The organism is Pseudomonas sp. GW531-T4 (genome assembly GCF_017349615.1).
In the GTDB taxonomy this organism is placed as follows: Bacteria; Pseudomonadota; Gammaproteobacteria; order Pseudomonadales; family Pseudomonadaceae; genus Aquipseudomonas; species Aquipseudomonas chlororaphis_I.
Genome location: NZ_JACMZT010000044.1, coordinates 1 through 54,450, shown reverse-complemented (window position 1 = coordinate 54,450; position 54,450 = coordinate 1). Strand labels below are relative to the sequence as shown.

Sequence of the window (54,450 nt, the reverse complement as noted above, 5' to 3'; positions counted from 1 at the left end):
GACGTACGGCGCGTAGTCCGGCAGTACCGCCTCGACCTTGCCTTGTTCCTTGAGGAACGCCGCGGTGTCGGTGATGGCCTTGGTGGTCGGCGCGCCAAGGCTGATGACCTGGTCGGCCGCCAGTGGGTAGACGTTGCCCTGCAACAGCAGCGGAATGTCGCTGGCCTTGGCGCCGGAGAGTTTCACCAGCTTGTCGACGTTGCTCTGCTCAGCCAGCCAGGCTTTTGGGTCCTTGCGGTAATCGGCGTAGGCGTCGAGGGTCACCTTGGCGAAGGCGGTGACGATTTGCGGATGCTTCTCGGCGAAGTCCTTGCGCACGATCCAGGCATCGAAGGTCGGCGCGCCGAACTGGGCCAGTTCGCCGGAGGTGATCAGCACCTTGCCGTTCTCCTTGGCCACGCCCAGCGCCGGGTCCCAGACGTAGGTGGCGTCGATGTCGCCGCGTTTCCAGGCGGCGATGATCGCCGGTGGCGCCAGGTTGAGAATCTGTACTTTTGCCGGGTCGATTTTCCAGTGCTTGAGCGCAGCCAGCAGGCTGTAGTGGCCGGTGGAAACGAAGGGCACGGCGACTTTCTTGCCGACCAGGTCCTGGGGCGTCTTGATCCCGGATCCGTCGCGGGCCACCAGGGCCTCGGCGGCGCCGATCTGGGTGGCGATAAGGAAGGTTTCCACCGGCACCTTGCGGGTGATCGCAGCGGTCAGCGGGCTGGAGCCGAGGTAGCCGATCTGCACGTCACCCGAAGCGATGGCGGCGATGATGTCGGCGCCGTTGTCGAACTTGCGCCAGTCGATCTTGGCCTGGGTGACCTTTTCATAGGTGCCGTCGGCCTGGGCGACTTTCGCTGGATCGACGGTGGTCTGGTAGGCGACGGTGACGTCGGCTGCCTGGGCGAAGAAGCTCGCGGTGGCCAGGGACACGGCCGCCAGGAGGCGGAGGGGAAGGTGCAGTTTCATCATGAAGCTCCTCAACAGGCGGCCAAGTGTGGACGTGGTAGGAGACTAAATGATCTAAGAATCTAAAAATAAATAACTTTTTAGAATTAGCTTAAAAGAGGAATCTTCTAAAGAAAGCGCTTTTTGAAGGGGAGCGCTTTGCGCTCCATCGCGAGCAAGCTCGCTCCTACGCATTGATCTTGTGTAGGAGCGAGGCTTGCCCGCGATAAGCGCCGCAGACGCTTAGTTGCTGATCGCCAGGATACTCGCCTGATACGAGCCGACAAATACGTCGAAATCGCCGACTTCGTTCTGTTCCAGCTCGGCCTGTTGCAGCAGGGAGTTGCGCGCCGCTTCTTCGAAACGCGCCTGGTCTTCCTTGCTCAGGGACTCGCTGCGGAAGAACTCGGCATGGGCCAGGCTCTGGCGCAGGGAGAACTGGCTGAAGCTTTCCTTGTGTTCCTGCATGGCGGCCAGGACCTGGGCCGAAGGCGTCAGGGACGAATCCTTGACCTTGGCCAGCTGGGCGTCCAGCGCCTTGCTATGGGCGTCGCTGCCGTGGCTGCGGTCGAGCAGGGCGGCCAGCGGCGCGATCTTTTCCAGCAGTTCGCCGGCCCATTCCTTGAGGTCCACCAACTGTCCCTGGCGCAGCAGGTGCAGGCCCGGGCGACGACCTTCCTTGACCACCTTGAGGAAGTTCGAGGTGGCGTTGCCGCACTCGTTGTTCTCCAGCAGCGGGCTTTCGTTGAGCGCGCAATACAGCAGGAAGGCGTCGAGGAAACGGGCTTCCTGCACGTCGATGCCCATCGGCAGGAACGGGTTGATGTCCAGGCAACGGACTTCGACGTACTGGATGCCGCGAGCCATCAGCGCCTGGATCGGCCGCTCGCCGGTGTAGGTCACGCGTTTCGGGCGGATGTTGGAGTAGTACTCGTTTTCGATCTGCAGGATGTTGGTGTTGAGCTGGACCCACTCACCGTCCTGGTGGGTGCCGATCTCCACATAAGGCGCGTACGGCGTGGCGACGGCCTTGCGCAGGCTGTCGGTGTAGCTGTTCAGGTCGTTGTAGCAAGGGGTCAGGCCGGCCTGGGCGTTGCTCTGGTAGCCCAGGTCGCTCATGCGCAGGCTGGTGGCGTACGGCAGGTACAGGGTCTCGGCGTCCAGCTGTTCCAGCTGGTGCGCGCGACCGCGCAAGAAGCCTGCGTCCAGCGCCGGCGAGGCGCCGAACAGGTACATCAGCAGCCAGCTGTAGCGGCGGAAGTTGCGGATCAGCGCGATGTACGCCGACGACTGATAGTCGCGGTCGCTGCCGACGAAGCCTTCGGCCTGCTTGAGCAGCGGCCAGAGCTGCTCCGGCAGGGAAAAGTTGTAGTGGATCCCGGCGATGCACTGCATGGTCTTGCCGTAACGCAGGGCCAGGCCCTTGCGGTACACATACTTGAGCTGGCCGATGTTGGAGGTGCCGTAATAGGCGATCGGGATGTCTTCCTCGGCCGGCAACGGGCACGGCATCGATGGACTCCACAGGTACTCGTTGCCGAGCTTGCTGTAGGCGAAACGGTGAATCTTGTCGAGGCTGGCCAGGGTGTCCGCCGGATCGGGCAGGGCTGGGGTGATGAACTCCAGCAGCGACTCGGAATAGTCGGTGGTGATCTGTTCGTTGGTCAGCGCGGAACCCAGTTCTTCCGGGTGCGGAGTCTGGGCCAGACGCGCTTCGCCGGTCACGCGCAGGCATTCGCGCTCGATACCGTGCAGGCACTGCTCGAGCAGAGAGAGGTTAGCGCGCTCGCCGAGCAGAGCCAGGCGGCGGTTGAGAAGTTCGCTCAAGTTGGATTCCTTCACGCGTCAGTCGCCCCAATATGGGGGTGGGCAGGACGGTCTACAAGGGTGAAGTTGAAACTGGCGTTTTCGCCTGGTCGTTGAGCCGGCATGGCCCGATTTTGCAAGCACCACACTTCATCCCTGAATCTGGCTTTAGCGCAGGCAGAAAACTCCGACGCCGCTTTCGCAGCGCCGAAATTAACTCAAATCGATGACGGGGAGCTAGGTCTGTCGATGTTCGAAGGCGGGCCGCGTCGCTAGCGGATGAATTGGCGTCGCGGCTGTCACCAAAGGGTTCCTCAGAGGACCGCGAAGGTGCCTTGTGCCTTGGCGACCAGTTTGTCGCCTTGCATCACATCGGCCTCGACCACCAGGGTGCGGCGACCCGGGTGGAGCACCCGGGCGTGGCAGATCACGTCGCCCTCGGCGACGGCGCGGATGTAGTTGATCTTGCACTCGATGGTCGCGCTCTGCTGGTCGAAGCCGTGGGAGCTGGAACAAGCCAGCCCCATGGCGATATCGACCAGGCTGAAGATCGCCCCGCCGTGCAGCTTCTGGCCACGATTGCGCAACTGCGGCGTCAGCGTCAGGGCGACGTCGGCTTCACCGACCTCCAGGCGCTGCAGACGGCAGCCGAGCAGTTGGCTGAACGCGCTTTCGGTCAAGCCGGCCGGGATCTCCATCAGCGTTTCTTCAACTGCTTGGCGTTGGCGAACAGCGAGGCCATGGCGTTGTTGGTCGGGGCCGCTGCCACGCTTTCCTTGCGCGGGGCGCTGTTGCCCGACGCGCGCGGCGCCGAGCCTGGACGCGAACCACGAGCGCCGTCGATCTTCTCGCCCGGGGTGTCGCTCATGCGCATCGACAGGCCGACGCGTTTGCGCGGAATGTCGACTTCCATGACCTTGACCTTGACCACGTCGCCGGCCTTCACCGCTTCACGCGGGTCCTTGATGAACTTCTCCGACAGTGCCGAGATGTGCACCAGGCCGTCCTGGTGCACGCCGATGTCGACGAAGGCACCGAAGTTGGTGACGTTGGTCACCACGCCTTCGAGGATCATCCCCAGTTGCAGGTCCTTGAGGTCTTCGACGCCTTCCTGGAACTCGGCGGTCTTGAACTCGGGGCGCGGGTCGCGGCCGGGCTTGTCCAGTTCCTGGAGGATGTCGGTGACGGTCGGCAGGCCGAAGGTCTCGTCGGTGAACTTCTTCGGATCCAGGCGCTTGAGGAAGCCGCTGTCGCCGATCAGCGAGCGGATGTCGCGGTCGGTCTCGGCGGCGATGCGCTGCACCAGCGGGTAGGCCTCCGGGTGCACCGCGGACGCGTCCAGCGGGTTGTCGCCGTTCATCACGCGCAGGAAGCCGGCGGCCTGTTCGAAGGTCTTTTCACCCAGGCGGGCGACCTTCTTCAGCGCGGCGCGGGTCTTGAACGCACCGTTTTCATCGCGGTGGCTGACGATGTTCTGCGCCAGGGTGGTGTTGAGGCCGGAGATCCGCGCCAGCAGGGCCACCGAGGCGGTATTGACGTCCACGCCGACGGCGTTCACGCAGTCCTCGACCACCGCATCCAGGCCACGGGCCAGCTTCAGCTGCGACACGTCGTGCTGGTACTGGCCGACGCCGATGGATTTCGGATCGATCTTCACCAGCTCGGCCAGCGGGTCCTGCAGGCGGCGGGCGATGGACACCGCGCCACGGATCGATACGTCGAGGTCGGGGAATTCCTTGGCCGCCAGTTCCGACGCCGAGTACACCGAAGCACCGGCCTCGGAGACCATGACCTTGGTCATGCGCATGGCCGGGTATTTCTTGATCAGCTCTGCGGCCAGCTTGTCGGTTTCCCGGCTGGCGGTGCCGTTGCCGATGGCGATCAGGTCCACCGAGTGCTTGGCGCACAGCGCGGCCAGCACGGCGATGGTCTGGTCCCACTTGTTGTGCGGGACGTGCGGGTAAACGGTGGCGTGGTCCAGCAGCTTGCCAGTGGCATCCACCACCGCGACCTTGCAGCCGGTACGCAGGCCCGGGTCGAGGCCCAGGGTCGCGCGCGGGCCGGCCGGAGCGGCCAGCAGCAGGTCGTGCAGGTTGTGGGCGAAGACGTTGATCGCCTCGGTTTCCGCGTTGTCGCGCAGCTCGCCCAGCAGGTCGGTTTCCAGGTGGGTGTAGAGCTTGACCTTCCAGGTCCAGCGCACCACTTCGCCGAGCCATTTGTCCGCCGGGCGGTTCTGGTTCTGGATGCCGACGTGTTGGCCGATCATGCCCTCGCACGGGTGCATGGTGCCCGGCAGTTCGTCGCCGACTTTCAGCGCGGAGCTGAGGATGCCTTCGTTGCGGCCACGGAAAATCGCCAGGGCGCGGTGCGACGGCATGCTCTTCAGCGGTTCGTCGTGTTCGAAGTAATCGCGGAACTTGGCGCCTTCCTCTTCCTTGCCGGCGATCACGCGGGCACTGAGGGTGGCTTCCTGCTTGAGGAAATTACGCAGTTTGTCCAGCAGGCTGGCGTCTTCGGCGAAGCGCTCCATGAGGATGTACTTGGCGCCTTCGAGGGCGGCCTTCACATCGGCCACGCCTTTTTCCGCGTCGACGAAGCGTGCGGCTTCGCTTTCCGGGGTCAGGCTCGGGTCGTTGAACAGGCCGTCCGCCAGTTCGCCAAGGCCGGCTTCCAGGGCGATCTGGCCCTTGGTGCGGCGCTTTTGCTTGTACGGCAGGTAGAGGTCTTCGAGGCGGGTCTTGGTATCGGCGAGCTTGATGTCGCGGGCCAGCTCCGGGGTCAGCTTGCCCTGCTCCTCGATGCTGGCGAGGATGCTGATGCGCCGTTCGTCGAGTTCTCGCAGGTAGCGCAGGCGCTCTTCCAGATGACGCAGTTGGGTGTCATCGAGGCTGCCGGTCACTTCCTTACGGTAGCGGGCGATGAAGGGCACGGTGGAGCCTTCATCCAATAGAGCGACGGCCGCTTCGACCTGTTGTGGGCGTACACCGAGTTCCTCGGCAATGCGGCTGTTGATGCTGTCCATAAAACCACCTGACAAATTGTGAAAGCAGGCTCGCCGGCACGGAAAATTGGGCTCGGCGAGTCTGGTTGAGCGGCCTGGCGTGCGCCGCTGCCTGGATCAAAAGGCTGCCTGTTGACCCGTGAAATCGAACAATTACTGCCTGGCCGGGAAAAATAAAAAGTGGCCACGGGCGATAACGATCAGACGTTGCCTGACACAAAAGGCGGCGCATTATAACCAGCGTTCCAGTCTTCGGGGGGATCGGCCCGGTGGCGGCCGACGGCGGGTTTTCTGGCGGTTGAGGAAAAATCTGCTAACAATGCACACGGTGCGTATAACGGCAGCTACGCCATAATGCGCACCGAGATAAAAGGAGCATCTGATGAGCAGCACTGCACAAACTGCCGAAGGCGAAAAAATTCTTATTGTTGACGACGACCCGGGGCTGAGCAGCCTGCTGGAGCGCTTCTTCGTCAGCAAGGGCTACCGTGCCCGCGCGGTTCCCAACACCGAGCAGATGGACCGTCTGCTGGGTCGCGAAGTCTTCAACCTGGTCGTCCTCGACCTGATGCTGCCTGGCGAAGACGGCCTGACCGCGTGCCGCCGCCTGCGCAGTGCGAACAACCAGATTCCGATCATCATGCTCACCGCCAAGGGCGACGAGCTGAGCCGCATCAAGGGCCTGGAACTGGGTGCCGACGATTACCTGGCCAAGCCGTTCAACCCCGACGAACTGATGGCGCGGGTCAAGGCCGTGCTGCGTCGCCAGTCGGCGCCGGTGCCGGGTGCGCCGGGCAGCGAAGACGAAAACGTCACCTTCGGCGACTACGAGCTGTCCCTGGCCACCCGCGAGCTCAAGCGCGGCGCCGAAGTGCACATGCTCACCACCGGTGAGTTCGCGGTGCTCAAGGCCCTGGTGATGAACGCTCGCCAGCCGCTGACCCGCGACAAGCTGATGAACCTGGCCCGTGGCCGCGAGTGGGATGCCCTGGAGCGTTCCATCGACGTGCAGATTTCCCGCCTGCGCCGGATGATTGAGCCGGATCCGTCCAAGCCGCGTTATATCCAGACGGTCTGGGGTGTGGGTTATGTGTTCGTGCCGGATGGCACCACCACCAAGTGACCGATGATTTGTAGGAGCGAGCGCGACTCGCTCCTGCAAAGCGTGTAATGGCTGTTTATGAAAACCCCGCTGTGGTTCCCGCAAAGCTTCTTCTCCCGCACCCTCTGGCTGGTGCTGATCGTGGTGCTGTTCTCCAAGGCGCTGACCCTGGTTTATCTGCTGATGAACGAGGACGTGCTGGTGGACCGCCAGTACAGCCACGGCGTGGCCCTGACCCTGCGCGCCTATTGGGCCGCCGACGAATCCAACCGCGACCAGATCGCCGAGGCCGCCGGGCTGATCAAGGTGGTCGGCAGCGGTGTGCCGGCGGGCGAGCAGCATTGGCCCTATAGCGAGATTTATCAGCGGCAGATGCAGGCCGAATTGGGCGCCGACACTGAAGTGCGCCTGCGCATGCACGCCCCGCCGGCGCTCTGGGTGCGCGCGCCGAGCCTGGGTGATGGCTGGCTGAAAGTGCCGCTGTATCCGCATCCGTTGCGGGGGCAGAAGATCTGGAGCGTGCTCGGCTGGTTCCTCGCGATCGGCCTGTTGTCCACGGCTTCGGCATGGATCTTTGTCAGCCAGCTCAACCAGCCCCTCAAGCGCCTGGTCTACGCCGCCCGGCAACTGGGCCAGGGGCGTAGCGTACGCCTGCCGATCAGTGACACGCCGAGCGAGATGACCGAGGTGTACCGCGCCTTCAACCAGATGGCCGAGGATGTGGAACAGGCCGGGCGCGAACGCGAGCTGATGCTGGCGGGGGTGTCCCACGACCTGCGCACGCCGTTGACTCGCCTGCGCCTGTCGCTGGAGCTGATGGGCAGCCACAACGACCTGACCGACGACATGGTCCGCGACATCGAAGACATGGACGCGATTCTCGACCAGTTCCTGGCCTTTATCCGCGACGGCCGCGATGAGTCGGTGGAGGAGGTCGATCTCAGCGACCTGGTGCGTGAAGTGGCGGCGCCCTACAACCAGAACGACGAAAAGGTGCGCCTGCGCCTGGAGCCGATCCCGCCGTTCCCGTTGCGCCGGGTATCGATGAAGCGCTTGTTGAACAACCTGATCGGCAACGCGTTGAACCACGCGGGGACGGAAGTCGAAGTGGCGGCCTATGTCTCGGGCGATACCAGCGCGCCTTATGTGGTGCTGAGTGTGATGGACCGTGGCGCGGGCATCGACCCGTCGGAGCTGGAGGCGATCTTCAACCCCTTCACCCGCGGCGACCGTGCCCGGGGCGGCAAGGGCACCGGCCTGGGCCTGGCCATCGTCAAGCGGATCGCCTCGATGCACGGCGGCAATGTCGAACTGCGCAACCGCGCCGATGGCGGCCTGGAAGCGCGGGTGCGCTTGCCATTGGGGTTGTTGTTGCCCAGGGATGCGGTTTGAAGGCAGCTACAAGCGGCAAGCTACAAGCTGCAAGTGAGGAGTCGCTTTTCTCTTGCAGCTAAAAGCTTGCCGCTGCCCTTAACCCTTGCCCTTGGTCCGGGTCATGTTCGGGCCACCGTTTTTCTCGATGTGCTCGATGATGATCCCCGCCACGTTCTTGCCGGTGGTGGTCTCGATACCTTCCAGGCCTGGCGAGGAATTCACTTCCATCACCAGCGGCCCGTGGTTCGAACGCAGGATATCCACGCCCGCCACGCTCAGGCCCATGACCTTGGCCGCGCGCAGGGCGGTCATGCGTTCTTCCGGAGTGATCTTGATCAGGCTGGCGCTGCCGCCACGGTGCAGGTTGGAGCGGAACTCGCCGGGCTTGGCCTGGCGTTTCATCGCGGCAATCACCTTGTCGCCGACCACGAAGCAGCGGATGTCGGCGCCGCCGGCTTCCTTGATGTACTCCTGGACCATGATGTTCTGCTTCAGGCCCATGAAGGCCTCGATCACCGACTCGGCCGCCGTGGCGGTTTCGCACAGCACCACGCCTATGCCCTGGGTGCCTTCCAGCACCTTGATCACCAGCGGCGCGCCGTTGACCATCTCGATCAGGTCGGGAATGTCGTCCGGCGAGTGGGCGAAGCCGGTCACCGGCAGGCCGATGCCGCGTCGGGACAGCAGTTGCAGGGAGCGCAGTTTGTCTCGCGAGCGGGCGATGGCCACCGACTCGTTGAGCGGGAACACACCCATCATTTCAAACTGGCGCAGCACCGCGCAGCCATAGAAGGTCACCGAGGCGCCGATCCGTGGAATCACCGCGTCGAAACCCTCCAGCGGCTTGCCGCGGTAATGGATCTGCGGTTTGTGACTGGCAATGTTCATATAGGCGCGCAGGGTGTCGACCACCACCATTTCATGGCCACGCTCGGTGCCGGCTTCGACCAGGCGACGAGTGGAATACAGACGCGGGTTACGCGACAGCACAGCGATCTTCATGCAACACCTGTGGCAGAGGTAGTGGACACCGGGAACACCGGTTTGTCTTGAACGTATTTGATCCCCGGGTTGACCACCAACTGGCCATCGATCAGGGCTTTGGAACCGAGCAGCAGGCGATAGCGCATGGCCTTGCGGCAGGCGAGGGTGAACTCCACCCGCCAGACCCGATCGCCGAGCGCCAGGGTGGTACTGATCACGTAGCGCACCTGCGCCTGGCCGTTGGAACTCTTGATGGTTTTCATCGCCACCAGCGGCGCTTCGCAACGCCGGTGACGCAACTGCACCACGCTGCCCAGGTGCGCGTTGAAGCGCACCCACTGCTCACCGTCGCGCTCGAACGGCTCGATTTCGGTGGCATGCAGGCTGGAGGTGCTGGCGCCGGTATCGATCTTGGCGCGCAGGCCGGCGACTCCCAAATCCGGAAGCGCCACCCACTCGCGCAGACCCACGACGGTCAAATGGTCAAATGTCTTCAAATGTGCTCAACCGCTGAGGAACCCGCTCGTACCGTCAAGCGGCCGAATTCGCGGTATTCACGCAGAATAATGGGTAAAAGGCGACAGATATCTAGGCCCGGCTCCACAGCTCCCGGACGGGCTGCCGCAGAGCCTCGCATTCTAAACCGAGCCATCGCAATTCATGGCACGAGAGAAACGGTAGTACAGTTCGAAAATATTTCAGAATGAGGAAATGCCATGGCACAAAAAGCCGAAGACGACGACAAGGTCCGTCTGGACAAATGGCTGTGGGCGGCGCGCTTCTACAAGACTCGCGCCCTGGCCAAGGCCGCCATCGAAAGCGGCAAGGTGCATCACCGGGGCGAGCGCTGCAAACCGGGAAAGGAGCCGAGGATCGGCGACGAGTATGAGATACGCACCGGTTTCGACGAGCGCACCGTGGTGGTCCAGGCCCTGTCGATCGTGCGCCGTGGGGCGCCGGAGGCGCAGGCTCTCTATACGGAAACCGAAGCCAGCATCGCCAAGCGGGAAAACGCCGCCGCCCTGCGCAAGGCCGGCGCCCTGGGTGTGAGCACCGATGGCAAGCCGACCAAGAAACAGCGGCGCGACCTGTTCAAGTTCCACAGCCACGAATAAGCTCCCTGTAGGAGCGAGGCTTGTCCGCGATCAGTTGCGAAGCAGCGGTTGCAGCCCTCTCACTATTCCCTGGAGGGCGCATCGTCTGCATTCAATCACCGGCAAGCCGGCGCCTACTCAGGCCGTAGCCCGCACCACGCTCAGGCGCGACAGCAACGGCAGCTTGCCCAGCAGGTTGAACAGCGGATTGGTCACCTGCAACAGGAAGTTCGAAGCCTTGGCCGCATACGGGGTGTAGTAGCCCCAGCCGAGCGCCCAGACCGCCAGCAGCACGCCGCCGATATAGTCGTCCTGGCCCCAGTGCGCGCCGGCCACCAGCCGCGGCATCATAAACAGCAGGGTCAGGCCCCATATCACCAGGAGCTGGCCGACGCCGCGGCTGAACACGCTCATGAACAGTGCCCAGATCAGCAGCACCGAGGCGTGGTCGCCGGGGAAGCTCTGGCTGGAACGGTCCTTGAGCTCCCAGGTTTTTTCCCAGTGCGGGAAATAGTCGCTCATGTGCACGGCATCCTGGAGCATCATCGACGGGCTGTCGTGTTGCCAGCCCATGGCGTCGGCGAGCCTGGAGAACAACAAGCGGATAATCAGCATCAGGACCAGGATCGACAGGAAGCCGAAAAACGCCCGGCGCACGTCCACGGCCTTGAACACCCAGTCACCGCGGATCAACAGGGTCAGCAGGATCAGCCCGACTATCGCGTCAAAAGGCCTGAGGCTGGCCACGGCCCAGATATGCAGCCAGGTGGAGTTGCTCGCAAGGGGAGCATTCAGCAGGCGGAACAGCCATTCGTCGAACATTACACAAAGCATCTGCCCGCTTGGCCATAACCAGAAACCCAGCAGCGCCAGAGGGAGCAAATTGCACAACACTAGCTTGCCGAGGTTCCACCTTGCTTGGAACAAACCCGGATTGTTCATAAAATGCCTCCAATGGCAGAAAATCGCGCACCGTAACAGTGCAAAAAACGCAATTTTCATATCTTGTAACCATTTTGTCATCACTTCAGATACCCAAACCTATGACTCATTTGCCGGATACCGACTTCACCCAACGCTTCATCTTCGATGACAGCGACGCCCGCGGCGAGCTGGTGGCGTTGGAGCGCAGCTATGCCGAAGTCCTCGCCAAACACGCTTACCCGGAGCCGGTCGCGCAACTGCTCGGCGAGCTGATGGCGGCGGCCGCGCTGCTGGTCGGCACGCTGAAGTTCGATGGCTTGCTGATCCTCCAGGCCCGTTCCGAAGGCCCGGTGCCTTTGCTGATGATCGAGTGCTCCAGCGAGCGCGAGATCCGTGGTCTGGCCCGCTATGACGCGGAGCAGATCGCCCCGGACGCGACCCTGGCCGACCTGATGCCCAATGGCGTGCTGGCCCTGACCGTCGACCCGACCCACGGCCAGCGTTACCAGGGCATCGTCGACCTGGACGGCGCGACCCTGTCGGAATGCTTCACCAACTACTTCGTCATGTCCCAGCAGGTCGGTACCCGTTTCTGGCTGCACGCCGACGGTCGTCGCGCCCGTGGCCTGCTGCTGCAGCAACTGCCGGCCGACCGCCTCAAGGATGAAGAAGAACGCGCCGCCAGCTGGCAGCACATCACCGCGCTGGGCAGCACCCTGACCGCCGACGAACTGCTGAGCCTGGACAACGAAACCGTGCTCCATCGCCTCTACCACGAAGAAGCCGTGCGCCTGTTCGATGTGCAGCCGTTGCGCTTCCGTTGCAGCTGCTCGCGGGAACGCTCGGGCAATGCACTGGTCAGTCTGGGTCTGGAAGATGCGCAGAAGCTGGTGGTCGAACACGGCGGCAGCATCGAGATCGATTGCCAGTTCTGCAACGAGCGCTACCTGTTCGATGCGGCCGATATCAGCCAATTGTTCGCCGGAGCGGGTGTCGAGTCGCCGTCAGATACTCGTCACTAAAACGGTTCAGCGCAGGTAAATCACCTGGCAAGCGCCGGATTAACGCCGTTCTGACGGGAGGGCCCTACTCTTTTTGGGCTTTTCTGGCATAATCCGGCGCACTTTTTTCGCGGTAGTAGTGCACGACTTTCTACTACAAAACGTTTGGAGCACTCGGCCACTGGCCGACGGGGAACCTCATGACGCAAGCCAATAACGCCGTGTACACCGATCTGAGTGTTGATGATCTGGTCAAAGAAGCCCTGAACCGCGGTGAAGGCGAGCTTGCCGATACCGGCGCGCTGGTTGTTCGTACCGGTCACCGTACCGGCCGTTCGCCAGTCGATCGTTTCATCGTTGAAGAGCCGAGCACCCAGGACGCTATCGCCTGGGGCCCGATCAACCGCAAGTTCCCGGCCGACAAGTTCGATGCCCTGTGGGCTCGCGTCGAGGCATTCAACAACGCGCAAGAGCATTTTGTTTCCCATGTGCATGTAGGTGCTTCCGACGAGCACTACCTGGCCGTGAAGATGACCACCCAGACTGCCTGGCAGAACCTGTTCGGTCGTTGCCTGTTCATCAACCCGGCCCAGTACAACCCGGCTGGCCGTGATGAGTGGCAGGTGCTCAACGTTGCCAACTTCGAATGCGTTCCAGAGCGTGACGGCACCAACTCCGACGGTTGCGTGATCCTCAACTTCGCTCAGAAGAAAGTGCTGATCGCTGGCATGCGCTACGCCGGTGAAATGAAAAAAGCCATGTTCTCGGTGCAGAACTTCCTGCTGCCGGCCGCCGACGTGCTGCCGATGCACTGCGCCGCCAACATCGGCGAAGAGGGCGATGTGACCCTGTTCTTCGGTCTGTCCGGTACCGGCAAGACCACCCTGTCCGCCGATGAAAGCCGTTACCTGATCGGTGACGACGAGCACGGCTGGGGCGAGGGCGTGGTGTTCAACATCGAAGGCGGCTGCTATGCCAAGTGCATCGACCTGTCCGAGAAGAACGAGCCGGTCATCTGGAAAGCCATCAAGCACGGCGCAGTGCTGGAAAACGTTGTGCTGGACGACGCCAAGAAGGCCGACTACGCCGACGGCAGCCTGACCCAGAACAGCCGCGCCGCCTACCCGCTGGAGCACGTCGAGAAGCGTTCCGAGAAAAACCTCGGTGGCGAGCCGAACGCCGTGATCTTCCTGACCTGCGACCTGACCGGCGTACTGCCGCCAGTATCGATCCTCAGCGAAGAACAAGCTGCCTACCACTTCCTGTCCGGCTACACCGCTCTGGTGGGCTCGACCGAAATGGGTTCGGGCGCTGGTATCAAGTCGACCTTCTCCACCTGCTTTGGCGCACCGTTCTTCCCGCGTCCGGCCGGCGTTTACGCAGAGCTGCTGATCAAGCGCATCCGCGGCTTCGGCTCCAAGGTCTACCTGGTCAACACCGGCTGGACCGGCGGTGGCTACGGCGTTGGCAAGCGCTTCAATATCCCGACCACCCGTGGCGTGATCGCGGCCATCCAGAGCGGCGCTCTGGTCGGTGCCGAGACCGAGCACCTGGACACCATCAACCTGGACGTGCCACTGGCCGTTCCAGGCGTCGAAACCGGCCTGCTCAACCCACGCAACACCTGGGCTGACAAAGCCGCCTACGACGAAGCCGCCAAGGCCCTGGCCGGCCTGTTCATCGAGAACTTCAAGAAGTTCGACGTGAGCGACGCCATCAAGGCTGCTGGTCCGAAGCTGTAAGCATCGGGTAAGTGGTTCAAGAAGCCGCCCTTTGGGGCGGCTTTTTTGTGGGCGTCATTCAGTCCCGTTCAAATTCCAGGCGGCTTGTTCGAGCGGCTCAATAAGCCTGATTCGACGCGACGTGTAAGGTAAATCCTGGTGTCCTGTGCAGACAGTTCAGGGCCAATCGCCTGGCCTGAGCGAAAAAGAAAAGTCGCTCGACCAGCTCGGATTTGCCTGACAGCCAAGGTCCCCTCGCACTGGTTAACGTGAGATCCCCCGGTTGAAGACCGGGGTTTCCCAGGCGACCGAGCAAAGGACTATGGCCCGCAACAAGGATGTGCCCCAGGTATGGCAGCACCACGATGCTGACGGCGGTGGTTATCGTCGCCTGCGCGATATGACGGCGAGTGAATTGGCCGAGCGTGACGATGCGCAGCAGGGTTACGAGCAGATGCTCGCTCGCCAGCAGGCCTATGAAGAGCGGCTGGCGACTACACAGGTGGAATCGCAACCAATGCCCGTCGGTTGCGTATTTGCCAAGTCTTGCAAGCTGCCGAACGCAATCATCGACTACGTCACCCCGACGGGCTTCATACCCACTGATTCGGTGGCGAATTACGGCGCGTTGACGCTGCTGGGCGGTCGAGAGGTCGAGGCGGGTGGGTGCGTGGCCCTCAAGCGCATCAGCGGCGCGCTGCCGGCCAATCTCGGTACCTTGACCCTGGGTGGTGTCTCCGCGGCGGCTGGTACCACCGGCAGTGGCCTGGGGCTGATCTCCTCGGGCGTGGCGGCCGGTGCGTTGCTGGGGCTGGTGGCTTTGCTCGCTCCATCGAGCCTGGGTGATGGCGCGCTGTACAGCGAAGAGCAGCTACGCAATCTCAAGCAAGCTCGCACCCGGCTACGCCTGCGAGTTGAACAGCAGGCCGATGGCAGTCTCAAGGGCTACGGTTTCAACACCCAGGGGCGCCGCGAGTGGGAAATGATTCCGGTGGCTGAGTTTGAGGTTCGTGATGAGCAGCAAGTGGCCGATCTGGGGGATGGCATCACCCTTATCTGGACCCCAGCTGTGGACCCTTCGAGCACCATAGGGATACCACCGCTGGAAGCGGCGCCACAGACACCTCCGATCTGGATTTTTCCGCCGACTGAGGCGGCGGAGCGGATCATCGTGAGTCCGATTTATCCGCCGGAGTATCGGGATTTTATTCTGGTGTTTCCGGTGGGGTCGGGTGTACAGCCGCTGTATGTAGTTTTGAGTGTTTCTGACCATAAATATCACCCCACTCCTCAAGGTTTGCTCCCGGCTTTCCCTGATGCTGTGCGGGTCCGGTCTAAGACGCCCGTAACTGGGGGTGGTGGACTACGTCCGCGTTGGGTTGATAGGGCGGGTAATATTTATGAGTGGGATCGTCAGCATGGCACTCTTGAGAAATACAACAAGCGCGGAAGGCATCAAGGCGAGTTTGATTACGTTACAGGTAAGCAAACAAAAGATGCAGATAAGGGAAGGAGAGTAGAACCATGATGTTCTCGGTAATGGGCTTTGAGCCTGGAAAGGATGAACTGACATTTGAAGTATCTATTAATGTGTCTGTCGACGAACTGGCTCCAGTCATGGGGTGGACAGGAGCCAGTGACTGTATTGGTGCCGACTTTCGATTAACGGCTGCTCAGATTGTTGAAATTGAGCAATTGTGTTCAGTGAGTTTTCCTGAAGGGATGGATCTCTATCTAGCGTCATCAGATGGAAGTAATGGTTCTTGAGAGCTGTTGGACATTCACCTATGACGCCCCAAAAAGTGAATGCGCTTGTATTCCATTTCGAAAAGGTAAGCGAATACCCAGCAGGCTCCGATCTGATTTTTTACCCAGAGAATGGTGCCGATGACTCGTCCGAAGGCATCACACGGCTAGTGAAGGAGTGGCGGGCGGCTAATGGTTTGCCCGGTTTCAAATCGGTGTGAAAGGTTTTGTCATCCCCCCGCTCCCCGGCAAGTTTCAGGGATTCCCGTAGACACCAGCATTTCCCTATGGATTAACAAGCAAACCCCAAAAAAACTGTGTATGGTGCGCGCCAAATCTGCCGGGTACCCTTGGGTGCCAACTTCATACACTTAAAGGGAATTAGGTATGCGCTTGTTTCGCGTGACTTCGATTTTTTCGTTGTGGGCATTGGCGTTTTCGGTGACGGCGCAGCAGCTGCCGGTCGAGGTGCTGAGTGCGGTAGTCAAGGACCAGAAGATCGCCGACGCCGAAGTGCTGGTGCAGCGTAATGGCGCACAGAGCGTGGTTGGCCGTACCAATGCTCAAGGCCAGGTGACCCTGACCACCGACTTCGCCGATGACCCCAGCAACCTGCTGATCATCAAGAAGCCCGGCTACTCCAACCTGGTGGTCAAGTGCCCGTGCAGCGGCATGACCTACGCCATCAGCCCGGTGATGCAGAATCTCGACGGTCTGCGCGTGGTGCTGACTTGGGGCGCTACCCCTAGCGATCTCGATTCGCACATGATTTTCCCGGGCAACAACATCTACTTCCGCAACCAGCAAGGCGAAGATGCCCACCTGGACGTCGACGATATCGACGGCTACGGCCCGGAAACCATCACCCTGGAAAAGAAACACTACGGCGAAAGCTATGTGTACGCGGTGCATGACTACAGCAACCAGACCCGCCCGGAGTCCCGTCAGCTTGCCGCCAGCCAGGCCAAGGTGTTCGTGTACATGGGCCAGTCGCTGGTGCGCACCTACTACGTGCCGCAGGACCGCAGCGGTAACCTGTGGACCGTGTTCCGCATGACCGGCAATGGCGACTTCCAGGACATCAACACCCTCAGCGGCGTGACCGTCGACGCGCAGGACGTGTTGAACGAAGTGTCGCCGTTGCTCGACGACAAAGTGGAAGTTGCCGCCGTTGCCGTCAGCAGCAGCGCACAAGCCGATGCGAAAACCCTGAACCGCAAGGGCGAAGAGGCTTACCACGCCGGTAACCTGCAGCAAGCCATCGACTTCTACCGTCAGGCCATCGAGCTGAACAACGGCTACGGTCAGGCCTACAGCAACCTCGGCCTGGCCTATCAGAAAGCCGGCAATACCGCCGAATCGATCTGGGCCAACCGCAAGGCCATTGCTCTGGCCAGCGGCAGCTCGGCGGCCACCGTGCGCGCCAGTTCCTACTACAACATCGCGCGCATCTACGAAGCGGCCGGCCAGTTCGCCGATGCCCTGCGTCACTATCAGTTGGCCAAGCAGCAGAAGGCTAACCCGGTGTACGACAAAGCCATCGAGCGTGTGCAAAACCGCTGATTCACGGGTGTTGATCTGACCCCCATAACGCGCCGTCCCACGGCGCGTTATGCATTTATGGAGGTTGTTATGCGGGTTCTGGTTGTTGCGTTGATGTTGTCCCTGTGGACGGCCGTTGCCCAGGCTGCCGGCCCGATGGTGTTCGCCACCATCGATCGCAGTAGCTGGCCGGGTTCGTTGGCCACGCAAGCGGGCTTCGATACCGCCTCGCGCGCGGAAATCCTGATGTTCGGCAAGGCCCTGCTGGCCAGCGAGGCGCTGGACGATGTCAGTCTCAAGCAGCGCCTGGGCGTCAAGGCGCTGGACCATCATTCGGTCGAGCAAGTGCGCGAGCGTTTCTGGATACGCCTGCTCAGCAGTTATCACAGCGCCAGCCAGGACTGTGAAGGCGCCGCCTTCTGTCCGCTGGTGCGTAACCTGGATGACTTGCGGCAACTGGCCCAGGGCTTCACCGGAACGGTCAGCCCGGCCTATGACGCGTGGGCCCAGGCGAGCCGCCAGTTTCATGAGCAGTACCTGAACGAACAGCTGCGCCTGGCGGCCTTGTTCCCGAAGATCAGCAGTGAGATCGAACGTTTCGACAGCGCCGAGCTGATGGGCGACGAGTTGGCGGACCGGCAGTTTCTGCTGACCTTCGACGACGGCCCGACGGCCGCGGGCGGCCATACCGATACGCTGGCCAATGTGCTGCGGGCCAACGATCTGCATGGCCTGTTCTTCGTGCTGGGCGAGCCGTTCCAGGCGCGTCTGCGCAAGTCCTCGCCGGCGCAAATGCGTGAGTTGTACAGCGGCCAGTGCGTTGCCTTGCATGGTTGGGCGCACAAGTCCCACAGCGCCTGGAGCGAATGGCAGCAGTCCATCACCCGTTCCGCGACCCTGGTGCGCGGCACGTTGCCGGATGATTACCAGCCGCTGTTCCGTCCGCCTTATGGTCAGCGTTCGAGTGACAGTGCGGCGTTCTTCAAGGCACAGGGCATCAAGGTGATGCTCTGGGGCATCGACTCCCAGGACTGGAGCAAGAGCCTCAGCGCCAGCGCGGCGAGCCAGCGGGTGCAGACCCTGATGCTGCTGTGGCGCCGGGGGATCATTTTGTTCCACGACATTCACAACAAGGCGCCTGCTGCAGTGCCGACGCTGATCGCCGCCAACAAGAGCAATGGCGTGAAGTGGGTGGATTGCCGCGCGACGCGGTAAGAACACGACTTTTATCGCGAGCCATCGGCTGCCTGGTGGTTCGCGATACACCCTGAAAAACTCCGCATAACCCCAGCCGGACAGCATTCTGCGCCTCCCTGTATCATCCCGTATCCTTTCTTCCCCGACCTTTTCCCGACCCTGTGCCAGTCTGCAAGGCACGTCAGCGGTCAAAGGAGTGACAGCTCATGCACGACACCCTCGAACAGGTCTTCGGTTATCCACAGTTTCGTCCCGGCCAGGAGGCGGCGGTCAGCGCGGTACTGGCCGGGCGCTCGGCGGCGGCGATCTTTCCCACGGGCTCCGGCAAGTCCCTGTGTTACCAGTTGCCGGCCTTGCTGCTGCCGCACCTGACCCTGGTGGTCTCGCCGCTGCTGGCGCTGATGCAGGACCAGCTGGCGTTCCTCCAGCGGCACGGCATCGCCGCGGCGAGCATCGATTCGGCGCAGAGCCGCGACGACGCCAACGAGGTCATGGCGCGGGCGCGCTCCGGTGAACTGAAGATCCTGATGATCTCGGTGGAGCGCCTGAAGAACGAGCGCTTTCGCAACTTCCTGCAGCAGGTGCGGATCTCCCTGCTGGTGGTGGACGAAGCGCACTGCATCTCCGAATGGGGCCATAACTTTCGCCCCGACTACCTCAAGCTGCCGGACTATCAGCGCCAGTTCAACATTCCCCAGGCACTGCTGCTGACCGCTACCGCCACGCCCAAGGTGATCGCCGACATGCAGGCGAAATTCGCCATCGCCGGGCAGGATGTGGTGACCACCGGTTTCTATCGGCCCAACCTCAACCTGCTGGTGGAACCGGTGCGCGGCCAGGACAAGCGCCGGCGCCTGGTGCAGTGGATGAGCGAGCGTCCCGGGCAGCCGAGCATCGTCTATGTCACCTTGCAGAAAACCGCCGAGCACATCGCCGAGCATCTGAGTCGCCACGGCATCCAGGCCCAGGCCTATCACGCCGGTCTGCCCCATGAGCAGCGCGAGGCCATCCAGCGTCAGTTCATGGCTGGCCAGTCCAATTGCATCGTCGCCACCATCGCTTTCGGCATGGGCATCGACAAGAGCGACATCCGTAACGTGGTGCATTTCGACCTGCCCAAATCCATCGAGAACTACAGCCAGGAAATCGGCCGCGCCGGGCGTGATGGCCAACCTTCGGACTGCCTGGTGCTGGCTAACCGCGACAGCCTCAACGTGCTGGAAAACTTCGTCTACGGCGACACGCCGGAGCTGGAAGGCATTCGTTGTGTACTGGACGAGTTGCAGGGGGCGGCGCCCGACGGGCAGTGGGAGTTCCTGTTGGGGCCGCTGGCGGACCAGAGCAACATTCGTCAGCTGCCGCTCAAGACCTTGCTGGTGCAGTTGGAGCTGCGTGGGCTGATCGCGCCGCGTTACGCCTACTTCGCCGAATACCGCTTCAAGTTCCTCGAGGAACCGCAGGTGCTGCTGGCGCGTTTCGAGGGTGAGCGCCGAGAGTTCGTGGCGGCGATCATCGAGACCTCCAGCCGTGCCCGGACCTGGGCCACGGTGAATTTCGACGCGCTGTATCAGCAACATCAGGCCGAGCGTAACCGGGTGGTGAAGGCCCTGGACTACTTCCAGGAAAAGGGCTGGGTCGAGCTGGAAAGCAAGCAGATGACCGAGGTCTACAACCTGCTGGAGACGGGCTTCGATGCCGCGATCCTGAGCCAGCAGTTGCACGCCTATTTCAAGCAGCACGAAAGCAGCGAGATCGCGCGGATCCACGCGATGCTCGCGCTGTTCGCCACCGAACAGTGCCTGGGGTATCGCCTGGCGCAGTATTTCGGCGATGACCAGGCACCGCAGCGGTGCGGGCATTGCTCGGTGTGTCACGGTCAGGTGGCTCGCTTGCCGGAGCCGCCAGCCTTGCCCGCGCTTGTGGATAAAAACTTCGAAGCGCTGTGCGGTGAATTTATCCACAGGCACCAACAGCACAGCGGCACGGTTCCAGGGGCGGAACGGTTGACGCGTTTCCTCTGTGGGATCAGCGTGCCGCTGTTCACCAAGCTCAAGGCGCGGTCGATCCAGGGTTTTGCGGTACTCGAGGATTACCCCTACGCCGAAGTGCGCGATTGGGCTGAACATCACCTTCAGGGTTGATGCCTGCCCGATCCATCCGCTGAATGCCGCTCATCACACGAATAAATTTCAAAAATACCCAGGGCCTGATTATGGTGGTTTGCGTCTTCGAGCCACCTACAAGGGAGCCACTATGAGCCAGATCGACATTCAGCGCGCCGCAGTGATCGGTGCCGGGACCATGGGCCGCGGGATAGTGATGTGCCTGGCCAATGCCGGGGTTGCGGTGCAGTGGGTGGACAACAACCCGCAGATGCTCGAACAGGCGCTGACAGCGGTGACCGAGACTTATGCGCACAACGTGCGTCAGGGTCGGATCGATCAGGCAGAGGCCGACGCGCGCCGGGCCCGGGTAAGCGCGGCAGCGGATTATCCGGCGATCCGCGATGTGGACCTGGTGATCGAGGCGGTCTACGAAAACCTCGAGCTGAAGCAGAAAATCTTCCGCGAGCTCGATGACCTGCTCCAGCCGCGGGCGATCCTTGCCAGCAATACTTCGGCGCTGGATATCGACGCCATCGCCGCAGTCACCCGGCGACCGCGGCAGGTGCTGGGCCTGCATTTCTTCAGCCCGGCGCACATCATGAAGCTGCTGGAAATCGTGCGCGGCGCCGCGACCGCACCGCAGGTGCTCGAGGCCGCGCTGGCGCTGGGCGAACGCATGGGCAAGGTCAGTGTGGTGTCTGGCAACTGCCCTGGATTCATCGGCAATCGCATGTTGCGCACCTATGTGCTGGAGGCGCGCAAGATGCTGCTGGAAGGCGCTTTCCCTTATCAGGTGGATGCCGCATTGCAGGGCTTCGGTTTTGCCATGGGCCCGTTCCGCATGTATGACGTGGTTGGCATCGACCTGGAGTGGCGCGCCCGGCAACTGGCCGGCAAGGGCCAGGAGGCGCACGAAGTGCAGGTGGATAATCGCCTGTGCGAAGCGGGCAGGTTCGGCCAGAAGAGTGGCAACGGCTATTACCACTACGAGCCCGGCAGTCGCCAGGCCGAGCACGATGTGCAGGTCGATGCTCTGGTTCAGGAGGTCAGCGAAGGCCTGGGCTACCGTCGTCGCGATGTTGGCCTCGAGGAAATCCTCGAACGCTGCCTGCTGGCGCTGGTCAACGAAGGCGCGAAGATCCTCGAGGAAGGCATCGCCGGCTCGGCACAGGATATCGACCTGGTGTACCTCAACGGTTATGGCTTCCCGGCGGACAAGGGCGGGCCGATGAGTTGGGCGGACCGGCAGGGGTTGGTGGCAATCCAGAAAGACTTGCTGCGGCTGCAAGCCGAGTTGGGCGCGCATTGGAAGCCGGCGCGGTTGATTGACGAGCTGGTGCAGGCTGGCAAAGGGTTTGCCGATCACCGGGCCATCGGTTGAAATAGTCGATCGCCTGACCGACCACAGCAGGGTCGCCTTCCAGACACCTCACCTCCGAGAACCCGCCAATGACCGACCGCATGCCGCAACGCACCGACTACCGCCACTTCCAGCCCATCATCACGCGTTGGCACGACAATGATGTGTACGGTCATGTGAATAACGTCACCTACTACAGCTTCTTCGACACGGCAGTGAACACCTACCTGATCGAAGAGGGCGGCCTGGATATCCATGACGGCGAGGTGGTGGGTTTCGTGGTGAGTTCGGCCTGCGATTACTTTGCCTCGATCGCTTTTCCCGAGCGCATCGAGATCGGCCTGCGCGTCGGCAAGCTGGGTAACAGTTCGGTGCAGTATGAGCTGGCGGTGTTCAAGGCGGGGGAAAGCGATGCCTGCGCGGCGGGGCGCTTCGTGCATGTGTTCGTCGATCGGGCATCGAACCAGCCGGTGGGGATTCCCGCCGGGCTGCGTGCAGCGCTGGAACGCTTGCTGATGTAAGGCACAAAAAAAACCGCAGCCTTCGCAGGTTGTGTGAAAGCTGCTGCGTTCGGCAATCCTGCGTTAAAAACAGGCTCGGAATGCTCATTTAGGCCCCTAAACTCCGCTTCCTCGCCTGTTTTTGCCTTGTCTTGCCTTCACTCGCGACGCTTTCACACAGCCTGCTTCGGCGGCTCCTGGGGGTTCATCCCGGGGGTGATGAACCCTGTCTGGCAGGAGCTGCCGTCAGGCTGCGGTCTTTGTGTCAGCGGGCTGCGACCGTTTCAGGTCTTAGTCGCGCCAGTGACGCTTGTGCTTGCGATGCCCGTAGGCATGGCCACGACCCGGGTGGCCGTCGCGATAGTAGCGACGATCGTCGTAGTCGCGATCACGGTAGCGGCGATCGTCACGATCGCTGGAGTTGCCCAGGTGGTTACCCAGCGCGCCGCCGACGCCACCGCCCGCCGCTGCGCCGATCAGGCTGCCAGTGGTGCCCCCCATGCTGCGACCGACCACGTTACCGCCGGCTGCGCCCAGCGCACCACCGATAGCGGCTTCGCCACGGCTGCGTCTGTCGGCACCCACGGCACTACCGCCCGCGCCGCCCAGGGCCGCACCGATGGTCGAACCGGTGCTACCACCAATCGACTGACCGACGACCGAGCCTAGAACCCCGCCCAATGCGCCGCCCACACCTGCTTCTGTGGTGCCGCCGGCAGAGGCGATGCCGCTGACCAGGCCAAGGGACAACAAGAGAATCGAGGAGAACTTCATAGAGGAGCCTCAAAGGGATGACGGCGCGATCCTGAGGCTGTATTGAGGCGCTTACAATCAAAATCCGACGAATAGCACGAGTTGTACACAATCTCGTAACTTATTGTTTTTAGTAGGGAACTTATCCCGTTTTTGCGAGTCTGTAGCTACTTGGAAAAGGCCGCTTCTGGATGGAAACGGCCTTTTTTGTGCCTGCGATTTGGTTGACGCTAAAACATCTTGCGGAGCGTAGCCGCTGTCGCAGGCTGCGATAAGGCGCGTTAGCGCCTTCCAGCGCCCTCAAGAGCAACGTCTCCTGCGGAGACGATCGCAGCCTGCGGCAGCGGCTACAGGGCCAGCGACTTAGTCGATCAGGCCGACCGGGCCATGATCAAGCCGCTGTCGCTGGCCGCCTCCAGGCGGATCGCGACGAACTTCGAGGTCGGGGTGTAGCTGCCGTCCCCGATGCTTTCCAGCGGCACCAGCGGGTTCACCTCTGGGTAATAGGCCGCGGCCTGTCCCGCCGGAATGTCGAAGGCCAGCAGGGTGAAACCCTTGACCCGACGTTCGCGACCGTCATCCCACAACGAAACGATGTCGGCTTTCTGCCCTGGCTTGAAGCCCAGGCGGATGATGTCGGCTTCGTTGACGAACAGCACGTCGCGCTGGCCCTTCACGCCACGATAGCGGTCGTCCAGGCCGTAGATGGTGGTGTTGTACTGATCGTGGGAACGCATCGACTGCATGATCAGGTCCGGCAACTGCCCGGTGGCGCGGGTGCGCTCATGCACCAGATCCTTGGGCAGCCGGTTCGGGCGGAAATTGGCGCGGCCCGACGGAGTGTTCCAGCGCCGCGCGCCGGCCGAGTTGCCAAGGTAGAAGCCGCCAGGGTTTTTCACCCGCTCGTTGAAGTCCTTGAAGCCGGGAATGGTGTCGGCGATCAGGTCGCGGATGCGGCTGTAATCGGCCACCAGCCAGTTCCAGTCCACCGGGTGGCTGCCCAGGGTAGCGGCGGCGATGCCGGCGAGGATCGACGGCTCTGAACGCATCTGCGGTGACAGTGGCTGCAACTGGCCGTTGGAGGCGTGGACCATGCTGAAGGAGTCTTCCACGGTCACTGCTTGCGCGCCTTCGCTTTGCAGGTCGATGTCGGTGCGGCCCAGGCACGGCAGGATCAGTGCTTCCTTGCCGTGGGCCAGGTGGCTGCGGTTGAGCTTGGTGCTGATCTGCACGGTCAGGTCGCAGTTGCGCAGGGCCTGGAAGGTCCGCGGGCTGTCCGGGGTGGCCTGGGCGAAGTTGCCGCCCAGCCCGATGAAGACTTTCGAACGGCCTTCGAGCATGGCGTGGATCGCCTCGACCACGTTATGGCCGTTCTCGCGCGGCACCTTGAACTGGAAGCGTCGCTCCAGGGCGTCGAGGAAGGCCACCGGCGGCTGTTCGTTGATGCCCATGGTGCGGTCGCCCTGCACATTGCTGTGGCCACGCACCGGGCACAGGCCGGCGCCCGGACGGCCGATGTTGCCGCGCAGCAGCATCAGGTTGGCGATTTCCTGGATGGTCGGCACCGAATGGCGATGCTGGGTGATGCCCATGGCCCAGCACATGATCACGTTCTTGCCCTTGGCGTACATGCGCGCCGCGCGCTCGATCTCCACCAGGGTCAGGCCGGACTGCTCGACGATCTCGTCCCATGGGGTGTCGTCGATGACGCTCAGGTAATCCAGCACGGCGGCGGTGTGTTCATTGAGGAAGTCGTGATCGAACACCGCCGGCGCGCCAGTCTTCTGGGCGTCGCGTTCCCATTGCAGGAGGAACTTGGCCATGCCGCGCACCACCGCCATGTCGCCGCCCAGGGCTGGGCGGAAGTAGGCGGTATTGGTCGGCTTGTTGCCGTTGGTGAGCATTTCGATCGGGTGCTGCGGATGCTGGAAGCGTTCCAGGCCGCGCTCTTTCAGCGGGTTGATGCAGACCACCTGGGCTCCGCGTTTCACTGCTTCGCGCAGCGGCTCGAGCATCCGTGGATGGTTGGTGCCGGGGTTCTGGCCCCAGACGAAAATCGCATCGGCATGCTCGAAGTCGTCGAAGGTCACGGTGCCTTTGCCGACGCCGACGCTCTGCGCCAGGGCCACGCCGCTGGCCTCATGGCACATGTTCGAGCAGTCGGGGAAATTGTTGGTGCCGTAGGCGCGCACGAACAGCTGGTACAGGTACGCTGCTTCGTTGCTGGCGCGGCCCGAGGTGTAGAACTCGGCCATGTCCGGGCTGGGCAGCGCTTGCAGGTGCTTGCCGATCAGGGCGAAGGCCGCTTCCCAGCTGATGGGCTTATAGCGATCGGTCTCGGCGTCGTAGCTCAGGGGCTCGGTCAGGCGGCCCTGGTATTCGAGCCAATAGTCGCTCTGCTCCAGCAGCGAGCTGACGCTGTGCTTGGCGAAGAACTTGCCATCCACGCGGCGTTTGGTGGCTTCCCAGTTCACCGCCTTGGCGCCGTTCTCGCAGAACTTGACCATGCCGCTTTCCGGCGAGTCGCCCCAGGCGCAGCCCGGGCAGTCGAAGCCGCCGTTCTGGTTGGTCTTGAGCATCATGCGGATGTTCTTCAGTGCGTTGTCACTCGTCAGCCAGGCCTGGGCGACGCTGATGAGCGCGCCCCAGCCGCCGGCCGGGCCCTTGTAGGGCTTGTAGCGCGGGGTGGGTGTCTGGTCGGCTTGATGATGAGTGGTCACGCTTGTTTCTCCATCGCAGGGCTATAGACCCGTGGCGCACTTTTTTGTGGCAGGTGAATGAGGTTGAGGTTGTGCCGGCGTGCCCATTGCAGGGCCAGGCCGGTGGGCGCCGACAGGCTGACCAGGGTCTGGATGCCGGCACGCAGGACTTTCTGGATCAGTTCCAGGCTGCAACGGCTGGTGACGATGGCCACGCCGCCGGCAGTAGGTATGTTCTGGCGGATCAACGCACCGATCAGCTTGTCCAGCGCGTTGTGCCGGCCGATATCTTCACGGCCCAGCAGCAGCTCGCCCTGGGCGTTCATGAACACCGCCGCATGCACTGCGCCGGAGTGCTGGCCCAGGGGCTGGAAGGCGCTGATGCGCTGGCGCAGGCCATCGAGCCATTGTGCCGGCGGCAACGGCGCGCCGGGCAGCACCTTGAGGTCCGGCAGGGCCTGCTCCACGGCTTCCACGCCGCACAGGCCGCAACCACTGGTGCCGGCCAGTTGCCGGCGTTGCTGCTTGAGGTTCCAGAAGGCGCGGCTGGAGATCTGGACCTGGGCGTACTGGGCCGAACCGCTGCCGCTCAGTTGCAGGTCATAGATGTCCGACGCGTCGCCGATGATGCCGCTGCCGAGGCTGAAGCCGACGATGAAGTCTTCCAGGTCGCTGGGGGTGACCAGCATCACGGCCTGGCTGATGCCGTTGTAGGCGATCGCCAGCGCGACTTCCTCGGCGAGCGCGGTGCTGGCCGATTCCGTGTGGTCGAGGTTGCTGTAGCGGTAGTTCTGACTGGCGGCGGGCGCGGGCGTTTTCGCAGTGGGCGTCGCGCAAGCCGGGCGCTGGGGTTTCATGGGGCATCACCGGCGGAATATCCAGCCCTAAGACTAAGCGCGTCAAAGTGTCGCGTCTAATTGCTAGTACTGATGTGCCGATAGATGCCGTCGATCAAGACTCGCTGGGTGATTTCTGCTGCAGGGCGAAGCACGCCTCGGCCAGGGCCGAGCGCGGTGCGCTGCGGCGCATGATCAGGCCCAGGTGCGCCAGGGTGTTGGCGTCTGCTATGGGTTGCAGGCGCAGGTGTTCGGTGAGGGCTTCCAGGCCGCCGTCCAACGGCATGATCGCGCAGCACAGGCCGCCATGTACGGCTTGCAGCAGTTGATGCACGGCATCGGTCTGCAGCAGCGGTTGTGGGGTGAGGCCGCGACTGTGGAAGTTATGGTCGATGGACTGGCGAAAATGCATGCCGCTGGTCAGCATGCCCAGCGGCAGTTCGATCACGGCCTCCCAGCTCAGGGGCTGCTCGCCGAAGCTGAAGAAGCGTTGGTCGTAGAGCAGGCCCATGCGGGTTTCGCCGAGGGCCAGGGATTCGAAGCGTTCGCTGTCCAGGCGCTCCAGGTAGGAAACGCCGATATCCAGGCGATTGCTCGCCAGCTGTTCGAGGATCTGCTCGGAACTCAGCGCCGACAACTCGAAGCGCACGTTCGGGTGCGCCTGGTGCAGGCGCTGCATCAGTGGCAGCGGGTCGAAGCTCGACAGCGGCACCACCCCCAGGCGCAGGGTACCGACCAGATTGCCGCGACAGGCGGCCGCCTCGGCCTGCAGCCCGTCATAGGCGGCCAGTACGCTGCGGGCCCAGGCCAGCACCCGTTCCCCGGGGGCGGTGAACCCTTCGAAACGCTGGCCACGGTTGACCAGCGGCAGCTCGAGCTCTTCCTCGAGGTTGCGCAAGCGCATGGACAGGGTCGGCTGGGTGATGTGGCAGCGCGCGGCGGCCTGGCCGAAGTGGCGGGTTTCGTCGAGAGCGATGAGGAATTTCAGCTGTTTGATGTCCATCTTCGCTTCCTGGGCGCGGGGGGAGGCGATTCTAGCGTGCTTGCCGTGCACAGAGTCATTGGTCGATTTTGAACCTCGTCTCTGAAGGCTGGTCTAGTCTTTCGCGTCTGGACCTATTAAACCCAAGGAGTGTGCACCATGAGTATTTTTAGCTTTGTGAAAGAAGCGGGCGAAAAGCTTATCGATTTGTTGACGCCGGGTAACGCCAATGCGAGCGAACAGTTGAAGGAGCACATCGCCAAGGTCGGCCTGGGTAACCCCAACGTCCAGGCTACTGTGGAAGGCGACAAGGTCATCGTGACCGGCGAAGTGGCCAGTCAGGAAGAGAAGGAAAAGATTCTGCTGGCCGTGGGCAACATCGAAGGCGTCGGCAGCGTCGACGACCAGATCACCGTCACCGGTCCTGTGGCGGCTGCCGCGCGTTTTGTCACCGTGAAAAAAGGCGACACCCTCAGCGCCATTTCCAAGGCTGTGTACGGCGACGCCAACAAGTACAACAAAATCTTCGAGGCCAACAAGCCGCTGCTGTCGCACCCGGACAAGATCTATCCGGGCCAGGTACTGCGCATTCCCGAGTAATGCTCGGCCTGTAGCCGCTGCCGCAGGCTGCGATCGACTGTGAAACAGTCGTGGCGATGTCGATCGCTGAAGGTCCTTCGGACCTTATCGCAGCCTGCGGCAGCGGCTACAGGATTGCTCTACAGCCCCTCGATCAATTCTCGATAATCCCCCAGCGCGGCAAACTCCGCCGTGTCTTTCGGCCCCTTGCGGCTGTCCGGTTCACTCACCGCCAACAGATGGGCCACACCGAAATCCCGCGCGCTGCGCAGGATCGGCAGGGTGTCGTCGATAAACAGGCTGCGTGCCGGATCGAAGTCGATATCCGCTTGCAGCGCGTCCCAGAACTGCGGGTTCTCCTTGGCGAAACCGTAATCGTGGGAACTGATCAAACGTTCGAAGTAGGGCGCCAGCTCGACTTTTTCCAACTTCAATGACAACGAGTCGCGGTGCGCATTGGTGATCAGTACCACGCGTTTGCCGGCCTGCTTGATCGCCGCGAGAAAGGTGTCGGCGTCCGGGCGCAGGGAGATCAGGTGGGCGGTCTCCAGCTTCAGTTCGCGCACCGGCAACTTCAGTTCGGCACTCCAGAAGTCCAGGCAATACCACTGCAATTGTCCGGCGTTACGCTCGAACAGCGGCTGCAGTTCCATTTCCGCCATGGCGCGGCTGACGCCATGCAGCTCGGCATAGCGCTGGGGCAGGTGCTCCATCCAGAAGTGGTTGTCGTAGTGCAGGTCCAGCAGGGTACCGTCCATATCCAGCAGAACGGTATCGATGTCGCGCCAGGGCAGTGAAGGCATGGAGAACGTCTCGAACGGTAGAAAGATATCCGACACAAACAATCGGGAAAGCCGCGTTATAGTAGCGCGTTCACGCCAAGGAGCCTTTGTATGCGCCAGAAACCCACCGTACTCGCCCGCGAGATCGTCGCCACCAGCCGTCTGTTTTGCGTCGAAGCGGTGCAGTTGCGCTTTTCCAACGGTGTGGAGCGCACCTACGAGCGTCTGGTGGGCAAGGGCGCGGGCTACGGCGCGGTGATGATCGTGGCGATGCTCGATGCCGATCATGCGGTGCTGGTCGAGGAATATTGCGGCGGCACCGACGCCTACGAGCTGTCGCTGCCCAAGGGCCTGATCGAGCCCGGCGAGGATGTGCTGGCGGCCGCCGAGCGTGAGCTCAAGGAGGAGGCCGGTTTTGGCGCGCGGCAGCTGGAGCATCTGACCGAGCTGTCGTTGTCCCCCGGCTACATGAGCCAGAAGATCCAGGTGGTGCTGGCCACCGACCTCTACGAAGAACGGCTGGAGGGCGATGAGCCCGAGCCGATGCGCGTGGACAAGATCAACCTGCGCGAGCTGTCGAGCCTGGCGCAGAACCCGCAATTCACCGAGGGCCGCGCCCTGGCCGCGCTGTACCTGGCCCGCGACCTGCTGACCCAGCGCGGCGCCTTTCAAGCATGAGCGAACAACCGATGAATTTTCCCCACCCATTGCTGGCGCCGGTGATCGACCTGGCCTTGAAGGCCGGCGAGGCGATCCTGCCGTTCTGGCGCGCCAACGTCGCCGTCACCAGCAAGGCCGACGAATCGCCGGTGACCGCGGCCGACCTGGCGGCGCACCACCTGATCGTGCAAGGCCTGACCGCGCTGGATCCGAGCATCCCGGTGCTTTCCGAAGAAGACGCCGATATCCCTCGGGACGTGCGTGCCGGCTGGCAGCGCTGGTGGCTGGTGGACCCGCTGGACGGCACCAAGGAATTCATCTCCGGCAGTGAAGAGTTCACCGTCAATATCGCCCTGATCGAACAGGGGCGGGTGGTGTTCGGCGTGGTGTCGATGCCGACCAGCGGTCGCTGCTATTTCGGCGGCGCCGGCCTCGGGTCCTGGCGCGCGGACAAGGGCGAGGCGCCGGTGGCGATCCACGTGCGTGACAGCCTGACGGCGGGCGAAGCCTTCACCGTGGTCGCCAGCCGTCGGCATACCAGCCCCGAGCAGGAACGTCTGCTGGCCGGCCTGAGCGCGACCCTGGGCGAGTTGCAGCTGGCGAACATCGGCAGCTCGTTGAAGTTCTGCCTGTTGGCCGAAGGCGCGGCGGATTGTTATCCGCGACTGGCACCGACTTCGCAGTGGGACACCGCGGCGGCCCAAGGCGTGCTGGAAGGCGCTGGAGGCGAGGTGCTGGATCTGAGTGGCGAGCCGTTTTGCTACCCGGCGCGGGAGTCGCTGCTCAATGATTTCTTCCTGGCGCTGCCGGCCAAGGCCGCATGGCGTGGGCGCTTGCTGGAGCTGGCGCGGGGCTGATCTTTGTAGCCGTTGGCGCAGCCTGCGATCGGCTGCGCAGCAGTCGTAAACCGGTCCGCGCGGTGTGTCAGACAGAATATCGTCAGTCGATCCACGGCCGCTTCGTCGGAGTGCCGCCTAGCCCAATCGCAGGCCGCGCCAGCGGCTACAGGGTTACCGGTGCAACACGTATTGCCCGGTAAAGCGCACCGCATCCTCATCGCTGCCGGCATTCACCACCCGGGTGTGCAGGATCAGCCGCGCGCGACCGTAGCGCTCATACATAGTCACGAACCGGTGCCACACCTCTTCGCTCGGCGCGGCGCAGATGGCCGTGGCGTCGCTGGTCACCGGCAGCGGGTAGTTGATCTGCCCTTCCTGAATCACGATGTGCCCGTCGTCGATCCCCGCTTCTTTCAACCGCAGGTGCAGCCAGCCCCAGCCGGCCAGCACCGCGCCGCAATACAGGCTGCCGCCGAACATGGTGCTTTTGTGGTTGACGTTGGCTTCCAGCGGCAGCTGCAGGCGCAGCTCGTGTGCGTGCCAGTCGAGCACTTTCAGGCCCATGTCCCGCGTCAGGGGAATGTCGTGATGGAGGATGGATTCCAGGTGACGACTGTCGCGGTTCATGCAAGGCCTCGATGGTGAAAGGGGTGCTTTAACAAGGTTAGTCGGCATCGTTCAATCGATGTCGTCGCTACTAGAACTGGCGCTGCTGTCGCCGAAGCTCAGGCCGTGTTTGCGCAGTTTGTCATGCAGGGTCTTGCGTGGAATACCCAGGGCTTCGGCGAGGCTGCGCAGCGAGTTGTGGGAGCGGGCCAGCTCGGCGGCGATCAGGCTCTTTTCGAAGTTTTCCACCTGTTCGCTCAGGCCGCCCTCGACCAGCGTCGGCGCCGGCTGCGAGGCGCCGCCCTCCGCCGCGCTGTTGTCCAGGGCCAGCTCCAGGCCGAGGGCGAAGCGTTCGGCGGCGTTCTGCAGTTCGCGCACATTGCCCGGCCAGCTGTGGCGCAGCAGCAGGGCGCGCTGCCCCGGTTGCAGTTCGTGGGGCGGCAGGCCGTGGCGGGCGCTGGCCTCGTCGGCGAAATGCTGGAACAGCAGCAGGGCGTCTTCGCCGCGCTCGCGCAACGGTGGAATACGCAGCGGCGCGACATTCAGGCGGTAGTAGAGGTCGGCGCGGAAGCGCCCCTGGTCGGCCGCCTGGCGCAGGTCTTCCTTGGTCGCGGCGATGATGCGGATATCCAGCGGGATCAGTTGATTGCCGCCCAGGCGCTCCACCACCCGCTCCTGCAGCATGCGCAGCAGCTTGACCTGTACGTCCAGGCTCATGCTTTCGATTTCATCGAGGAACAGCGTGCCGCCGTTGGCGAATTCGAACTTGCCGATGCGGCGTTTCTGCGCGCCGGTAAAGGCCCCCGGCTCGTGGCCGAACAGTTCGCTTTCGACCACCGATTCGGCCAGGGCGCCGGCGTTGATCGCCACGAACGGACCGTTGCGCCGGCTCGACAGGTCGTGCAGCGCCCGCGCCACCACTTCCTTGCCGGCGCCGGTCTCGCCGAGGATCAGTACGTCGGCCTTGGTCGCCGCCAGGGCGCCGATCTGCTCGCGCAGACGCAGCATCGGCGCGGACAGCCCGACCAGCCGCGCGCTGAGTTCCTGGCGATCGCTCAGGGCCAGGCGCAGGCTGCGGTTGTCCAGGACCAGGCGGCGCAGGGCCAGGGCCCGGCGCACGCTGTCGAGCAGGGCATCGCTGGCGAAAGGTTTCTCCAGGAAGTCATAAGCCCCGGCGCGCATCGCCTGCACCGCCAGCGGCACGTCGCCGTGGCCGGTGATCAGCAGCACTGGCAGTTCAGGATCCTGGCCGTGCAGTTCGCTGAGCAGTTCGAGGCCGTCCATGCCGGGCATGCGGATGTCGCTGACCACTACGCCCGGCCAGTCGCGCTCCAGCCGTGCGGCCAGGCCCTGGGCTTCGCCCAGCGGCAGGATCTTCAGCCCCGCCAGGTCCAGGGTCTGGCTCAGGGCCTGGCGCAGGTGCGGATCGTCGTCGATCAACACCACCTGCACGTCACTGGTGATCGGTGTACTCATACGCTGCGGTCCTCGGACGGTTGCAGGCTCACTCCCGGCGCGCCGGCGCGCAGCCGCAGGGTAATCAGGGCGCCGCCTTCGCGGTGGTTGGAGAACGACAGTTCACCGCCAAAGGCGCGCATCAGGGTGTCGCAGATCGCCAGGCCCAGGCCAAGGCCCTGGGTACGGGTCTTGGTGGTGTAGAAAGGCTCGCCGGCGCGGCCCAGGGCTTCCATGCAGAAGCCCGGACCGTTGTCGCGAATGTACAGATTGACGCCCGTGGCGGTGGATTCGGCACTCAGCCAGAGTTTGCGCGGCGGGCCTTTTTCGGTCAGCGCATCCAGGGCGTTGGCCAGCAGGTTGCCGAGCACCTGGCGCAGGCGCGTCTCCCCAGCCTCGACCCACAGGGTGGCCGCCGGCAGGTCGCGGATCAGCTCCACTTCCATCGCCCGTCGACGCTTGGCCAGCAGCGCCAGGGCATCGTCCAGCGCCGGTTGCAGGGCAACGCTTTCCGGCGCGTGGCGGTCGCGGCGGGCAAAGGCGCGCAGGTGGGCGATGATCGAGGCCATGCGCCCGGTCAATTCGCTGATCAGCTTGAGGTTGCCGCGGGCGTCCTCGGTGCGCTGGTGGTCCAGCAGCACCTCGGCGTTTTCCGCGTAGCTGCGGATCGCCGCCAGCGGCTGGTTGAGTTCATGGCTGATGCTCGCCGACATGGTGCCCAGGGCCGAGAGCTTGCCGGCCTGCACCAGGTCGTCCTGGGCGCGCACCAGTTCCTGCTGGGCGTGCTCGCGCTCCAGCACTTCCTGCCTGAGGCGGCGGTTGAGGCCTTCCAGGTCGCTGGTACGTTCGGCCACGCGCATTTCCAGCTCGCGCCGGGCCTTGGCTTCGAAGGCGATGCGCTCCAGGTAGTGGCGACGGCGCTGCATCATCAGCCCGAGCAACAGCATCAGCACCAGCAGCGTGGCGCCGCCCACCGCCACCACCGTGCGCACCGGGCGGTCGATCAGGGTGCGTGGGGCGAGGATGCTCACGCTCCAGCCGGTTTCGTCGATCTCTCGGGTCTGGGTCAGCCAGGCGCTGGAGTCGAGGTTCAGCGGCCGTGGATCGCGGGTCGGGTAGGGCTGGATGGCGACTATGGCCTTGCTTTCGTCTTCGCTCAGCGGGCGGGTCGAGCGGAAACGCCATTCCGCCCGCGAGGTGAGAATCACCACGCCATTGTGGTCGGTGACCACCAGTTGCTCGGGGGTCTTGCCCCAGAGGCTTTCGGTGTGGTCCAGGTCGACCTTGACCACCAGCACACCGATGATTTTCTCGCCGTTGCGCACGGCGGCGGCGAAGAAATAACCACGCTTGGCCGAGGTGGTGCCCAGGCCGAAGAAACGCCCCAGGCGCCCGGCCATGGCCTCGCTGAAATACGGGCGGAAGGAAAAGTTACGGCCGACAAAACTGTCGTGTTTGTCCCAGTTGGACGCCGCCAGGGTATTGCCGGAGGTGTCCATCAGGTACATCACTTCGGCCCCGGTCTGGGCGCTGATGTTTTTCAGCAGGCGGTTGGCGTTGCCCTGGGTCACGCCGTCGTCCGGCGCCCCGAGGACCGCGCGCAGCGCCGGCAGCTCGCCGAGAATCTGCGGCAGCACTTCATAGCGGTGCAGGGTGCCCAGCAGGTTGGCGACGTAGAGGTCGAGGGTCTGGCGGTTCTGGCCCGCCAGTTCGCTGCGGTAATAACGCTCGGCCAGATGCTCCAGCGGCCACAGCAGCGGCGCCAGGCACAGGGCCAGCAAAGCCAGGCTACGCCAGCGGGGGCGTTGGGGAAGGGGTGGAGTCATGGGAGCGATGCGCCTGTGGGTACAAGCGCATTATGCCTAGGTTCTATACGTAAACTTCCTGCGCGACGATCATGCCGCGTTAAAAACAGGCTCGGAATGCTCATGTAGGCCCCTACAGTCGAGCGCGACCCCGGCCGTTCCTCGCCTGTTTTTGCCTTGCCTGATCGCCGCTCGGCGACTTTCCGTACAGAACCTACCCCTGCCCGGCAAGACACTCGTGCAATGCGCTGCGCCATTCCGGCTGGGTCACGCCCCACTCGCGCGCCAGGCGGCCGCAGTCGAGGCGGGAGTTCAGGGGGCGCGGCGCGGGTGTCGGATAGGCGCTGGAGGGGATCGCCTCCAGAGTCGCGCAGGCCTTGCCCTGGGCCAGCAGGTGTTCGCCGATGGCCTGGGCGAAGCCGAACCAGGAGGTCTTGCCAGCAGCGGTCAGATGGTAGGTCCCCCATGCTCCTGGCTTGCCGGCCTGCCAGCGCTCGATCAGCGCGGCGGTGCTGGCGGCGATGGTGCTGGCCCAGGTCGGCGCGCCGATCTGGTCGGCCACCACGCGCAAGTGCGGTTTTTCCTGCAACAGGCGTTGCATGGTCAGCAGGAAGTTCTTGCCGGTGTTCGAGTACACCCAGCTGGTGCGCAGGATCAGGTGTTCGCTACCGGCCGCGTCGATGGCCCGTTCGCCGGCCAGTTTGCTCTGGCCGTAGACACTCAGTGGGTTGGGTTCATCGTCTTCGGTGTAGGGGGCCTGTTTGCTGCCGTCGAAGACGTAATCGGTGGAGTAGTGAATCAGCGGGATCCCCAGTTTCCGCGCTTCCTCGGCAAACACCCCGGGGGCGCTGGCATTGATCGCAAAGGCCAGCTCCGGCTCGCTCTCGGCCTGATCGACGGCAGTATGGGCGGCCGCGTTGATGATCAGTTGCGGGCGCAGGCTGCGTACCTGTTGGCGAATGGCGTCCGGGTTTGTCAGGTCGAGCAGGCCGCGCCCGGGCACGATCAATTCGTGCTGGTTGCCCAGGCGCTGTTGCAGGGCCTGGGAGACCTGGCCGTGCTGGCCGCTGATCAGGATCTTCAACCGGCTGCTCATGGGAACAGCTCGGCTTCGCTGAGCAATTTGCCGGCCTGATCCTTGGCCGAGAGCTGCGCCGGGCCCGTGAGTTGCCAATCGATGGCCAGGGTCGGATCGTCCCAGCGAATGCAGCGTTCGGACGCCGGCGTGTAGTAGTCGGTGGTCTTGTAGAGGAATTCGGCGTACTCGCTCAGCACCACGAAACCGTGGGCGAAGCCTTCCGGTACCCACAGCTGGCGATGGTTATCCGCGGACAGCCGCACCCCGACCCACTTGCCGAAGTGTGGCGAACTGCGGCGGATGTCCACCGAGACGTCGAGCACTTCGCCGGCGACGACCCGCACCAGCTTTCCCTGGGTGTTTTCGATCTGGTAGTGCAGGCCGCGCAGCACGCCCTTTTGCGAGCGCGAATGGTTGTCCTGGACGAACTGGGTGTGCACGCCGGTCGCGGCTTCGAACGCCTTGGCATTGAAGCTCTCGTAGAAAAAACCGCGCTCGTCGCCAAAGACCTTGGGCTCGATGATCAGCACGCCGGGCAGTTCGGTGGCCAGGACCTTCATTGGGTTTCTCCCGCCAGGCTGTAGAGGTATTGGCCGTAGCCGGTCTTGCCGAAGTACTTGGCGTGCTCGAGCAAGTGCTCGCGGTCGATCCAGCCCTGGTTGTAGGCGATTTCCTCGAGGCAGGCGACTTTCAGGCCCTGGCGGTGCTCGATGGTCTGCACATACTGCGAGGCTTCCAGCAGGCTGTCGTGGGTGCCGGTATCGAGCCAGGCGAAGCCACGGCCGAAACGTTCGACGCTGAGGTCGCCGCGTTGCAGGTAGGCGTTGTTGACGTCGGTGATTTCCAGTTCGCCGCGTGCCGAAGGCTTGACCGCCTTGGCGATGCTGACCACCGAGTTGTCGTAGAAATACAGCCCGGTCACGGCATAGCTGGACTTGGGTTGTGCAGGCTTTTCTTCGATCGAAAGGGCATTGCCCTGTTCGTCGAAATCGATCACGCCAAAGCGCTGTGGATCCTTGACCCAGTAGCCGAAGACTGTCGCCCCGGAAGGTTTCGACGCAGCGTTCTGCAGCTTCTCGGTGAAATGCTGGCCGTGGAAGATGTTGTCGCCGAGGATCAGGCACACGGGGTCGTCGCCAATGAATTCCTCGCCGATCAGGAACGCCTGCGCCAGGCCGTCCGGCGACGGTTGCTCGGCGTAGCTGAAGCGCACCCCGAACTGGCTGCCGTCGCCCAGCAGGTTGCGGTACTGCGGCAGGTCCTGGGGGGTGGAAATCAGCAGGATGTCCTTGATGCCGGCCAGCATCAGTACCGAGATCGGGTAATAGATCATCGGCTTGTCGTAGACCGGCAGCAGTTGCTTGGACACACCCAGGGTGATCGGGTGCAGGCGGGTGCCCGAGCCACCCGCCAGAACGATACCTTTCATCATGCGATCAGATCCTTGAAGTCAGTGAAGCCCAGGCGTTGCCCTTGATAGCTGCCGTCCTGCACGTGCTGGCACCATTCCTGGTTGTCCAGGTACCACTGCACGGTCTTGCGCAGGCCGCTGGCGAAGGTTTCTTGCGGCACCCAGCCCAGTTCGCGCTCGATCTTGCCGGCGTCGATGGCGTAGCGCAGGTCGTGGCCGGGGCGGTCCTGGACGAAGGTGATCAGGTCGGCATAGTGCTGCACGCCTTCGGGCTTGCGTGGCGCCAGTTCTTCCAGCAGTTGGCAGATGCCGCGCACCACGTCGATGTTTGTCTGTTCGTTGTGGCCGCCGATGTTGTAGGTCTCGCCGACCACGCCTTCGGTCACCACCTTGAGCAGGGCGCGGGCGTGGTCTTCGACGAACAGCCAGTCGCGCACTTGCAGGCCGTTGCCATACACCGGCAGCGGTTTTCCGGCCAGGGCGTTGAGGATCACCAGCGGGATGAGTTTTTCCGGGAAGTGGAACGGCCCGTAGTTGTTCGAGCAGTTGGTCACCAGTACCGGCAGGCCGTAGGTGCGCTGCCAGGCGCGGACCAGATGGTCGGACGCAGCCTTGCTGGCGGAGTAGGGCGAGCTGGGGGCGTAGGGCGTGGTTTCGGTGAACAGGTCGTCGACGCCGTGCAGGTCGCCGTACACCTCGTCGGTGGAAATATGGTGGAAGCGGAAGGCGCTTTTCTCCGCCGCCGGCAGGGCCTGCCAATAGGCGCGGGTGGCTTCCAGCAGGCTGTAGGTGCCGACGATGTTGGTCTGGATGAAGTCCGACGGGCCGTCGATGGAGCGGTCGACATGGGACTCGGCGGCCAGGTGCATGATCGCCTGGGGCTGGAAGCGCTCGAGCAGGGCGCTGACGGTGGCCTGGTCGACGATATCGGCCTGGACGAACTCGTAGCGGGTGTCGCTGGCGATACTCGACAGCGACTCCAGGTTGCCGGCGTAGGTCAGCTTGTCGAGGTTGAGCACCTCGTGTTCGGTGTTGCGGATCAGGTGGCGAACCAGCGCCGATCCAATAAAACCGGCACCGCCGGTAACGAGAATGCGCATATGGGTAGGCCTTCTTCCCTAAGACATGAAGTCGCGAATGGAGCATAGCTTGTCGGCAGCCAGCGGCCGCTGCAAGGGGCGCCGACGTCTGGCCCGGCTATTGGCATCCTGTTTAGCTTCCCGGCGGCGATGCAGCCCTTGTCGACTGCCCGGGCCTGGGGGTTGCGTAACGCCTGGCGCAGTGGCGATATACGCATCTGACAATAATTCCAGGGGTCGTTCCATGTTGCTCGCCACGTTGATTCACCGCGCCAGCCTGCCCGGTCCGCAGGTCACCCCACAGCAGGCGCTGGACCTGCTCGAAGTGCACTACGGCCTTGGCGGCACGCTGCAATCGTTGGGCAGCCAGCAGGATCTCAACTACCGGCTCGACAGCCCCCAGGGGCGGTTTGTCCTGAAGATCTGCCGTGGCGACTACGCGGCCCTGGAACTGCAGGCCCAGCATGCGGCGCTCAAACACCTTGGCTCCCACCCCGAGCTGCACGTACCCCGGGTGATCCCGGCGAAGAACGGCGCCGACCTGCTGTCCCTGGACGTCGATGGCCAGGCGCTGCATGTGCGGCTGCTCGACTACATCGAAGGCCAGCCGCTGACCCACCTCAAGCACCTGGGCCCCGAGCTGGCAGCCGGCTTTGGTCGGCTGTGCGGGCAGATGGACCTGGCCCTGGCGGACTTCCAGCACCCAGGACTTACGCGCACCCTGCAATGGGATGCGCGTCACGCCCATAGCCTGATCAACCACCTGCTGCCGGTGATCGCCGACGAGCAGCAGCGCAGCCTGATCGCCGACGTGGCCGAGCAGGCCGAGCGCCGTGTGCAGCGCCTGGCCGAGCAGTTGCCGGTGCAGGCGATCCACCTGGACATCACCGACGACAACGTGGTCTGGCAGCGTGACGCCCAACGCCACTGGCAGGTGCAGGGGGTGATCGATTTCGGCGACCTGATCCGCACCTGGCGCATCACCGACCTGTCGGTGACCTGTGCGGCGTTGCTGCACCATGCCGAGGGCGATCCGTTCTGCATCCTGCCGGCGGTCCGCGCCTATCACGCAGTCAATCCGCTACAGCAGGCCGAGTTGCTGGCGCTGTGGCCGCTGATCGTGGCCCGCGCCGCGGTGCTGGTGCTCAGTGGCGAACAGCAGGTGAGCATCGACCCGAACAATCAGTACAGCCGCGACAACCTGAACCACGAATGGGAGATCTTCCGCGTCGCCACCTCGGTGCCGTTCGAATTGATGGAAGCGGCGATCCTCGGGGCGGTCGGCCAGACGCTGCCGGCCATCGCCGGCGAAGGTTTCGCGCCGTTGTTGCCGGGCCTGGTGGGGCGCGAGTTCGCCCTGATCGACCTGGGCGTGCTCAGCCCGCACTTCGAGGCCGGCAACTGGGAGCAGCCGGAGATCGATACCCAGCTGTTGCAGCAGGCCGCGGCGGCCCATGGGCTGGCGGCCAGTCGCTACGGGCAGTACCGCCTGTCCCGGACCTGCCCGGACAGTGCCGTCGAACCGGATACCTTCCCGTTGCATGTGCAGTTGCAGGTGCCGTCGGGCACGGCGGTCGAGGCGCCGTTTGCCGGGGTGCTGCACCGTGCTGCCGATGGTGCGTTGCGCCTCGACGGCCCGCAATTGAGTGTACGGCTATGGGGCGTCACGCCCTCGGTGCATGCCGGCGCGGCGCTGGTCAAAGGCCAGGTGCTGGGGGCGGTGGACGGCGGGCTCAAGGTCCAGCTGTGCCGTGGCGCGCAGCTTGATCCGCCGCTGTTCTGTACGCCATCGCGAGCCGCGGCATGGCAGGCGCTGTGCCCGTCGCCGGCGGCGCTGCTGGGCCTGGCCTGCGACGCCGAGCCGGAGCTCGATCCGCAAGCCTTGCTGGCGCGACGCGATGCCAGTTTCGCCCGTTCGCAGAAGCACTATTACGTCGACCCGCCACGCATCGAACGCGGCTGGCGCAACCACCTGATCGACATGCAGGGCCGTTCCTACCTGGACATGCTCAACAACGTCGCGGTGCTCGGTCACGGTCATCCACGCATGGCCGCCGAGGCCGCGCGCCAGTGGTCGCTGCTCAACACCAACTCGCGCTTCCACTACGCGGCGATTGCCGAGTTCTCCGAGCGTCTGCTGGCGCTGGCGCCGGACTCCATGGACCGAGTGTTCCTGGTCAACAGCGGCAGCGAGGCCAACGACCTGGCGATCCGCCTGGCCTGGGCCTACAGCGGCGGGCGCGACATGCTCAGCGTGCTGGAGGCCTACCACGGCTGGACGGTGGGCGCGGACGCGGTGTCCACCTCGATCGCCGACAACCCCCAGGCCCTGAGCAGCCGCCCGGACTGGGTGCATCCGGTAACCGCGCCCAATACCTATCGCGGCGAGTTCCGCGGCCAGAACAGCACTCCGGACTACGTGCGCAGCGTCGAACACAACCTGGCCAAGCTGGCGGAGCAGAAGCGCCAGCTGGCCGGTTTCATCTGCGAGCCGGTGTATGGCAACGCCGGTGGCATCGCCCTGCCGCCGGGTTACCTGAAGCAGGTCTACGCCCTGGTCCGCGCCCAGGGCGGGGTGTGCATCGCCGACGAGGTGCAGGTCGGCTATGGGCGCATGGGCAAGTTCTTCTGGGGCTTCGAAGAGCAGGGCGTGGTGCCGGACATCATCACCATGGCCAAAGGCATGGGCAACGGCCAGCCGCTGGGGGCGGTGATCACCCGCCGGGAGATCGCCGAAGCGCTGGAGGCCGAAGGCTATTTCTTCTCCTCGGCCGGCGGCAGCCCGGTGAGTTGCCGGATCGGCATGGCGGTGCTCGACGTGATGCAGGAAGAAAAACTCTGGGAAAACGCCCAGGTGGTCGGCGGCCACTTCAAGCAGCGCCTGGAAGCCCTGATCGAGCGTTATCCGCTGGTGGGCGCGGTGCATGGCTCGGGGTTCTACCTGGGACTGGAGCTGATCCGCAATCGCCAGACCCTGGAGCCGGCCACGGAGGAGACCGCACTGCTGTGCGATCGCCTGCGCGAGCTGGGGATCTTCATGCAGCCCACCGGCGACTACCTGAACATCCTCAAGATCAAGCCGCCGATGGTCACCACGCGCCAGAGCGTCGACTTCTTTGTCGACATGTTGGCGAAGGTGCTGGACGAGGGGCTCTAAGCCCCTCGATCTCCTCGTACCCGGATCGCGAGCAAGCTCGCTCCTACAGGTTGGCGGCGTTCCTGTAGGAGCGAGCTTGCTCGCGATAGCGCCAGAACAGACAACCCCCATTCTCAGAATGATCCGATAAATATCGATAAGAATCGGTATTTATAGGGTTTTGTTTTTGAATTTATATTTTTATGACTTCTAAAGTCGATTTTTATCGGATATAAAGTCATCCCTGTCGGGACCCGGCCAAGCCGCGTCCGGCCTTGCCCTTTTCTGTCATCGGCCGATGCCACCATCGGTCCTTTGCTGCTGCCCAGGAGATGATTCATGAGCCGTATCGTTACCGTCGCCGCAACCCAGATGGCCTGTTCCTGGGACCTCGAAGCCAATATCGAGACCGCGGAAAAGCTGGTCCGCGAGGCCGCCGCCAAAGGCGCGCAGATCATCCTGATCCAGGAACTGTTCGAGACCCCGTACTTCTGCCAGAAGCCGAACCCGGACTACCTGCAGCTGGCCACCCCGGTGGAAGGCAACGCGGCCATCGCCCACTTCCAGAAGGTCGCCCGCGAGCTGCAAGTGGTGCTGCCGATCAGCTTCTTCGAGCTGGCCGGGCGTGCGCGTTTCAACAGCATCGCGATCATCGACGCCGACGGCAGCAACCTCGGGATTTATCGTAAAAGCCACATCCCGGACGGCCCTGGCTATCACGAAAAGTACTACTTCAATCCGGGCGACACCGGCTTCAAGGTGTGGAACACCCGTTACGCGACAATCGGCGTGGGCATCTGCTGGGACCAGTGGTTCCCCGAGTGCGCCCGCAGCATGGCGCTGCAAGGCGCGGAGCTCCTGTTCTACCCGACCGCCATCGGCAGCGAGCCTCACGACAAGAGCATCTCGTCCCGCGACCACTGGCAGCGCGTGCAACAAGGCCACGCCGGCGCCAACCTGATGCCGCTGATCGCCAGCAACCGCATCGGCAACGAAGAGCAGGACGGCTACGACATCACCTTCTACGGCTCGTCGTTCATCGCCAACCCGTTCGGCGAGAAGGTTGAAGAACTGAACGAGACTGAAGAAGGTATTCTTGTCCACAGTTTCGACCTCGACGAGCTGGAACACATTCGCAGCGCCTGGGGTTCGTTCCGCGACCGTCGGCCGAACCTGTACAGCGCGATCAAAACCCTCGACGGTTCCCTGGAGTCCTGAACCCATGACCACTTTGCACAGCACCCCTCGCGCCGACGGCTTCTACATGCCAGCCGAGTGGGCGACGCAGACCCAGACCTGGATGATCTGGCCCGAGCGCCCGGACAACTGGCGCCTGGGCGGCAAGCCGGCGCAAGCCGCGCATGTAGCGGTGGCCAAGGCCATCGCCCGCTTCGAACCGGTGACCGTGGCGGTCTCCGCGGGCCAGTATGAAAACGCCCGGGCCCGCCTGGACGTGCCGAATATCCGCCTGGTGGAGATGTCCAGCGACGACGCCTGGGTCCGGGATACCGGCCCGACCTTCGTCATCAACGACAAGGGCGAAGTCCGTGGCGTGAACTGGGATTTCAACGCCTGGGGCGGTTTCGACGGCGGCCTGTATTCGCCGTGGAACCGTGACTCGCAGGTGGGCGGCAAGATCCTCGAGATCGAGCGCAGCCCGCGTTACCGCACCGAGGGCTTTGTGCTCGAAGGCGGCTCGATTCACGTCGACGGCGAAGGCACGGTGATCACCACCGAAGAGTGCCTGCTCAACCGCAATCGCAACCCGCACCTGAACCGTGCCGAGATCGAAGCGGTGCTCAGCGCCAACCTGGCGGTGGATAAGGTCATCTGGCTGCCGGACGGCCTGTACAACGACGAAACCGACGGCCATGTGGATAACTTCTGCTGCTACGTGCGCCCGGGCGAAGTGCTGCTGGCCTGGACCGACGATCCGCAGGACCCGAACTACCCACGCTGCCAGGCAGCACTGAAAGTGCTGCAAGACAGCACCGACGCCAAGGGTCGCCCGTTCACTGTGCACAAGATGCCGATTCCGGGGCCGTTGTATGCGACCGAAGAAGAGTGCGCGGGCGTCGACCCGGTGGACGGCACCCAGGAACGTAATCCGTCGGTGCGCCTGGCCGGTTCCTATGTGAACTTCCTGATCGTCAACGGCGGCATCATCGCCCCGAGTTTCGACGACCCTCTGGATGCCCAGGCCAAGGAGATTCTGCAGAACCTGTTCCCGCAGCACGAAGTGGTGATGGTGCCGGGTCGCGAGTTGTTACTGGGGGGCGGAAATATCCATTGCCTTACCCAACAGCAACCGGCGCCGCACAAGGTTTGAGTGTTGTTGTAACAGCCTGTGACGCCTGATTGACGGGCTGTTACATGGATCCAATCCGGCGTCGCCCGGCAAGCCCGCAGCCCTTATGGACTGCGGGTTTTTTTGTATCCGAAAGCCAGCAATCGCGGGACCTTGGCATAGCTCTTGTATCCCTCGCGAGGTCACTCTGAGGCCGGTGGAACTGCGATGTTCTGTCATAAACCTTGGATAAGTTAGCCGCTCACAAACCGGGAGAGAGCGCTGGAGATGAATAGGGTCAGCGAGCGGACTTCACATCCCTTGGCAATGAATAACGAATCGCTTCAGGTTCTGGCGCAATGGTTGAAGTCCAATGGAACGCGACAGATCCGGGAAGCCGACCCGCGTCGGATGATCCTCGATCGTTACCCTGCTGGTTTGTTCAGCGAGGCGGAACTCGAAGCGTTGTGGGATGTGTTGGAAGGATAAGCAAACAACGGATTGGTAAAAGCGCTGCCCTGATGGCAGCGCTTTTTTTTGCGCGAATGTAGCCGCTGCCGCAGGCTGCGATAGGTCCGAAGGACCTCCAGCGGGCTCAAGAGCGGCGCCCGCTTCGCGGTCGATCGCAGCCTCGCGGTGCTCGGCAGCGGCTACAGGGTGTAATCCGATACTTCGGTGCATGCGATCGTGTGTAGCCGCTGCCGAAGGCTGCGATAGGTCCGAAGGACCTCCAGCGAGCTCAAGAGCGGCGCCTGCTTCGCGGTCGATCGCAGCCTCGCGGTGCTCGGCAGCGGCTACAGGGTGCAATCCGATAGTACGGTACATGCGATCGTGTGTAGCCGCTGCCGCAGGCTGCGATAGGTCCGAAGGACCTCCAGCGGGCTCAAGAGCAGCGCCCGCTTCGCGGTCGATCGCAGCCTCGCGGTGCTCGGCAGCGGCTACAGGGTGCAATCCGATAGTACGGTACATGCGATCGTGTGTAGCCGCTGCCGCAGGCTGCGATAGGTCCGAAGGACCTCCAGCGAGCTCAAGAGCAGCGCCCGCTTCGCGGTCGATCGCAGCCTCGCGGTGCTCGGCAGCGGCTACAGGGTGCAACCCGATAGTTCGGTACACGCGATCGTGTGTAGCCGCTGCCGCAGGCTGCGATCGGCCGCGCAGCGGACGCCAGGCCGCCACCGCGCTCAGGCGATGGCTGGCCGTATCCATGGCTGCGTTTTAGAAGCTGTAGGTACCGGTCACCACCAGGCTGCGCGGGTCGCCGAACTGGATCTGCCCGGCGCTGGTAGCCGAGGAGTAGTAAGTGCGGTCGCTGATGTTGTTCAGCGCGGCCCGCAGGTCCCAGTCCTTCTGCCGGAAGCCGGCCAGGGCGTCCCAGCGGCCATAGCCCGGAAGCATCACGGTATTGGCGTTGTCGGCATAACGATCACCCACCAGGGTCAGGCCGGTCTCGGCGTACCAGCCCATTTCCGGTTTCCAGGTCACGAACAGGCTGCCGTTGCGCTTGGCCACGTTGTTCACCCGGTTACCTTCGTCACCGTTATTGCTCTTGACCACAGTCGCGTCCTGCAGGCCGATGCCACCGCGTATCGACCAGTTGCCGACGATCTTGCCGGCCGCGGTCAGTTCCACGCCGCGTGAGCGTTGCAGGCCGGTCAGCAGGATCACGTTCGGGTCTTCCACGCTGCGGCTGCGGCGGTTGTAGAGCTCCAGCTCATAGACCGCCAGGGTGGTGCTGAAGCGGTCGTCGAGCCAGTCGCTCTTGACCCCGATTTCCTTCTGCCGGGTACGCTCGGGGCTCAGGTCGTTGGTGTTGCCGTTGGCGTTCGGGGTGATGCCGATCAGGCCACCGCCGACGGGGGAGAAGCTCTTGCTCCAGGAGGCGTAGAAGGAATGGTTCTCCAGCGGAGTCCAGACCACACCCAGGCGCGGGCTGGTGCTGTGACTGTCGCGGTCGTCCTTGCGATCCAGAAGCTTGTTGTGGGTCTCGACGTTGAAGTTGTCGTAGCGCAGGCCGGCGAGCACTTGCCACTGATCGTTCAGGCGCAGCTGGTCCTGGACATAGACGGCGCGGCTTTCCACCTCGCTGTGGTTGTAACTGGACGCCACCATTTTCCCGGTATGGCGCAGGTTTTTATCCGGGTTGAACGGGTCCAGGGACGGCACGGCCTGGCCACTGGCGCTGACCGCCGCTGCGGTGTAGAGCTTCGGATCGCGTCGCTGGCTGCCCAGCTCGACACCCGTCAGCAGTCGGTGTTCGAGGCCGAAGGTATCGAAGGTGCCTTCGACTTCGAGGTTGTTGTAAATGTTGCGGGTGTTCAGGTCCTGCTGCCAGCGCTGGCGGTTCACCCGCTTGGTGCGGCTGTCGTAGCCGGTCTGGTAGGTGTTGTCGAAATCGCTGTTGAGCTTGAACAGGCTCAGGGTATGGCGCAGTTGCCAGTTGTCGTTCAGCTCGTAGCTGAGCTTGGAACGCAGGGACTGGGACTTGTCGTCGATGTAGTCGCGCTTGTCGCCGTAAGTGGTGTCGCGGCTCACGTCCGCCGGGCGCCCGTCGATCCCCGGGATGCCGCGGTCCGGCGTGCGGTTGTAGCGGCTGTATTCGTACTGCACCAGCCAGTTCAGGTCCGGCGTCAACTGCCAGCTCATGGACGGCGCGAACAGCTGGCGACTGCCACTGACGCCGTCGCGGAAGCTGTTGTTGTCCTGGTTGCCCATGTTCAGGCGCAGGCTGATGTTCTCGCTGGGGTCGGCGCTGAGGTCGGCATACAGGCTGCGCAGGTCTTCGCTGCCGCCTTTGACTTCGACGCTGGAGTGGCGGCCGAACTGCGGCAGCTTGCTCACCCGGTTGACGATCCCGCCCTGGCTGCCACGGCCGTAAAGCACCGCCGCCGGGCCCTTGAGCACCTCGATGCGCTCGATGTTGTGCAGGTCGCGCACGTACTGGCTGTCGTCACGGACGCCGTCGAGGTAGAAGTCGTTGCTGGCGTCGAAGCCGCGAATGCGCAGGCTGTCGAAGCGAGTGTCGGCGCCGCTGCTGACGTTGGGAATGCCGCTCAGGGCCGTGCCCAGATCGTTGATGCCGTAGTCCAGCACGTTGCTGGTCTTCACCGAGTCGATGGCTTGCGGCACATAGCGCACCGGCGTGGCGGTGCGGGTCGCGGTGCTGACTTCCTTGACTCGTGGATCGTCGGCATCGACTTCTGCGCTGATGGCGGTGGCTGGCAGGGTGGTCGGGGCGGCGCAGGTGAAACCGGCCGTCAGCGAGGCGCAAAAGCCAAGGGTGAGGGGAGTCAGGCGGAAGGGGGCAGGCATGGAAAAACGCATCCAGAAGGGTGAAGGAAACAGTGGTCGCGAATGGTAATGCTTGCTATTTACTTTCGTTAATTATTCTTGGAAAGTTCCCCGGGCGGATTGTTTCAATTTGTGTCTTGATTGAAATGAAGTGGATACACGGCCGATTCGACCGATTCCCGAAACAGACTAAAAGCCATTCCAGCGTTTTTTCCTGTGGGCCACGGGCATAGTCTGCCGCCATCGAATTTATCGGCCTTTGTCCCGGAGCCTTGCATGTCGGCAGCGACCCTTCATTACATCTACGATCCTTTGTGTGGTTGGTGCTACGGCGCCAAGCCGCTGGTGCAGGCGGCCCAGGCGGTGCTGCCGGTGGTGGCCCATGGCGGCGGCATGATGACCGGGCGCAACTGCCAGCAGGTTTCGCCGCAACTGCGCGACTACGTCATGCCCCATGACCGGCGCATTGCCGAATACACCGGGCAGCCGTTCGGCGAGGCCTACTTCGAAGGTTTGCTGCGCGATCATTCGGCGGTCTTCGATTCGGCCCCGCCGATCGCCGCGGTCCTGGCGGCGCAGGCGCTCGCCGGGCGCGGCCTGGAATTGCTCGGGCGCTTGCAGACGGCGCATTACGTCGAAGGGCGACGCATCGCCGATGTCGACGTACTGTTGGAGCTCGCCGAAGGCCTGGGCTTTGAGCGCGGCGAGTTCGAGGAAGCCTTCGAATACGCCGCGGCGAATAGCCTGGACGAGCACATCAAGGCCAGCCGCGCCTTGTTGGCCCGGGTCGGTGGCCAGGGTTTTCCGACCCTGGTGCTGGAACAGGACGGTCAGTTCAGGCTGATCGATATCAGCCCCTGGCTGGGCAAGCCGCAGGCGTTCGCCGACTGGCTGCGCGAGGCCTTCGGTACGCCTGAGGTCGAGCTTTCACCGAGCCTGCAGGCCTGTGGCCTGGACGGTTGCGCCCTTTGAACCACCCACTTATTGACGGAGTCACCCATGGATAACCTGGCACTGATCAAAAGCACCTACGAAGGGGCCAACTCCCAGGAGAACGCGAAAAACACCGCCGCCGCCCTGGCCGCCGATGCGCGCTGGACCGAGGCGGCAGGCTTTCCCTACGCCGGCACCTACGTCGGTTTCGATGCCGTGGTGGAGAATGTCTTCAAGCGCCTGGCCACCGAATGGGAAGGCTTTGCCTTCACCGTCGAGAACTATGTGGCCCAGGGCGACAAGGTGTTCGCCTACGGCAATTACAGCGGCGTCTATAAAGCCACGGGCAAACCGCTGAATGCCCGCGTGGCCCATTTGTGGACCCTCAAGGATGGCAAGGTCACGCACTTCGAACAGTTCGTCGACAGCCATACCGTGCAACTGGCCATCAAGGATCGTTAAGTTCTTAGACGATTTTCGCCTATTTTCAGACGATTCTTGAAATTGACACACTGTTCGGGGCGCAGATAGGATTCGCGCCAACGCCTGTGGCCAACGGCCATAACATTCAAATAATAAAAGGCCCGCCGCGATTCTTCGTGGGCGGGTCTTTTTGTTCTGGCCTGAAAAAAGAGCGCTTAAGCGCCGTTTCCAAGGAGCACCACAGCGCGTCATCAACCCGTAATAAGGAAAATAAAATGTTGAACAAGCGGATCGGTCTGATCGCACTGGGGATTCTGAGCAGTACTCAAGTTATGGCTAACGACCAGGCTGAGTCCAAGGGTTTTGTCGAAGACAGCAGCCTGAAAATCCTGCTGCGCAACGCCTACATCAATCGCGACAAGAAAAACGGTAACGATGACCAGCGCGAGTGGGGTCAAGCGGCCATTGGTACCTTCTCGTCGGGCTTCACCCAAGGCACCGTGGGCGTGGGCGTCGACGCCTTCGGCCTGTACGGCCTGCGCCTGGATAAAGGCAGCCACAGCGGTGGCCAGGGCATCGACTTCTTCAAGCCAAGCGAAGGCGGCAACAAGAGCCCGGCAGGCGACCTGGCCAAGGCCGGCGCCGCGGTCAAATTCCGCCTGTCCAACACCGTCCTGACCTACGGCGACCAGATGCCGGCCCTGCCGGTGCTGAGCTACGACAATGGCCGTCTGCTGCCGGAAAGCTACACCGGTACCCTGATCACCTCCAAAGAGATCAAGGGCCTGGAGCTGAACGCCGGTCGTTTCACCGCCGAATCGCGTAAAAGCGCCGAAGGCCGTGACAGCGGTGGCCTGAAGTCGATCAACGTATTGGGCGGCAGCTACCAGTTCACTGAACAGTTCAAGGGCTCGCTGTACGCTTCCGACGTTGAAGACGTGCTGAAGAAGCAGTACGTGAACCTGAACTACGTGTTCCCGCTGGCCACCGATCAGTCCCTGACCTTCGACTTCAACGGCTACCGCACCAAGCTGGACAAGTCCTACGCCGAGTTCAAAGAAGCAGGCGGCCAGGACAACAAAATCTGGAGCCTGGCAGCCACCTACGCCACCGGCCCGCACTCCTTCACCCTGGCGCACCAGCGCAGCACCGGCGACAGCAACCTGGGCTACGCCTACGGCGGCTACCAGAAAGAGCAGCACCGCGTGGGCGATGGCGGCAACACCATCTACCTGGCCAACTCCTACTGGTCCGACTTCAACGCTGAAGACGAGCGCAGCTGGCAGCTGGGCTACGGTCTGGACTTCGGCGCCTTCGGCGTACCGGGCCTGACCTACAACCTGGCTTACGTGCGTGGTGACAACATCACCTCCACCAACAGCGAGGGCCACACCACCACTGGCGGCACCGAGCGCGAAATTTTCAACCAGTTCAAGTACGTGGTCCAGAGCGGCCCGGCCAAGGACCTGAGCGTCAAGGTTCGTAGCTCGATCCTGCGCGTATCGCAGAAATCCGCCGGCTACAACGACAGCGGTAACGAACTGCGTGTGTTCGTCGACTACCCGATCAACGTGTTCTGATGAATGCCTGATCGCGGCCTGATACCAGGCCAGCAATAGAAAAAGCCCCGACTGGTTCGGGGCTTTTTTGTGGGTGTTACCCCGTCCTGAATAGCACCGCGGCTCCCTGTAGCCGCTGCCGCCAGGCTGCGATCGGGCGCGAAGCGCCCGCGGATCGGAGAGCGGTTGTTGCTCAGTCCGGGTTGATCTCCGACCGACGAGTTATTGCGCCTGAAAGCTCTGCAGATAAGCCAGTAGATTGTCGATCTTCTCCTGATCGCTCAGCCCCCAGAAAATCATCCGCGTGCCGGGCACCACGGCCTTTGGGTCTTCCAGGTAGGCCACCAGCTTGTCGCGGGTCCAGACGATGCCGGACGACTTCATCGCCTCGGAGTACTGATAGTCCGTCACGCTGCCCGCGGTGCGCCCGAAAATGCCGTTGAGTTGCGGCCCGAAAGAGCTGCGCACCGAAGGCCCGATATTGTGGCAGCCGCCGCAAATGCGCTTGAACAGCTTGCCACCGGCCTCGGCATCGCCCACTGCTTCTGCCTGGGCGTGGAGCGACAGCAGGCTGAGCATCAGGGTCAAGGTCAGGGCGGCGGTTCTTTTCATGTTCGGCTCCGGATCGGGTGTGGCTTGTGGCAAAAGCGGAGGGCTATTTGAGCATGGTTGGCGGGTGTTGGGGATGGCCATCAGGGGAAAGGGACGTGGTGGTGCCACAGCTCCCTGGCTCGGTGTCGCGTAGGGACCCGGCGCCGCACGTCCGTTGGGGCGCACTATACTTTTCAGAAGATTTGCCCCGGGGATAGAGGCAATGTTCCAGCAGGCTTGGGAGGAGGGTTAGGCATCGGTGTGGCGCTGCGGTTGGGCGACGTTGCGTTTGCACGGCCACAGAACAACCGGCACGGGATGACGAGAAAATGGCGATAGCAATCATCTTGGTTCTAGTCGTTGTCGCTTCAGTGCTGTTTCACCTGCTTGCTCCCTGGCAGATGACGCCGGCGGCCTCCAACTGGGGGTCGATAGACACCACGCTGCTGATCACCCTGGTCATCACCGGCATCTTTTTCATCGCCATCACGGTATTCATGGCCATCGCCGTGATTCGCTTCCGTCATCGGGAAGGTGTCCGGGCGCACTACCAGCCGGAAAGCAAGAAGCTGGAAGGGTGGCTGGTCATCCTCACCTCGCTGGGCATCATCGGCATGCTGGCGCCCGGCCTGGTGGTCTACAACGATTTCGTCCAGGTGCCGCAAGAGGCTACCCAGCTCGAAGTGGTTGCCCAGCAGTGGCAGTGGGCTTTTCGCTTTCCCGGACAGGACGGAAAACTCGGCAAGGCGGATGTCAAATGGATCGATCCCGGCAACCCCTTCGGTCTTGATCGCAATGACCCTGCGGGGCAGGACGATGTGCTGGTCATGAACAATGAAGTGCGCCTGCCCATCGATCGGCCGGTAAAAGTCCTGCTGCGGGCAAAGGATGTCCTGCACGATTTCTATGTTCCGCAGATGCGCGCAAAGATGGATATGGTGCCGGGCATGGTGTCCCACTTCTGGTTTACCCCGACCCGGCTCGGCAAGTTTGAAGTGCTGTGCGCCGAGTACTGTGGCCTGGGGCATTTCAATATGCGCGGCCATCTGATTGTCGAGGAGCAGAGCGCTTTCGACCAATGGTTCGCCAGCCAGCCGACCTTTGCCCAGACGCTGACGAGCGTCGCCACGCCAAGCCGGGACAGCCTGCTGGAAAAAGGTCGCCAACTGGTGGAAAGCCATGGCTGCCGCGCCTGCCATAGCCAGGACGGCAGCACCAGCCTGGGCCCGGGCTGGAAGGATCTGTACGGCCGCTCGGAACCGCTGGCCGATGGCAGCAGCGTCCAGGTCGAAGAGGCCTACCTCAAGGAGTCGATTCTTAAGCCGCAGGCCAGGCTGGTCCAGGGATTCCCGCCGGTCATGGTGGCCTATACTTTCACCCAGGATGAGCTGGCCGCGGTGGTGGCCTTCATCAAGTCGCTGAGTGCCGCGGGGCAGAACGGGCAAGGCCCTGCAGGCGCACAGGATGAGCTGGCGGCGCAGGGACAGCGGCTGGCCGAATCGCTGGGTTGCCTGGCCTGCCACAGTGTCGATGGCAGCCAGGGTATCGGCCCGAGCTGGCAGGGTTTGTACGGCAAGACGGAAACCCTGGCCGATGGTTCTCAGATCAAGGTCGATGAGGGCTACCTGAAGGATTCCGTGCGCCAACCTGGCGCTGCGATCGTCAAGGGTTATGCCGCAGTGATGCCGACCTTTACCCCCAATGACAAGGAACTGGACGCTCTGATCGCCTTCATCAAGTCGAAAGCTGCTGTCGACGCGGATGCCGGCAAGGTGGAATCGGGCAAGTCGCCGTAAATAGCCGGAAATGCTCCGAAACTTAGCGGAGGATGACCTGATGGCTTATGTCGAGCACGCAGAAACAGAAGTCCTGCACGAACCGAAGAGCTTCTTCACGCGCTATATCTGGAGCCAGGACCACAAGGTCATCGCCATCCAATATTCCTTGACGGCGATATCCGTGGGGCTCGTCGCCCTGGTGCTGTCCGGCCTGATGCGCATGCAGATCGGCTTTCCCGGCAGCCTCGAGTTCATGGATGCCAGCACCTATTACCAGGCGATGACCATGCACGGCATGATCATGGTCATCTACCTGCTGACGGCGCTGTTCCTGGGCGGCTTCGGCAACTATCTGATTCCGCTGATGGTTGGCGCCCGGGACATGGTCTTCCCCTACGTCAACATGCTGAGCTTCTGGTTCTACCTGCTCTCGGTCCTGGTGCTGCTTTCCAGCTTCTTCGTCCCGGGCGGGCCCACCGGGGCGGGCTGGACACTCTATCCGCCGCAATCGATCACCCAGGGCACCCCGGGAACCGAATGGGGCATCGTGTTGATGCTGGTGTCGCTGGCGATCTTCATCGTCGCCGCCACCATGGGCGGGCTGAACTACGTGACCACGGTGCTGCAGGCCCGCACTCGCGGCATGACACTGTTTCGCATGCCGCTCTCCGTCTGGGGCATCTTCATGGCCTCGATCCTGGCCCTGCTGGCCTTTCCCGCCTTGTTCGTCAGCGCCGTGATGATGCTGTTCGACAAGCTGCTGGGCACCAGCTTCTTCATGCCGGCGGTGATCTCGATGGGGCAGCAGCTCGCGCACCAGGGCGGCAGCCCGATACTGTTCCAGCACCTGTTCTGGTTCTTCGGCCATCCGGAGGTCTACATCGTCGCCCTCCCGGCGTTCGGCCTGGTCTCCGACCTGATCAGCACCCATGCGCGCAAGAACATCTTCGGTTACCGCATGATGGTGTGGGCCATCGTCGCCATCGGCGTGTTGAGCTTCGTGGTCTGGGCGCACCACATGTACGTCAGTGGGATGAACCCGTACTTCGGCTTCTTTTTCGCCGCCACCACCTTGATCATCGCCGTGCCGACCGCGCTGAAAGTCTACAACTGGGTGCTGACCCTGTGGCATGGCGACATCCACCTGACGGTGCCGATGCTGTTCGCCCTGGCCTTTATCGTCACCTTCCTGGTCGGTGGTCTTACCGGCTTGTTTCTCGGCAACGTGATTGTGGATATCCCGCTGTCGGACACCTACTTCGTGGTGGCCCACTTCCATATGGTCATGGGGGTGGCGCCGATCCTGGTGATATTTGGCGCCATCTATCACTGGTTTCCGAAGATCACCGGGCGCCTGATGAACGACACCCTGGGCAAGCTGCATTTCTGGATAACCTTCCTGGGGACCTACTGCATCTACTTCCCCATGCACTACCTGGGGCTGCTGGGCATGCCCCGGCGCTATTACGCCTGGCAGAACTACGACTTCATCCCGCAATCGGCGCAGCAACTGAATGCGTTCATCACCGTTGTCGCGCTGACGGTCGGGGTATGCCAGCTGCTGTTCCTCTTCAACCTGGCCTGGAGTGCCTTCAAAGGCAAGCCGGCAGGCCCGAACCCATGGGGGGCGGCCAGCCTGGAGTGGCAGACGCCGGACACCCCGCCCGTCCATGGCAACTGGGGGCCGGAGCTGCCGGTGGTGCACCGTTGGGCCTATGACTACAGCGTGCCCGGGATAGAGCAGGACTTCGTGCCGCAGACGGTCTCTGCCCAGGAGCTGGAGCAGATGAGGCAGCGCTGTGTGGAAGCCAGGGCCGCGAGCGAAAGACCATGAACGGGCCGCTATTGAAAAACACCGACAGCGCCGGCGCCGGAGGCCGTTGGAGCCAGCCCCCAGGCAGCTCTCGGGTGCCAGGCTTCGATAGGGCGAAAGCCGCAAAAGTGGGCCTGCGCGTGTTCCTGGGGGCGGTGACCTCGTTGTTCCTGCTGTTCCTGTTGGCCTTTATCGCGCGTTCGCAAATGGTGGACTGGCAGCCGCTGACCGACCCGTTGGCGCCGCTGGCCAGTGCCCGGCAACTCTGGCTGAACACGATCCTGCTGGTGCTGGGCAGTGTCAGCCTGCAGTGGGCGCGACTGGCCGCCCGGCGGGGCGCGTTGAGCGGGACCCGCCTCGGCTTCACCCTGGGCGGCGTCTTTGCGATCGCCTTTATCGGGGGGCAACTCTGGGTCTGGAAGCAGTTCGTCGACTGGGGTTATTTCGTCTCCGCCAATCCGGCCAACAGCTTTTTCTATCTGCTGACCGGCGTGCACGGGCTGCATCTGCTGGGAGGCCTGGTGGCCTGGGGCACCGTCGGCGCCCGGTTCCTGCGACGGGTTGCGCTGTCGCAACTGGCCTCCAGCGTGGAGCTCTGCGCGATCTATTGGCATTACCTGCTGGGGCTCTGGATCGTCCTCTTCTTCCTGCTGACCAGCACGCCGGAAACCTATCAAGCCATCGCCGC

General features: G+C 63.0%; 46 protein-coding genes and 1 pseudogene. 26 read left to right on the top strand and 21 right to left on the bottom strand.

The genetic code is table 11. The annotated features are described in order from the left end of the window. From tauA to J4D28_RS25890, 4 genes are all read right to left on the bottom strand, one after another. On the bottom strand, window positions 1-954 hold a 954-nt coding region (gene tauA, locus J4D28_RS25905; protein ID WP_207246474.1), incomplete at its 3' end, for a taurine ABC transporter substrate-binding protein. Window positions 955-1,176: 222 nt separating this feature from the next. Further along, complete coding sequence (gshA, locus tag J4D28_RS25900) at window positions 1,177-2,760, bottom strand: glutamate--cysteine ligase (RefSeq protein ID WP_009046458.1); 1,584 nt, start codon at window positions 2,758-2,760, stop codon at window positions 1,177-1,179. Window positions 2,761-3,053: 293 nt separating this feature from the next. Beyond that, the gene (locus tag J4D28_RS25895; RefSeq protein ID WP_009046459.1) at window positions 3,054-3,437 is read right to left on the bottom strand and encodes a PaaI family thioesterase; all 384 of its coding nucleotides are present in this window, start codon (window positions 3,435-3,437) and stop codon (window positions 3,054-3,056) included. Then, window positions 3,437-5,761 carry a Tex family protein gene (locus J4D28_RS25890; protein ID WP_103331253.1) on the bottom strand — a complete coding sequence of 775 codons (2,325 nt, stop codon included), beginning with the start codon at window positions 5,759-5,761 and terminating at the stop codon, window positions 3,437-3,439. Before J4D28_RS25890 ends, J4D28_RS25895 begins: the two co-directional genes overlap by 1 nt. Window positions 5,762-6,122: 361 nt before the next feature. On the opposite strand from J4D28_RS25890, the gene ompR reads away from it, so the two are divergent. Next, entirely contained in the window at window positions 6,123-6,863 is a 741-nt protein-coding gene (ompR, locus tag J4D28_RS25885) for a two-component system response regulator OmpR (RefSeq protein ID WP_007925257.1), read from the top strand. A gap of 57 nt (window positions 6,864-6,920) precedes the next feature. Beyond that, complete coding sequence (locus J4D28_RS25880; protein ID WP_009041700.1) at window positions 6,921-8,234, top strand: ATP-binding protein; 1,314 nt, start codon at window positions 6,921-6,923, stop codon at window positions 8,232-8,234. A gap of 78 nt (window positions 8,235-8,312) precedes the next feature. Here the strand turns inward: J4D28_RS25880 and rimK are convergent, their stop codons facing one another. Together rimK and J4D28_RS25870 are read right to left on the bottom strand one after the other, a co-directional pair. After that, a complete protein-coding gene (gene rimK, locus J4D28_RS25875) occupies window positions 8,313-9,218 on the bottom strand; it encodes a 30S ribosomal protein S6--L-glutamate ligase (RefSeq protein WP_007931744.1) in 906 nt (301 codons plus the stop codon). Further along, a complete protein-coding gene (locus J4D28_RS25870; RefSeq protein WP_007931742.1) occupies window positions 9,215-9,697 on the bottom strand; it encodes an ATP-dependent zinc protease in 483 nt (160 codons plus the stop codon). The genes rimK and J4D28_RS25870 overlap by 4 nt, the downstream gene beginning before the upstream one ends. A gap of 219 nt (window positions 9,698-9,916) precedes the next feature. Here J4D28_RS25870 and J4D28_RS25865 point away from each other — a divergent pair, with 219 nt between their 5' ends. After that, window positions 9,917-10,315, top strand: a complete 399-nt coding sequence (locus J4D28_RS25865) for an RNA-binding S4 domain-containing protein (RefSeq protein WP_009046461.1) — start codon at window positions 9,917-9,919, stop codon at window positions 10,313-10,315. A gap of 117 nt (window positions 10,316-10,432) precedes the next feature. On the opposite strand, the gene J4D28_RS25860 is transcribed toward J4D28_RS25865, so the two are convergent. Next, window positions 10,433-11,236, bottom strand: coding sequence for a phosphatase PAP2 family protein (locus tag J4D28_RS25860; RefSeq protein ID WP_016702568.1), 804 nt, complete (start codon window positions 11,234-11,236; stop codon window positions 10,433-10,435). Between the two features lie 101 nt (window positions 11,237-11,337). On the opposite strand from J4D28_RS25860, the gene hslO reads away from it, so the two are divergent. The 10 genes and pseudogenes from hslO to J4D28_RS25810 all read left to right on the top strand — a co-directional run bounded on the left by hslO (window position 11,338) and on the right by J4D28_RS25810 (window position 22,411). Then, entirely contained in the window at window positions 11,338-12,240 is a 903-nt protein-coding gene (hslO, locus tag J4D28_RS25855; protein ID WP_007931739.1) for an Hsp33 family molecular chaperone HslO, read from the top strand. Window positions 12,241-12,419: 179 nt separating this feature from the next. After that, a complete protein-coding gene (locus J4D28_RS25850; RefSeq protein ID WP_009046463.1) occupies window positions 12,420-13,961 on the top strand; it encodes a phosphoenolpyruvate carboxykinase in 1,542 nt (513 codons plus the stop codon). A gap of 301 nt (window positions 13,962-14,262) precedes the next feature. After that, the gene (locus J4D28_RS25845; protein ID WP_038636412.1) at window positions 14,263-15,468 is read left to right on the top strand and encodes a colicin E3/pyocin S6 family cytotoxin; all 1,206 of its coding nucleotides are present in this window, start codon (window positions 14,263-14,265) and stop codon (window positions 15,466-15,468) included. Beyond that, window positions 15,465-15,707 (top strand): hypothetical protein, encoded by a 243-nt coding sequence (locus J4D28_RS25840; protein ID WP_080577941.1) that lies wholly within the window; start codon window positions 15,465-15,467, stop codon window positions 15,705-15,707. The genes J4D28_RS25845 and J4D28_RS25840 overlap by 4 nt, the downstream gene beginning before the upstream one ends. Window positions 15,708-15,730: 23 nt before the next feature. Continuing rightward, window positions 15,731-15,907, top strand: a pseudogene (locus tag J4D28_RS25835) (bacteriocin immunity protein); the annotation flags it as partial. A gap of 166 nt (window positions 15,908-16,073) precedes the next feature. Next, window positions 16,074-17,249: a tetratricopeptide repeat protein gene (locus J4D28_RS25830; RefSeq protein ID WP_009046468.1), complete on the top strand. Its 1,176-nt coding sequence runs from the start codon at window positions 16,074-16,076 to the stop codon at window positions 17,247-17,249. 69 nt (window positions 17,250-17,318) lie between these two features. Continuing rightward, a complete protein-coding gene (locus tag J4D28_RS25825; RefSeq protein ID WP_009046469.1) occupies window positions 17,319-18,443 on the top strand; it encodes a polysaccharide deacetylase family protein in 1,125 nt (374 codons plus the stop codon). Window positions 18,444-18,631: 188 nt separating this feature from the next. After that, the gene (locus tag J4D28_RS25820) at window positions 18,632-20,566 is read left to right on the top strand and encodes an ATP-dependent DNA helicase RecQ (protein ID WP_028683838.1); all 1,935 of its coding nucleotides are present in this window, start codon (window positions 18,632-18,634) and stop codon (window positions 20,564-20,566) included. Window positions 20,567-20,678: 112 nt separating this feature from the next. Then, on the top strand, window positions 20,679-21,911 hold the full coding sequence (locus tag J4D28_RS25815) for a 3-hydroxyacyl-CoA dehydrogenase (RefSeq protein WP_009046471.1): 1,233 nt from the start codon (window positions 20,679-20,681) through the stop codon (window positions 21,909-21,911). A 68-nt stretch (window positions 21,912-21,979) separates the two neighbouring features. Further along, complete coding sequence (locus J4D28_RS25810; RefSeq protein ID WP_009046472.1) at window positions 21,980-22,411, top strand: thioesterase family protein; 432 nt, start codon at window positions 21,980-21,982, stop codon at window positions 22,409-22,411. A gap of 270 nt (window positions 22,412-22,681) precedes the next feature. On the opposite strand, the gene J4D28_RS25805 is transcribed toward J4D28_RS25810, so the two are convergent. The 4 genes from J4D28_RS25805 to J4D28_RS25790 all read right to left on the bottom strand — a co-directional run bounded on the left by J4D28_RS25805 (window position 22,682) and on the right by J4D28_RS25790 (window position 27,681). Then, the gene (locus J4D28_RS25805) at window positions 22,682-23,164 is read right to left on the bottom strand and encodes a glycine zipper domain-containing protein (RefSeq protein WP_009046473.1); all 483 of its coding nucleotides are present in this window, start codon (window positions 23,162-23,164) and stop codon (window positions 22,682-22,684) included. 350 nt (window positions 23,165-23,514) lie between these two features. After that, window positions 23,515-25,863 (bottom strand): FdhF/YdeP family oxidoreductase, encoded by a 2,349-nt coding sequence (locus J4D28_RS25800; protein ID WP_103331252.1) that lies wholly within the window; start codon window positions 25,861-25,863, stop codon window positions 23,515-23,517. Continuing rightward, complete coding sequence (gene fdhD / locus J4D28_RS25795; RefSeq protein ID WP_009046475.1) at window positions 25,860-26,699, bottom strand: formate dehydrogenase accessory sulfurtransferase FdhD; 840 nt, start codon at window positions 26,697-26,699, stop codon at window positions 25,860-25,862. The genes J4D28_RS25800 and fdhD overlap by 4 nt, the downstream gene beginning before the upstream one ends. A 94-nt stretch (window positions 26,700-26,793) precedes the next feature. After that, window positions 26,794-27,681 carry a LysR family transcriptional regulator gene (locus J4D28_RS25790; RefSeq protein ID WP_007931721.1) on the bottom strand — a complete coding sequence of 296 codons (888 nt, stop codon included), beginning with the start codon at window positions 27,679-27,681 and terminating at the stop codon, window positions 26,794-26,796. Between the two features lie 138 nt (window positions 27,682-27,819). Here J4D28_RS25790 and lysM point away from each other — a divergent pair, with 138 nt between their 5' ends. Beyond that, a complete protein-coding gene (gene lysM / locus J4D28_RS25785; RefSeq protein WP_009046477.1) occupies window positions 27,820-28,260 on the top strand; it encodes a peptidoglycan-binding protein LysM in 441 nt (146 codons plus the stop codon). A gap of 119 nt (window positions 28,261-28,379) precedes the next feature. Here lysM and yrfG read toward each other — a convergent pair whose 3' ends face one another. Then, a complete protein-coding gene (yrfG, locus tag J4D28_RS25780; RefSeq protein WP_009046478.1) occupies window positions 28,380-29,042 on the bottom strand; it encodes a GMP/IMP nucleotidase in 663 nt (220 codons plus the stop codon). A 90-nt stretch (window positions 29,043-29,132) separates the two neighbouring features. Between yrfG and nudE the strand changes: the two genes are divergently transcribed. Both nudE and cysQ read left to right on the top strand, forming a co-directional pair. Continuing rightward, on the top strand, window positions 29,133-29,699 hold the full coding sequence (gene nudE / locus J4D28_RS25775) for an ADP compounds hydrolase NudE (RefSeq protein ID WP_007931715.1): 567 nt from the start codon (window positions 29,133-29,135) through the stop codon (window positions 29,697-29,699). A gap of 11 nt (window positions 29,700-29,710) precedes the next feature. Next, on the top strand, window positions 29,711-30,538 hold the full coding sequence (gene cysQ, locus J4D28_RS25770; protein ID WP_103331251.1) for a 3'(2'),5'-bisphosphate nucleotidase CysQ: 828 nt from the start codon (window positions 29,711-29,713) through the stop codon (window positions 30,536-30,538). Between the two features lie 153 nt (window positions 30,539-30,691). On the opposite strand, the gene J4D28_RS25765 is transcribed toward cysQ, so the two are convergent. The 7 genes from J4D28_RS25765 to rfbB all read right to left on the bottom strand — a co-directional run bounded on the left by J4D28_RS25765 (window position 30,692) and on the right by rfbB (window position 37,975). Then, window positions 30,692-31,147 carry a YiiD C-terminal domain-containing protein gene (locus tag J4D28_RS25765; RefSeq protein WP_007931705.1) on the bottom strand — a complete coding sequence of 152 codons (456 nt, stop codon included), beginning with the start codon at window positions 31,145-31,147 and terminating at the stop codon, window positions 30,692-30,694. Between the two features lie 51 nt (window positions 31,148-31,198). After that, on the bottom strand, window positions 31,199-32,602 hold the full coding sequence (locus tag J4D28_RS25760) for a sigma-54 dependent transcriptional regulator (protein WP_103331250.1): 1,404 nt from the start codon (window positions 32,600-32,602) through the stop codon (window positions 31,199-31,201). Then, window positions 32,599-34,407, bottom strand: a complete 1,809-nt coding sequence (locus J4D28_RS25755; protein WP_041985399.1) for an ATP-binding protein — start codon at window positions 34,405-34,407, stop codon at window positions 32,599-32,601. Before J4D28_RS25755 ends, J4D28_RS25760 begins: the two co-directional genes overlap by 4 nt. 193 nt (window positions 34,408-34,600) lie before the next feature. Continuing rightward, complete coding sequence (gene rfbD / locus J4D28_RS25750; RefSeq protein WP_039967600.1) at window positions 34,601-35,482, bottom strand: dTDP-4-dehydrorhamnose reductase; 882 nt, start codon at window positions 35,480-35,482, stop codon at window positions 34,601-34,603. Continuing rightward, window positions 35,479-36,024 (bottom strand): dTDP-4-dehydrorhamnose 3,5-epimerase, encoded by a 546-nt coding sequence (rfbC, locus tag J4D28_RS25745; protein WP_028683832.1) that lies wholly within the window; start codon window positions 36,022-36,024, stop codon window positions 35,479-35,481. The genes rfbD and rfbC overlap by 4 nt, the downstream gene beginning before the upstream one ends. Continuing rightward, a complete protein-coding gene (gene rfbA / locus J4D28_RS25740) occupies window positions 36,021-36,896 on the bottom strand; it encodes a glucose-1-phosphate thymidylyltransferase RfbA (protein ID WP_009046484.1) in 876 nt (291 codons plus the stop codon). The genes rfbC and rfbA overlap by 4 nt, the downstream gene beginning before the upstream one ends. Next, the gene (gene rfbB, locus J4D28_RS25735) at window positions 36,893-37,975 is read right to left on the bottom strand and encodes a dTDP-glucose 4,6-dehydratase (RefSeq protein ID WP_009046485.1); all 1,083 of its coding nucleotides are present in this window, start codon (window positions 37,973-37,975) and stop codon (window positions 36,893-36,895) included. The genes rfbA and rfbB overlap by 4 nt, the downstream gene beginning before the upstream one ends. A 223-nt stretch (window positions 37,976-38,198) precedes the next feature. Here rfbB and J4D28_RS25730 point away from each other — a divergent pair, with 223 nt between their 5' ends. From J4D28_RS25730 to J4D28_RS25715, 4 genes are all read left to right on the top strand, one after another. Next, window positions 38,199-41,111: an aminotransferase gene (locus J4D28_RS25730; protein WP_103331249.1), complete on the top strand. Its 2,913-nt coding sequence runs from the start codon at window positions 38,199-38,201 to the stop codon at window positions 41,109-41,111. Between the two features lie 318 nt (window positions 41,112-41,429). Beyond that, window positions 41,430-42,308 (top strand): N-carbamoylputrescine amidase, encoded by an 879-nt coding sequence (aguB, locus tag J4D28_RS25725; RefSeq protein ID WP_009046487.1) that lies wholly within the window; start codon window positions 41,430-41,432, stop codon window positions 42,306-42,308. 4 nt (window positions 42,309-42,312) lie between these two features. Then, entirely contained in the window at window positions 42,313-43,419 is a 1,107-nt protein-coding gene (gene aguA / locus J4D28_RS25720; protein WP_009046488.1) for an agmatine deiminase, read from the top strand. Between the two features lie 246 nt (window positions 43,420-43,665). Continuing rightward, on the top strand, window positions 43,666-43,866 hold the full coding sequence (locus J4D28_RS25715) for a hypothetical protein (protein ID WP_009046489.1): 201 nt from the start codon (window positions 43,666-43,668) through the stop codon (window positions 43,864-43,866). A gap of 726 nt (window positions 43,867-44,592) precedes the next feature. On the opposite strand, the gene J4D28_RS25710 is transcribed toward J4D28_RS25715, so the two are convergent. Beyond that, on the bottom strand, window positions 44,593-46,686 hold the full coding sequence (locus tag J4D28_RS25710; protein WP_103331248.1) for a TonB-dependent siderophore receptor: 2,094 nt from the start codon (window positions 46,684-46,686) through the stop codon (window positions 44,593-44,595). Between the two features lie 255 nt (window positions 46,687-46,941). Between J4D28_RS25710 and J4D28_RS25705 the strand changes: the two genes are divergently transcribed. The 3 genes from J4D28_RS25705 to J4D28_RS25695 all read left to right on the top strand — a co-directional run bounded on the left by J4D28_RS25705 (window position 46,942) and on the right by J4D28_RS25695 (window position 49,601). After that, window positions 46,942-47,637: a DsbA family protein gene (locus J4D28_RS25705; RefSeq protein WP_016702584.1), complete on the top strand. Its 696-nt coding sequence runs from the start codon at window positions 46,942-46,944 to the stop codon at window positions 47,635-47,637. A 27-nt stretch (window positions 47,638-47,664) separates the two neighbouring features. Further along, entirely contained in the window at window positions 47,665-48,060 is a 396-nt protein-coding gene (locus J4D28_RS25700; protein ID WP_007922537.1) for a nuclear transport factor 2 family protein, read from the top strand. A gap of 236 nt (window positions 48,061-48,296) precedes the next feature. Continuing rightward, entirely contained in the window at window positions 48,297-49,601 is a 1,305-nt protein-coding gene (locus tag J4D28_RS25695) for an OprD family porin (protein ID WP_016702585.1), read from the top strand. 201 nt (window positions 49,602-49,802) lie between these two features. Here the strand turns inward: J4D28_RS25695 and J4D28_RS25690 are convergent, their stop codons facing one another. After that, window positions 49,803-50,192 carry a cytochrome c family protein gene (locus J4D28_RS25690; RefSeq protein WP_103331247.1) on the bottom strand — a complete coding sequence of 130 codons (390 nt, stop codon included), beginning with the start codon at window positions 50,190-50,192 and terminating at the stop codon, window positions 49,803-49,805. Between the two features lie 308 nt (window positions 50,193-50,500). Between J4D28_RS25690 and J4D28_RS25685 the strand changes: the two genes are divergently transcribed. From J4D28_RS25685 to J4D28_RS25675, 3 genes are all read left to right on the top strand, one after another. Next, window positions 50,501-51,967, top strand: coding sequence for a cytochrome c oxidase subunit II (locus J4D28_RS25685; protein ID WP_103331246.1), 1,467 nt, complete (start codon window positions 50,501-50,503; stop codon window positions 51,965-51,967). 40 nt (window positions 51,968-52,007) lie between these two features. Beyond that, on the top strand, window positions 52,008-53,783 hold the full coding sequence (gene ctaD / locus J4D28_RS25680; protein WP_016702588.1) for a cytochrome c oxidase subunit I: 1,776 nt from the start codon (window positions 52,008-52,010) through the stop codon (window positions 53,781-53,783). Next, a partial coding sequence (locus tag J4D28_RS25675) for a cytochrome c oxidase subunit 3 (RefSeq protein WP_207246471.1) occupies window positions 53,780-54,450 on the top strand: 671 nt, incomplete at its 3' end. The genes ctaD and J4D28_RS25675, both read left to right, overlap by 4 nt.

Excerpts from the sequence above, each read along its gene's own strand:
- J4D28_RS25895 (WP_009046459.1), bottom strand. The coding sequence starts at position 3,437 with ATGGAGATCCCGGCCGGCTTGACCGAAAGCGCGTTCAGCCAACTGCTC.
- J4D28_RS25890 (WP_103331253.1), bottom strand. The coding sequence starts at position 5,761 with ATGGACAGCATCAACAGCCGCATTGCCGAGGAACTCGGTGTACGCCCA.
- ompR (WP_007925257.1), top strand. The coding sequence starts at position 6,123 with ATGAGCAGCACTGCACAAACTGCCGAAGGCGAAAAAATTCTTATTGTT.
- J4D28_RS25880 (WP_009041700.1), top strand. The coding sequence starts at position 6,921 with ATGAAAACCCCGCTGTGGTTCCCGCAAAGCTTCTTCTCCCGCACCCTC.
- rimK (WP_007931744.1), bottom strand. The coding sequence starts at position 9,218 with ATGAAGATCGCTGTGCTGTCGCGTAACCCGCGTCTGTATTCCACTCGT.
- J4D28_RS25865 (WP_009046461.1), top strand. The coding sequence starts at position 9,917 with ATGGCACAAAAAGCCGAAGACGACGACAAGGTCCGTCTGGACAAATGG.
- J4D28_RS25860 (WP_016702568.1), bottom strand. The coding sequence starts at position 11,236 with ATGAACAATCCGGGTTTGTTCCAAGCAAGGTGGAACCTCGGCAAGCTA.
- hslO (WP_007931739.1), top strand. The coding sequence starts at position 11,338 with ATGACTCATTTGCCGGATACCGACTTCACCCAACGCTTCATCTTCGAT.
- J4D28_RS25850 (WP_009046463.1), top strand. The coding sequence starts at position 12,420 with ATGACGCAAGCCAATAACGCCGTGTACACCGATCTGAGTGTTGATGAT.
- J4D28_RS25845 (WP_038636412.1), top strand. The coding sequence starts at position 14,263 with ATGGCCCGCAACAAGGATGTGCCCCAGGTATGGCAGCACCACGATGCT.
- J4D28_RS25840 (WP_080577941.1), top strand. The coding sequence starts at position 15,465 with ATGATGTTCTCGGTAATGGGCTTTGAGCCTGGAAAGGATGAACTGACA.
- J4D28_RS25830 (WP_009046468.1), top strand. The coding sequence starts at position 16,074 with ATGCGCTTGTTTCGCGTGACTTCGATTTTTTCGTTGTGGGCATTGGCG.
- J4D28_RS25825 (WP_009046469.1), top strand. The coding sequence starts at position 17,319 with ATGCGGGTTCTGGTTGTTGCGTTGATGTTGTCCCTGTGGACGGCCGTT.
- J4D28_RS25820 (WP_028683838.1), top strand. The coding sequence starts at position 18,632 with ATGCACGACACCCTCGAACAGGTCTTCGGTTATCCACAGTTTCGTCCC.
- J4D28_RS25815 (WP_009046471.1), top strand. The coding sequence starts at position 20,679 with ATGAGCCAGATCGACATTCAGCGCGCCGCAGTGATCGGTGCCGGGACC.
- J4D28_RS25810 (WP_009046472.1), top strand. The coding sequence starts at position 21,980 with ATGACCGACCGCATGCCGCAACGCACCGACTACCGCCACTTCCAGCCC.
- J4D28_RS25805 (WP_009046473.1), bottom strand. The coding sequence starts at position 23,164 with ATGAAGTTCTCCTCGATTCTCTTGTTGTCCCTTGGCCTGGTCAGCGGC.
- fdhD (WP_009046475.1), bottom strand. The coding sequence starts at position 26,699 with ATGAAACCCCAGCGCCCGGCTTGCGCGACGCCCACTGCGAAAACGCCC.
- J4D28_RS25790 (WP_007931721.1), bottom strand. The coding sequence starts at position 27,681 with ATGGACATCAAACAGCTGAAATTCCTCATCGCTCTCGACGAAACCCGC.
- lysM (WP_009046477.1), top strand. The coding sequence starts at position 27,820 with ATGAGTATTTTTAGCTTTGTGAAAGAAGCGGGCGAAAAGCTTATCGAT.
- yrfG (WP_009046478.1), bottom strand. The coding sequence starts at position 29,042 with ATGCCTTCACTGCCCTGGCGCGACATCGATACCGTTCTGCTGGATATG.
- nudE (WP_007931715.1), top strand. The coding sequence starts at position 29,133 with ATGCGCCAGAAACCCACCGTACTCGCCCGCGAGATCGTCGCCACCAGC.
- cysQ (WP_103331251.1), top strand. The coding sequence starts at position 29,711 with ATGAATTTTCCCCACCCATTGCTGGCGCCGGTGATCGACCTGGCCTTG.
- J4D28_RS25765 (WP_007931705.1), bottom strand. The coding sequence starts at position 31,147 with ATGAACCGCGACAGTCGTCACCTGGAATCCATCCTCCATCACGACATT.
- J4D28_RS25760 (WP_103331250.1), bottom strand. The coding sequence starts at position 32,602 with ATGAGTACACCGATCACCAGTGACGTGCAGGTGGTGTTGATCGACGAC.
- J4D28_RS25755 (WP_041985399.1), bottom strand. The coding sequence starts at position 34,407 with ATGACTCCACCCCTTCCCCAACGCCCCCGCTGGCGTAGCCTGGCTTTG.
- rfbD (WP_039967600.1), bottom strand. The coding sequence starts at position 35,482 with ATGAGCAGCCGGTTGAAGATCCTGATCAGCGGCCAGCACGGCCAGGTC.
- rfbC (WP_028683832.1), bottom strand. The coding sequence starts at position 36,024 with ATGAAGGTCCTGGCCACCGAACTGCCCGGCGTGCTGATCATCGAGCCC.
- rfbA (WP_009046484.1), bottom strand. The coding sequence starts at position 36,896 with ATGATGAAAGGTATCGTTCTGGCGGGTGGCTCGGGCACCCGCCTGCAC.
- rfbB (WP_009046485.1), bottom strand. The coding sequence starts at position 37,975 with ATGCGCATTCTCGTTACCGGCGGTGCCGGTTTTATTGGATCGGCGCTG.
- J4D28_RS25730 (WP_103331249.1), top strand. The coding sequence starts at position 38,199 with ATGTTGCTCGCCACGTTGATTCACCGCGCCAGCCTGCCCGGTCCGCAG.
- aguB (WP_009046487.1), top strand. The coding sequence starts at position 41,430 with ATGAGCCGTATCGTTACCGTCGCCGCAACCCAGATGGCCTGTTCCTGG.
- aguA (WP_009046488.1), top strand. The coding sequence starts at position 42,313 with ATGACCACTTTGCACAGCACCCCTCGCGCCGACGGCTTCTACATGCCA.
- J4D28_RS25715 (WP_009046489.1), top strand. The coding sequence starts at position 43,666 with ATGAATAGGGTCAGCGAGCGGACTTCACATCCCTTGGCAATGAATAAC.
- J4D28_RS25710 (WP_103331248.1), bottom strand. The coding sequence starts at position 46,686 with ATGCCTGCCCCCTTCCGCCTGACTCCCCTCACCCTTGGCTTTTGCGCC.
- J4D28_RS25705 (WP_016702584.1), top strand. The coding sequence starts at position 46,942 with ATGTCGGCAGCGACCCTTCATTACATCTACGATCCTTTGTGTGGTTGG.
- J4D28_RS25700 (WP_007922537.1), top strand. The coding sequence starts at position 47,665 with ATGGATAACCTGGCACTGATCAAAAGCACCTACGAAGGGGCCAACTCC.
- J4D28_RS25695 (WP_016702585.1), top strand. The coding sequence starts at position 48,297 with ATGTTGAACAAGCGGATCGGTCTGATCGCACTGGGGATTCTGAGCAGT.
- J4D28_RS25690 (WP_103331247.1), bottom strand. The coding sequence starts at position 50,192 with ATGAAAAGAACCGCCGCCCTGACCTTGACCCTGATGCTCAGCCTGCTG.
- J4D28_RS25685 (WP_103331246.1), top strand. The coding sequence starts at position 50,501 with ATGGCGATAGCAATCATCTTGGTTCTAGTCGTTGTCGCTTCAGTGCTG.
- ctaD (WP_016702588.1), top strand. The coding sequence starts at position 52,008 with ATGGCTTATGTCGAGCACGCAGAAACAGAAGTCCTGCACGAACCGAAG.